The following is a 55,305-nucleotide window of genomic DNA, read 5'->3' on the forward strand; positions in this document are numbered from 1 at the left end:
GGGGTAGATGCGGTCACCCAGGATGGGCAGCCCGAGTGCCGCCATGTGCACCCGCAACTGGTGGCGCTTGCCGGTGCTTGGACGCAGGCGGTAACGGGCCCACGGTCCGCGCGTTTCCATCAGCTCGATTTCTGTGTGTGCGTTGGGCTTCGCTCCAGCTTGCACATCGGCCTCACGCATCTGCATGAAGTGGTCGCTGGTCAGCAAGGTGCTGGTGCGGGTCAACGGAAACTGCAGCCGCGCGTCGCTGGACGCGAGAGCCTGGTACTGCTTGGTGACTTTGCGGTTGGCAAAGAGGGTCTGGTAGGCGCCGCGGGCAGCCGGCTGCTTGGCGAAGAGAACGATGCCGGCGGTTTCCCGATCAATCCGGTGCAAGGGCGTCAGGTCGGGCAGGTCGAACTGGCGGCGCAAGCGGATCAGCAGCGTTTCCTGCAGGTATTGGCCAGACGGCGTCACTGGCAGGAAATGCGGCTTGTCGGCCACGACGAGATGCTCGTCCTCGAAAAGCACGGTGGCTTGCGCGGCATTGGGTGACTCGTTCGCGACGGTGCGGTAGTAGTACAGCTTGCCATGCGCAACATACGCCTGCTGCGCCGCGACCGCGCGACCAGTTGCGTCCACCACGTCACCCGCATCCATCCGGCTGACCCAGTCGGCCGCGCAGATTGCAGGGAACCTTTCCACCAGAAAGTCGAGGACGCACTCCCAGTGGCCTGCGGGCAGGGCCACCTGGCTGGCACTGACGCCATCGCGCATCGGCAGCATGCTTACTCCTCGACGGCTGCGGCGAGCCGAAGGGCCCGTTGCAGTCGCCACGGGCCATCGTGTTCGTCCTGGTACACGTCTTCGAGCGTGGTCGCTGTCTCCTGCAAGTTCGTGTCCAGCGCAACCCGGTTATCGAACACGAAGCACTCCCCTTGCCAGGCGGGCCCTGGCTCCGTCACCTGTTGGAAGTAGTTGAGGATGCCGCCCTCCAGCTGGTAGGAAGGCATGCCCATGTCCAGCATCCAGGCGCTGGTTTTCTCGCAGCGGATGCCGCCGGTGCAATACATCGCCACCCGTTTGCCTTGGGCTTTCCATGCCGCAGCGTGGGCGCGCACGAAATCGGGAAAGTCGCGAAAGTTCACCACCTGCGGATCGATAGCGCCTTCGAAGTGGCCCAGCCGGTATTCGAAGCTGTTGCGGTTGTCCAGCAGCACCACGTCCGGCTGCTTGATCAGGTCCGCCCAATCCGCCGGGCTGACCTGAATGCCCGTGGCGCGCGCATCCACGCCTTCGACACCCAGAGGGACGATCTCCTTCTTGACCTGCACTTTCACCTTGCCAAAGGGCCTGGTGACGCACGCGCTGTGCTTGAACGCCATCCCGGTGAATGCCCCGGCGAAGGCTGGCGCGTGCTGGAGCGCCTGTTCGAAACGCTCCACGGCGGCTGGCGACCCCGCCAGCATGCCGTTGACACCTTCAGTGGCCACCAGAATGCTGCCCGTCAGCCCACCCGCCGCCTGTGCCGACACCAGCTCGCGCAGCGCGGACGCGGCGAGCAGCGGCTGCGGCTGCGGCAGGGGCGTGAACTTGTAGAAGGACGTATGAACGAGCGCAGCGGTCTCGGGGCAAGGCAATGGCATGCGCCATTTTCCCATGGGCTGGTGCGATGGGGGCGGACAATCAGCCGATATCCAACGGAACATCGCTCTGGATGCAGACGGCGCGTTGCCTGACATGGTTAGCGCGTGCCGCTCCCCACGAGCATTTCACAAGGTCCGACGAAGCCATCCCCCTTTGCCTCGAACTGCGCCAGCGTGCTTTCGATCTCGGCCCAGGTCGCGGCGCGTTCGTCGTCCGGCATGGCAGACATCATCTGGAGCAGCGCGCCGAAAGATTCGCGCTCGAAGCGCACACACTCCGCAGCCGTCGCCACGCGCACCGGTGAGTCGACCCTCTCTACGTGCACGTCGCGAAAGCCCGCCTGCTCCAGCGTGCGGGCGAGCACGCCTTCGGCGCCCAGCGAGAAGGGGCCCGGCTGGCCCGGCAAGGGCGGCGGCAACTGGGCGCGGCGGCGAATGATGCCCACAGGCAGCGCAAAGAAGGGGTTCTTGTCCGGTGTGGAGTACACCACCGCAGCGAACTTGCCGCCCGGCCGCAAGGCGTGCCGGATGCCGGCCAGCGCGCGGTGCTGGTCGGGGAAGTAGATCAGGCCGACGCGCGAGATCGCGGCGTCGAAGGAAGCTGCCGGCAACAGGTCGTGGCGTTCACCGTCGAGCTCCCGCGTCTCGACATTGGCCAGACCGGCCTTCTCTGCCGCGGCCTTGGCGTAGCGCAGGATGGTGGGTGAGATGTCCGTGGCGAGCACATGGCCGGCCGCACCGGCGCGGCGTGCGGCAACAAGGGTCTGCTCGCCGGCCCCTGCGGCAACGTCGAGCACGCGTGTGCCTGACACGACGCCGGCCGCATCGAGCATCACTTGCGTCGCCGGGCCCAGCCAGCGCGACAGCAGGGGCGACCAGTGGTCCCATGCTTGCGCCGCGGCTTCCCATTGGATGCGGGTGGTGGCGCGGAATTTGTCGGGGTCGAAAGTTGCGGCGGCAGTGGGGGTTTGAAGCGTTTCAACCATGGCGGCTCTCCTTGACTGGCAGTGCCGGCGCGACATGCGTCGACTGGCGTCAAGGTAAGCCGCCCTGGGCCTGCCTGCTAGTCCAGATTCTGGAGTCCTCAAACCAGGCGATGGGGCATAGACTGGGACCATGATCGACTACATGCAGTTCTGCACGGTCGCACGCGGCGCCGAGGTGCTGGGCGAGCTGTGGACGCCCCTGGTGGTTCGAGAGCTGCTCTGCGGCAGCTGCCGCTTCAACGAGATTCACCGCGGGGTGCCGCGCATGTCCGCGACGCTCCTGACGCAGCGGCTGCGCAAGCTGGAGGCGATCGGGGTGCTCGAGCGGGTCCGGGCCGGCAAGAGCTGGGAGTACCACCTCACGCCGGCAGGGGAGGAGCTGCGTCCTATCGTGGTCGCCATCGGCAACTGGGGCGCCCGGTGGATCGGCAGCCGATTGCGGCGCGAGCAACTCGATGCTGGCTTCCTGATGTGGGATATCCGGCGTTTTGCGCGGATCGACGAGTTCCCGGCAGGCCGGACTGTCGTGCATTTCCGCTTTCGCGACGCCCCCGTGGCCGAGCGATCGTGGTGGCTGGTGGTGGAGCATGGCAGCGCCGATCTGTGCCGGGATGATCCCGGCCATGAAGTCACGGTCGTCGTGGATTCCACAGTCCGTTCCCTCACCGAGATCTGGACGGGGGACAGTGACCCGAAACAGGAAATCGGCGCCGGTTTGCTGGTGGTGCAGGGCGCCGGGCGCCAGGGGCAATCCCTGTGGCGCTGGCTGGGGCGAAGCATGTTCGCGCCGGCCAGAGTCGCCATGCGCGATGCAGCCGCCTAGCGCCTAACACATCACAAGGCCCGGCTGTCCGCGCCAACCGTGGACAGAGGTGTTGATAACCTTGTAGACATCGCGCCAGACCGGCGCCAGGCCTGGCTTGGCGAGCGGTGCCACTTCTTTAGGCAGTTGCCAGAAATATTTGATTTCCGTGCGGGACCGGCTGCCCAACGAATAAGCAACAGCTGCAGAGCGAGCACTGGCGCGGTTGCAGCGAGGGCTCCACAAGCTTGTCCACAGCCTTCTCCACGTCTCTGGTGGACAGCAGTGCGTGACAGGTGTGCTAGGCGTGAAGACAGCGGGCGCGCGACAAGCCGGCGAAAAGCGGGACGGGGCTGCCGCATATCCGGCGCTCCATGGGGCCGAGCCAGCCCACAATGGACGCTCTCCATCATGGAACCGCGTCAATGTCCCTGGCAAACCTCGGCCGACTTCTGCGCCTGGTCTTGGGCCAGGACGCAGCGCCCGATCCGGGGCACTCCAGCGTGCCCGCGGACGACCTGGGCTTTTCCCAGGATGGGCCGGCCGGCGAACTGACGCCCGACGCCGTGGGCGCCTACCTGGCCTGGTTGCTGGGCGTGGACCATGGCAAGCCGGCGCGGGTGGCCAGGTCGCCTGCGCTGCTGGCGCAGGCGGCGGACCTGGAAATCAACTCCAAGGGCTCCTGTGTCCGCCTGTTGCGGCGCAGCCCCACCGTGCTGCCGCGGCTGATCCGCATCCTGCGCAACGAAACCTATTCCATCGCCGAACTCGCCTCCCAGATCCAGCAGGACACCGTGCTCACGGCCGAAGTGCTGCGCATGGCGCGCTCGGCGCTGTACGCGCGCCAGCCTGGCGCCGCCATCCATGTCCGCCAGGCCGTGGCCATCCTGGGCAGCACGGGTGTCGAGCAGGTGATCGCCAGGGTGGTGGCGCGCCCCTTGTACCGCTCGGATGGTTCATCGCTGCAGGCCCGTTCGGCCGAACGCCTGTGGCAGGAGTCCGAGCGCTGCGCCATTGCCTGTGTGCAGCTGGCCCGCACAGAAGGGGTGGACGGCTTCGATGCCTATGTGGCCGGCCTGCTGCAAAACGCCGGCTGGAGCGCCTTGCTGCGCATCTTCGAGATCCACGGCGTGGAACCTGTGCTGACGGCCAACGTCCTGCTGGACGCCGTCCACCAACAGGCCCTGCTGCGCCGCCGCGACCAGTTGCTGGCGCGGCTGATTCCGGCCTGGGAGCTGACGCCCGGCCTGACGGCGATGGCCAGCAGCCTGGGTTCAGACCTGGCGGGGCCCGAGCTGCCCCTGGCCCGCGTGCTGCGCACCGCGCAGGAGCTGACCATGCGCCGGCGGCTGGCCGAGCTGGCCTGGCAGGAGCAGCCGCTGCATGACGCGGCCATGGGCCACGACTTCCTGGCTACGCAGCCCGCCGCCTGGTAGACGCCGCGGCCGGGCCAGGCACCGCGCCCTGGCCAAAGAATGCCAGCTTCTTTGCGCGGGGCAGGGCCTTCAGGTGCAGCTCGGCCCGCAATGCATCGCCCTTGCTCGCATATTCGCGGGCCGCAAGCACCCGCACCGGGGGTCGCGCGCGCGTGAACCTGGCGCCCAGGCCGAAGACATGCTGGAAGAAGCGCTGCTCGACGTCGAGCGCGATCCCCGCGTAGTAGACGCCATCCTCGCATTCCAGGAGGTAGAGCCAATAGGGCTGGGGCGGTGGGGCAGCTTGGGCGGACGGCACGGCTGATTGTGGCGCGTCCGCGAGCGGCGACAATCCGGCCATGGCGCAAGGCAAACGGATCTCGGCGGACATTGGCGGCGACGCTCTCCAGGCGATCAAGGACATGGGGGCGGCGGCCAGGCTGGCCCGCACCCGTGCCGGCGATGGCCAGGCGGCCGCCGCTGCCCGGCTGGGTGTGCACGTCCAGACCATAGGGCGGATTGAAGCGGGCGAGCCTGGCGTCGCCATCGGCCACGTGCTGGGCCTGCTCGCGCTTTACGGCATCGGCACCAGCTTGCAGGAACCCGGTCCCGGCCAGGGTGCGCCCTGAGGCTTGCCAACGTCTCGCCGTTCATGGGCGGCGTGTTCGTTGCTGCATGGGTTACAGGGCCGCGACCCTGATCAGCAGTTTTCCGTGGTGGTGTCCTTCCAGCATGTCGACCAGGGCCGCGGGGGCGTTCTCCAGGCCGTCCACGACATGTTCCTGCAGCTTCACCTTGCCCGCGGCGACCCAGCCGGCCATTTCACGGCGGAAGGCCTCGAAGCGCTCGCCATAGTGGTCCAGGATGATGAAGCCCTGCATGTGGACGCGCTTTTGCAAGACTGTGGCCAGCAGCTTCGGCAGATGGTCCGGCCGCAATGCGGGCGCCGCGTCGTTGTAGTGCGCGATGAAGCCGCACACCGGCACCCGTGCGCCGACGTTCAGCAACGGCAGCACCGCATCGAGCACCGCGCCGCCCACATTCTCGAAATACACATCGATGCCTTGCGGGCAGGCCTGGGCCAGCCGCTGCGCGAAGCCGGGGCCGCGCCGGTCGACGCAGGCAGCGAAGCCCAGTTCCTGCACGGCATGGCGGCACTTGTCCTCGCCGCCGGCAACACCCACCACCCGCGCGCCCTTGAGCCTGGCGATCTGGCCGACCATGGATCCCACCGCTCCGGTCGCTGCCGCCACCACCACCGTCTCGCCGGGCCGCGGGCGGCCGATGTCCAGCAGGCCGACATGTGCGGTGAAGCCCGGCATGCCCAGGCCACCCAGCGCATGGGAGGGCACGGCCATGTCGCCCAGCGCCTCCAGCCCGCTGCCATCCGACAAGGCGTAGTCCTGCCAGCCTGCATTGGCAAGCACCAGTTCGCCGGGATGGAAGCCCGGATGGCGCGAGGCGACGACCCGGCTGATGGTGCCGCCGACCATGGTGGCCCCCAGGGGGACGGGCTGCGCATAGCCGGGGCCGGTCTTGTCCATCAGGTTGCGCATGTACGGGTCGAGCGACAGGTACAGCGTGCGCAGCAGCACCTGCCCCTCACCGGGCGCAGTGACAGCCTCGGTCTGCAGGCGGAAATCAGCGGCCAGCGGCAGGCCCTGTGGATGGTTTGCCAGCGTGATGCGCCGGTTGGTCAAGGTGGCGGGCATGGTGGTTTCCGGTAGCTTGCTCATGAACGTGCTCCCGGGCCATAGCGCCATGTGATCAAGCTGCCCAGCCCCAACGCCACCACCGCAAAAGCGGGTGCGCCAAGGGCGCCGGCATGGTCGACCAGCAGGCCGCCGCCCACGGCCCCGGCGGCGATCGCCACCTGGAACGCGGCGACCAGCAGGCCGCCGGCCCCTTCGGCCTGGTCCGGCGCGCTGCGCAGGATCCAGGTCTGGAAGCCGACCGGAAACGCGCCGAAGGCGAAGCCCCACAGGGTCACGGTGATGGCCGTCACGGCGGTGGAAGTGCCGGCGACCAGCAGGCTCAAGGCCAGCAGGACGATCAGCACGCCGCCCGCCACGATGGCGTGGCGCTCGCTGCGTCCTGCGATCCATCCGCCGGCGAAGTTGCCGAAGAAGCCGCCGACGCCGTAGCCCAGCAGGATGGCGGAGATCGCTTCGACCGGCAGCCGGGTCACTTCCTCCATCACCGGCCGGATGTAGGTGAATCCCGCGAAATGGCCGGAGATCACGAACAGCACGGCCACCAGAGCGGTGCGCACATCCGGCCGCGCGAGCAGGGCGCCCAGGGCCCTCAGGTTCGCCTGGCCTCTCGGTGGCAAGGCCGGCAGGGTCAGGGCCTGCACCGCGAGCGCCAGCACGCTGACCGCACCGGCCGCGATGAAGGCGCTGCGCCAACCCCACAGTTCGCCCATCCACGCGCCGATCGGCGCCGCGCAGACGGTGGCGACGGAGACCCCGGTCAGCACCACCGAAATCGCGCGCGCGACCAGCGGCTCCGGCACCAGCCGCATCGCCAGGGCGGCTGCCATCGACCAGAAGCCGCCCAGCGCAATGCCCAGGAGCACGCGCGCGCCCAGCAGGACGGCCAGCGAACCGGCTGTGGCGGCGAGCAGGTTGGACACCAGGAGCAGGCCGGTCAGCGCCAGCAGCACCGACTTCCGGTCGAAGCGCCGGGTCAGCAGCGGGATGGAAGGGGCGGCCACGGCGCCGACCAGGGCCGTGGCCGTGACGGCCTGGCCCGCCACACCCACGGACACATGCAGGTCCGCCGCCATGGCGGTGAGCAGGCTGGCGGGAAGGAATTCGGCGGTGACCAGGCCGAAAACGCCCAGGGCGAGCGACGCGACCCCAGGCCAACGGGCGGCCGGCGGGTGGGCAGCGATGGTTGGAACGCCTGCGGGGGCCAGGGCGTCCAGGCAGGTAGAGCAGGAAGGAGATGACACGGAATGCGAAGCCTTGTTGTGCGTAAGGTTGGCCAGCTTAGGCCTAGCATCTGCGGCTTTCCATGCCGGAACAGCCGAAATGCTTGACCGTTTCTCCAGACTGGCCATCGTGGCCGCCATCGACGGGTCCAAGGCGCCTGACCTTCTCACGCAGATCCTGCTGGGCCTGCGCCTGGAAGGGGTGGAATATGGCCGCTGCCTGATGCATGCGCCCTGGGCCGTGGCCTTCCCGGCGCAGCCGACCCCGCGGTTCCATTTCGTCGCCAGTGGCGGCTGCTGGATCCGCGCCCAGGACTCGGAGTGGCTGCAGTTGAATGCCGGCGATGCCGTGCTGTTGCCGCGGGGCGGCGCCCATGTGCTGGCCAGCGCGCCGGAGGTTCGCGCCGTGCCCATTGACTCGCTGGCGCGGGTGGGCGTGGCCGACGACATCTACATGGTGCGCGGCGCGGCCGGCGATGCAGGCCCTCCTTCCCATGTGCTGTTCTGCGGGGAGATGCGTTTCAACCTCGACCCGCTGCATCCCCTGCTGGCGATGATGCCGCAGGTGATCCGGGCCGGCGAGCTGGCACGGCGCGACCCGACGGTGCCGCTGCTGCTGGACGCGATGGAGCGTGAAGTGGCGCACAACCGCATCGGCGCCTGCGGCATTCTCGCGCGCATGGCCGACGTGCTGGCGGCGAGCATCATCCGCGCATGGGTGGAATGCGCCTGCAGCAACTCCACCGGCTGGATCAGCGCCCTGCGCTGCCCCAGCGTGGGCAAGGTGCTCGTGGCCATCCATGCGGAGCCGGAACGCGACTGGAGCGTGCCCGCGCTCGCGCAGCTGATGGGTGCGTCGCGCTCGCGCTTCTCGCAGGCTTTCAAGGAGGCTGTGGGCGAAAGCCCGGCGAAGTACGTCGCCAAGATCAGGATGTTCCAGGCCAGCCGCTGGATCGGCCAGGAAGGCATGCGGGTCACCGTCGCCGCCGGCCGCCTGGGCTACGACTCGGAGGCCTCCTTCAGCCGGGCCTTCAAGCGCATCGTCGGCCACGCCCCGAGCATGGCGCGGGCCCGGTCGATGCACGCGGGCGCGCCCGCCCTCAGGGCTTGACGTAGTCCGACACCACCACCCACTTGCCATCCTTGATCTGCGACAGGCGCGACAGGTCGTTGCCCAGGCGCTTGGTGGCGGTGTAGCTGCTTTGCGGGCTGCCGAACATGTCGGGCTCGATGGTCAGGGTGTCCATGGCCTTGACGAAGCTGTCGGTGTTCAGGTTCGGGCCGGCCTTCTGCGCCGCCTTGATGAAGGCGTCGATGATGATGTAGCCGTAGACCGAGAAGACCGTCGGGTCTTCGTTGAACTTGGTCTTGTACTTGTTGGCCCAGAAGCGCATCGGCTGCGAGGCCTCGTCCAGGTAGGGATGCTGAACCGTCATCGTGCCGTACAGGCCGTCCATGGCCTTGCCGCCCAGCTTGTGGATCAGGTCGGTGTACAGCGCGCTGGAGCCGATGAAGACCGGGTTGAAGCCGGTCTTGCGCGACTCGGCGATGGTGCCTATGGTCTCGCGGATGATGGTGCCCAGCACCACGATTTCGCAGCCGGAGGATTTCATCTTCGCCACCTGCGATGAGAAGTCGGTGGCGCCGCGCTTGTAGCTGGTCTTTTCGGCCACCTCCATCGAAATGCTCTTGAGGCCGGCCTCGGCGCCGCGCTGCACTTCCAGGCCGAAGTCGTCGTCCTGGTAGATGGTGCAGACCTTCTTGGCGTTCTTTTCCTTGACCAGCTTGGGCAGGGCGATGCGGATCTGGTCGTAGTAGGTGGCGGCAAACGAGTACTTGAGCTTGTGCAGGGGCTCGTACATCTCGCGCGCGGCCGTGATGGGAAAGAAGTTGACCACGCCTTTTTCGAACTGCACCGGCATGGAGGCCATGTTCTGCGCCGTGCCCAGGTGGCCGGCCATGATGAAGACCTTGTCCTGGTTGACCAGTTTTTGCGCCGCCAGCACCGCCTTCTTGGGATCGTAGCCGTCGTCCTCGGCCACCAGCTTGAGCTTGCGGCCATGGATGCTGCCTTGCTCGTTCAATTCGTCGATGCGCAGCAGCATGCCGTTGCGGGCCTGCTTGCCGTAGCCGGCCAGCGGGCCCGACATGTCCTGGATGGTGCCGATCAGGATCTCGTTCTTGCTCACGCCCTGGCTGGTGCTCTGGGCCAGAGCGAGGGGGGCACCGGTGGCAAGGGCGGCCGCAACGGCAAGGCGGGCAGCGTGGTTCAGCTTCATCGCGCGTCTCCTGTAGAAGTTGGTGGTAAGCCAGGGCCATTCTTGCCCCGTGCCCCGCGCTGTCAAGCTGGCGTATTCACTTAGGGGAACACGCGCACACGCCCGAAAAAAAGCCGCCCCTGAGGGCGGCTTCGGCATCAGCGCGGGAGCGCCTTACTTGCCGTAATCGGACACCACCACCCATTTGCCGTCCTTGATCTGGGACAGGCGCGACTGGTCATTGCCCAGGCGCTTGGTGGCGGTGTAGTTGCTCTTGGGGCTGCCGAACATGTCCGGCTGGAAGGTCATGTTGTCCATGGCCTTGACGAAGCTGTCGGTCGTCAGGGTGGGGCCGGCCTTCTGGGCAGCCTGGATGAACTGGTCGATGATGAGGTAGCCGTAGGCCGAAAACACCGTCGGGTCTTCATTGAACTTGGTCTTGTACTTGTTCGCCCAGAAGCGGATCGGTTGCGAGGCCTCGTCCAGGTAGGGGTGCTGCACCGTCATGGCGCCGTACAGGCCGTCCATGGCCTTGCCACCCAGCTTGTGGATCAGGTCGGTGTAGACCGCGCTGGAGCCGTAGAACAGCGGGTTGAAGCCGGTCTTGCGCGACTCGGCGATGGTGCCTATGGTCTCGCGGATGATGGTGCCCAGCACCACCAGCTCGCAGCCCGAGGCCTTCATCTTCGCCACCTGCGAGGAGAAGTCGGTCGCGCCGCGCTTGTAGCTGGTCTTCTCGGCGTAGTCCATGCCGATGGATTTGAGGCCGGCCTCGCCGCCGCGCAGCACTTCCAGGCCGAAGTCGTCGTCCTGGTAGATCACGCAGACCTTCTTGAGGTTCTTCTCCTTGACCATCTTGGGGATGCCCTGGCGCATCTGGTCGTAGTAGGTGGCGGCAAACGAGTATTTGAGCTTGTGCAGCGGCTCGTACATCTCGCGTGCGGCGGTGATGGGGAAGAAGTTCACCACGTTCTTGTCGAACTGCACCGGCATGGAAGCCATGTTCTGGGCCGTGCCCAGGTGGCCGGCGACGATGAAGACCTTGTCGGAGTTGACCAGTTTTTGCGCGGCCAGAACCGCCTTCTTCGGGTCGTAGCCGTCGTCCTCGGCCACCAGCTTGAGCTTGCGGCCGTGGACGCTGCCCTGCTCGTTGAGCTCGTCGATGCGCAGCAGCATGCCGTTGCGCGCCTGCTTGCCGTAGCCGGCCAGCGGGCCCGACATGTCCAGGATGGTGCCGATCAGGATCTCGTTCTTGCTCACGCCCTGCTGCTGCGCGCCAGCCAGGGTGGACGCCAGGGCCAGCGTGGCCAGAGCGAGGGTGGACTTCAACTTCATCAACTGTCTCCTAGGGGTGAAAGGGCTGTCTAGCGGTACATCGCATCGATTTGCGGCGCGTACTTGGTCTGCACCAGCTTGCGCTTGAGCTTCATGGTCGGTGTCAGCTCCTCGTCCTCGGCCGACAGCTGGGTGTCGAGCAGGAAGAACTTCTTGATCTGCTCGACCCGGGCGAACTTGCGGTTGACGCGGTCGATCTCGGCCTGGATCAGCTCCTGCACTTCGGCGGCGCGCGTCAGGCTGGCGTAGTTGGAGAAGGGCACGTCACTGTCCTGCGCAAACTTCTCCACGTTCTCCTGGTCGATCATGATGATCACTGTCAGGTAGGGCAGCTTGTCGCCGATCACCACCGCGTCCGTCACGTAGGGGCTGAACTTGAGCTCGTTCTCCAGCTCGCTGGGCGTGATGTTCTTGCCGCCGGCCGTGATGATGATGTCCTTCATGCGGTCGGTGATGCGGAAGAACCCCTCCTCATCGACCAGGCCGACGTCGCCTGTGTGCAGCCAGCCGTCGGCGTCGATGGTCTCGGCCGTCTTTTCCGGCTGGTTGAGGTAACCCATGAAGACGTTGGCGCCGCGCACCAGGATCTCGCCGGTGGCCGGGTCGAGCCGCACCTCGTTGTAGCTGGCGGCCGGCCCGATCGAGCCGGGTTTGATGCGGCTGGCCGGCACGCCGGTGGCGGCGCCGCAGGACTCGGTCATGCCCCAGACCTCCAGCATGGGCACGCCCAGCGCCAGGTACCACTTGACCAGCTCCGGTGAGATCGGCGCGGCGCCGGTCACCAGGAAGCGGGCGCGGTGAATGCCGATCAGCTTGCGCACATTGTTCAGGGCCAGCCAGCGCGCCAGGCTGAACTTGAACTTGAGCGCACCGTCCACGCTCTGGCCGGCCAGCACCTTGTCGGCGATCTGCGTGCCCACACCGATAGCCCAGGCATAGGCGGCCTGCTGCAGCGGGCTGGCCTCCTTCAGGGTGATCATCACGCCGGAATAGAACTTCTCCCACACGCGCGGCACGGCGGTGAACACCGTGGGCGCGATCTCGCGCACGTTCTCCGGAACCGTCTCGGGGTTCTCGACGAAGTTGAGGATGGCGCCGGTGTAGAGCGCGTGGTACTCGCCGCCCAGGCGCTCGGCGATGTGGCACAGCGGCAAAAAGCACATGCGCTCGTCCTGCGCGGTCTGTGCCACCAGGGTGTTGTAGCCGCGCACGGTATAGACCAGGCCGCGGTGGCTGTGCATCGCGCCCTTGGGCTTGCCGGTGGTGCCCGAGGTGTAGACCAGGATGGCCAGCTCTTCGGGGCGACAGGCTTGCACCCGCTGCTCGAGCTCGCCGGGGTGGATGGCCATGCGCGCGCGGCCCAGGGCGCGCAGCGCGTCCAGGCTCATCACGCCGGGATCGTTCAGCTCGCGCAGACCCTCCATGTCGAAGACCACGATCTTGCCAAGGCCGCCGAGCTGGGCGCGCACCTCCAGCGCCTTGTCCAGTTGCTCGTCGTCTTCCACGAAGAGGATGGAGCTGCCCGAGTCTTCGCACAGGTACTGCACCTGGGAGGCGGCATCGGTGGGATAGATGCCGTTGGACACGCCGCCGCAGGACAGCACGGCCAGGTCGCTGAGAACCCATTCGACGATGGTGTTGGACAGGATGGAGGCGGTGTGGCCCGGCTGGAAACCCAGGGCCAGCAAGCCGGCGGCGATCTCGCGCACGGCGTCACCGGTCTGCGTCCAGCTCCAGCTGCGCCAGATGCCCAGCTTCTTCTGGCGCATCCAGACCTGGCTGCCGCGCTGCGCCACGCCGTTCCAGAACATGGCGGGGATGGTGTCACCCTCGAGCACCACGCGGGTCTCGGGCTGGATGTGGGTCAGGTCCCAGAGATTGCTCATCTTGTCATCTCCAGTTCTTTTTCTTCTTCCACCTGCGTTCGCCGCGCACACCGGCTTCCTTCATGCCCAGGTAGAACTCCTTGATGTCGTCCTTCTCGCGCAGACGGGCGCAGGTGTCTTCCATGACGATGCGGCCGTTCTCCAGCACGTAGCCATAGTCCGATGCGTTCAGGGCCATGTTGGCGTTCTGCTCGACCAGCAAGATGGTGGTGCCGCGCTCGCGGTTGATGCGCACCACGATCTCGAAGATCTCGCGCGTGAGCTTGGGTGACAGGCCCAGGCTGGGCTCGTCCAGCAGGATCAGGTCGGGCGAGGCCATGATGGCGCGTGAGATGGCCAGCATCTGCTGCTGGCCACCCGACAGCAGGCCGGCGTCCTGCTCGGCGCGCTCGCGCAGGATGGGGAAGTAGCTGTAGACCGCCTCCATGTCGTGCGCCACGCCATCGCGGTCGCGGCGCGTGTAGGCGCCCATCAACAGGTTGTCGCGCACCGACAGCAGGGGAAAGACCTCGCGCCCCTCGGGCACATGCGACAGGCCTTGCTGCACGATGTGGGCCGGGTCGCGCGCGGTGATGGCCTCGCCCTTGAACTCGATGCTTCCCTTGCGCGGGTCGATGATGCCGGAGATCGTCTTCAAGATTGTCGTCTTGCCGGCGCCGTTGGAGCCCAGCACGGTGGCGATCTCGCCGCGGCGCACCTGCAGGCTGACGCCACGGATGGCCTTGATCGGGCCGTAGGCCGACTCGACGTTGGACAGCTTGAGCACCGGCTGGTCGCTCACCGGAGGTGGAGAAAGGCTCATGCGGCCTCCCTGCGCAGCGCGGAGACGTCGTCGATCGAGCCCAGGTAGGCCTCGACCACGCCGGGATCGGCCTGCACCTCGCGCGGTGTGCCCATGGCCAGCATCTCGCCCTGGTTCATTGCCAGCACCCGGTCGGACACCTTGGACACCAGGCTCATGTCGTGCTCCACCATCAGCACGGTAACGCCCAGCTCGTGCTGGATGTCCTGGATCCAGAAGGCCATGTCCTCGGTCTCTTCCACGTTCAGGCCGGAGGAGGGCTCGTCCAGCAGCAGCAGCCTGGGCTCGGTGCACAGTGCGCGCGCCAGCTCGACCACCTTGCGCACGCCGTAGGGCAGGCCGGCGACCAGGGCGTCGCGATGGTGCTGCAGGTCCAGGAAGTCGATCACTTCCTCCACCTTCTCGCGCGCCGCGATCTCGGCGGCGCGCACCTTGCCGGTGAAGAACATCTCGCTCCACAGGCCCGGGCTGTGGTGCGTGTGGCGCCCGATCAGCAGGTTGTGCAGCACGGTGGCGTGCTCGAACAGCTCGATGTTCTGGAAGGTGCGGGCGATGCCCAGCGAGGCGATCCTGTGCGGCGGCTGCGCCGTCAGCAGCTTGCCGTCGAACTCGATGCTGCCGGTGGTGGGCGCGTAGATGCGGCTGATCAGGTTGAACACCGTGGTCTTGCCAGCGCCGTTGGGCCCGATCAGGGTGAAGACCTCGCCGCGCTTGACGTCAAAGCTGACGTTGTTGACCGCCAGCACGCCGCCGAAGCGCACGCTGATGTTTTTTGCTGAAAGAAGAACTTCAGTCATTGGAATGTCCAGGAAGTCGTGCCTTCACGTGGGCAACCGCGGATCCGGCTTTGCCGGGCCGCTGGTTGCGCCCCCTTGAGGGGGAGGCGCCGCAGGCGCTTCGGGGGTGGGTCATTTCAATCTGTCCGACTTCTGAAACGACTTCTGCCGCTTGAACAGGCCTATGCGGTAGAACGGGAACAGCTGGAAATAGGTCCGCACCTTCAGCCAGCGGCCGTACAGACCCAGCGGCTCGAACAGCACGAAGGCGATCAGCACCAGGCCGTAGACCAGGCCTTGCAGGCCCGGCGCCTGGCCGATGGCCGCTGGCAGCCAGTCCTTGGACAGGGCGATCAGCTGCGGCATGGAGATCAGGAAGATGGCGCCCAGGAAGGCGCCGTGCACCGAGCCCAGGCCGCCGATCACCACCATCAGCAGCAGATCCACCGACTGCAGGATGTTGAACTGGTCGGGCGAGATGAACGACAGCTTGTGCGCATAGAGCGCGCCGCCGATGCCGGCCAGCGCCGCCGACAAGGCGAACGACAGGGTCTTGTAGCGCGCCAGGTGGATGCCCATGCTCTGCGCCGAGATTTCAGAGTCGCGGATGGCGACGAAGGCGCGGCCGGTGGGCGAGCGCAGCAGGTTGAGGATGGCCAGCGTCGAGACCACGGCGATCAGCAGACACAGGAAGTAGAACTCCTCACCCGAGCTGAGCTTCCAGCCGAACATCTGCGGCGCCTTGACATGGATGCCGGCGTTGCCGCCGGTGACCGACTCCCAACGCGCCAGAACCTCCTCGACGATGAAGCCAAAGGACAGGGTGGCGATGCCCAGGTAGATGCCTTTGACACGCAGCGCTGGCAGGCCGACGATGATGCCCACCGCCGCCGACAGCAGGCCGGCCAGGGCCAGGGCGATGGGAAAGGGCAGTCCCATGTTGGTCAGCACCGCCTGGGTGTAGGCGCCCACGCCCAGGAAGGCCGCGTGGCCCAGCGAGAACAGGCCGGTGAAGCCGGCCAGCAGCATCAGGCCCAGGCCGACGATGGCGTAGATCAGCACGAAGGTCAGCTGGGCCAGCCAGTACTCGGCGAACAGCCAGGGCGCGGCCAGCAGCAGCAGGCCCAGCAGGCTGTACCAGAAGACATGGCCACCATGCTTGGCCAGCTTGATGTCCTGGCCGTAGTCGGTCTTGAAGATAAAACGCATGGCGGCCTAAACCTTCTTCCTGAGTTTTTCGCCAAAGAGGCCGTTCGGTTTGACCATCAGCATGACCAGCACCACGATGTAGGCCGCTGTGTCCTTGAAGCCCTGCGGCAGGTAAAAGCCCGAGAGCGACTCCACCACGCCGATCACCAGGCCGCCGACGATGGCGCCGGGCAGGCTGCCGAAGCCGCCGACCACGGCCGCCGGAAAGGCCTTCAGGCCGATGAAGCCCATGTTGGCGTGGACGAAGGTGATGGGCGCCAGCAGCAGGCCGGCCACCGCGGCCACCGCGGCGGCCAGGCCCCAGACCAGGCCGTTGAGGCGCTTGACCGGGATGCCCATGTAGTAGGCCGCCAGCTGGTTTTGCGAGGCGGCCTGCATGGCAATGCCCACCTTGCTGTAGCGAAACACCGTGAACAGAAGTGCGCACAGCACGGCGGTGGCGGCGATCACCGCCATCTGTTCGACGTTGAGCACCAGGCCGCCCTGGCCCGCAGCGTCGCCGCCGAGGTTCCAGACCATGTCCTTATAGGGCACGGGCAGGGTGTGGGTCTCGGTGCCGATGGCCGGGATCATGGTGATCAGGCCGCGTGCCACATAGCCGATGCCGATGGTCAGCATGACGATGGAAAAGGCCGGCTGGCCCAGGATGGGGCGGATGACGATGCGTTCGAGCAGCACGCCGAACAACGCCATCGCGGCGATCGCGCTGGCCACCGCCACCCAGTAGGGAAAGCCCAGCATGGTCATGGCCGCCAGGCCGCAGAACGCACCCAGCATCATCAGCTCGCCCTGGGCGAAGCTGACGGTCTCGGTGGCCTTGTAGATGAGCACGAAGCCCAGCGCAATCAGCCCGTAGATGCATCCCTGCGAGACGCCGCTGATCAGCAGTTGAAGGAATTGCAAGCCGGCTCCAGATTTTTTCTTGTGGCCCGGTTATAGCGGCGCAGGGCCCTGCGCCTGTACAGGGTTGGCCCGCATTCGGGTGTAATCCCTTGCATGAATCCAGCCGTGCAGATTGAACGTGCCGGACCAGTCACCGTGGTGACACTGGACCGGCCCGAGGTGCGCAACGCGGTGGACGCCGTCACCGCGCGGGCGCTCTACCAGGCCTTCGTCGACTTCGATGCCGACCCCCAGGCCCGTGTCGCCGTGTTCCATGGCGCCAACGGCCACTTCTGCGCCGGCTGGGACCTGCAGGCCGGCGCCAGGCTGGCGCAGCAGGGCAGCGACGGCATGCTGGCTGACCTGGACTTTGCGTCCGATGACACGCAGCCCGCCGGACCCATGGGGCCGTCCCGCCTGCTGCTGTCCAAGCCTGTGGTGGCCGCCGTCAGCGGCGCCGCCGTGGCCGGCGGCATGGAGCTGGCCCTGTGGTGCGACATGCGGGTGATGGAGGAGGACGCCTACTTTGGCGTGTACTGCCGGCGCTTTGGCGTGCCGCTGATCGACGGCGGCACCGTGCGGCTGCCGCGCCTGGTGGGCATGGGCCATGCGATGGACCTGATCCTGACCGGTCGCAAGGTCGAATCTGGTGAGGCGCTGACCATGGGCCTGGCCAACCGCGTCGTGCCCTCTGGCGGGGCACGCGAGGCCGCCATCGCGCTGGCCCAGCAACTGGCGGCCTTTCCCCAGGCCACCATGCTGGCCGACCGCATGAGCGCGTACCGGCAATGGGAGCTGCCGCTGGCGCAGGCCCTGCATGCGGAATGGGAAGGCGGCAAGCAGCGCATCGCCGATGGCGTTCAGGGGGCGGAGCGCTTTGCCGCCGGCGCCGGCCGCCACGGCCGCTTTTGATCCGGCCCCGCCATTTTTTGATGGGAAATCGGCCTCTAGCTCCCGGGAAATCTGCCTGAGGCGCTATTGAATTTGTAGCGTTTCAATGCCGCGGCAGGGGCCGCGGCTGGCCGGCCTCGTCGATGGCCACATAGGTCAGGCGCGCCTCGGTGACCTTGATGTACTGGCCCTGCGAGCGGAAGCGCTCGGCGAAGACCTCGACCTGCACGGTGACGGAGGTGCGGCCGATGCGGGTGACCTCGGCATAGAAAGACAGGATGTCGCCGACGCGCACCGGCTGCTTGAAGATGAATTCGTTGACGGCCACCGTGGCCATGCGGCCCTCGGCATAGCGCGCCGGGATCACCGAACCGGCCAGGTCGACCTGGGCCATGACCCAGCCGCCGAAGATGTCGCCGTTGGCGTTGCAGTCGGCCGGCATGGGGATGACCTTGAGCACCAGTTCCTTGTGGGTCGGCAACTGCACTGCCGGCCCGGTGGCAGGCAAGGGGTTGCTGGCGATCGCGCCATCGGCGGTGACAGTGGCGCGAGGCGGGAGGGAATCGGTGGACATGGGCGCAATCTCCGGGAGCTCAATGGCGGCGATTGTCGCCCATGGGCCGCGGCGCGGTGCCTAGAATGGGCACTGTCCCAACCTCACGCGCTACGCGGGCTTCCCTTTGGCTACACGCACCAAGACTGCAGACATTCCCGCCGTGGCGGACGTACCCGGCCCGTCCAAGGCGCGTGCCGTCCCCGCCGTCTCGCGCGCCATCGCCATCCTGCGCCTGCTGGGCCGCTCGAACGAGCCCATGGGCATGAAGGCCATCTCCAACGCGCTGGACCTGGTCCCCAGCACCGCCTTGCACATCCTGCGCGTGCTGGTGCAGGAGGAACTGGTCAATGTCGACGCCGGCAGCAAGCGCTACAGCCTGGGCAGCGGCATGCTGAGCCTGGCGCGCAGCGTCATCGAGCGCAGTGATTTCCCCAGCCTTGTGCAGCCGGTGCTCGATCGCGTGGCGCGCAAGTGGGGGGTGTCCACCATGGGCGTGGAGATCACGGCGAGCAACCGCATGGTGGTGCTGGCGCTGTCGCGCCTGCAAACGCCGTTTCGCCTGCATGTGGACGTGGGCAGCCGCTTTCCCGCCCTGGTCAGTGCCACCGGCCGGCTGGTTGCGGCCTTTTGCGGCGACAGCTGGGAGCAGCTGGAAAAGAAGTTCAACGCCGTGCGCTGGGACAAGCCCGTGAGCCTGCCGGCCTGGAAGAAAGAAGTCGAGCACGCGCGGCGCGCGGGCTACAGCGTGGACCGCGACACCTATATCAGCGGCGTCACCCTGGTGGCGGTGCCCCTGCTCGATGCGGCCGGCAAGATCAGCTACACCCTGGTGGCCGCCGGCCTGTCCGACCAGCTCAATCAGGCCGTGGTGCTGCAGCTGGTGGCCGACCTGCGCGAGGAAGCGCAGGCGCTGGCGCCCCTGCTGTCTCCCTTGCGCTGAGGCGGCAGGGTCAATCGACCTTGATGCCCGAGGCCTTGATGATGGGGCCCCACTTCTTGCGCTCAGCCTGGGCGAACTCGGCCAGCTGCGCGGGCGTGCCGCCGGCCGGATCGAAGCCGATGTCCAACAGCTTCTGGCGCGTCTCGGGGCGGGCCATCACCTTCGTGATGGCGGCGTTCAGGCTGGCGATCACCGGCGCCGGCGTCCCGCGCGGCGCATACAGCGCGTTCCAGGCCACCACTTCGTAGCCGGCAAAGCCCTGCTCGGCCACGGTCTTGACGCCGGGCGCCAGGCCGCTGGGCTTGGCCGAGGTGACGGCGATGGCGCGCACGCTGCCGCTGGTGATGTGGGTGCGCAGCGCTGTGGGCGTATCGACGATCAGGGGCAGCTGGCCCCCGAGCACGTCGGTCATCGCGTTGCCCGAGCCTTTGTAGGGAACGAAGAACAGGGCCGCGCCCGAACGTTCCTTGAGCAGTTCCACCACCAGGCGGGCGGTGGTGCTTGGAATGGCGATGTCGGCCGAGCGCTGGCCGGACTTTGCCGCGGCGACGACGTCCTCCATGGTGCGCAGGTTGGACTTGGCATTGGCCACCAGCATCATCGGGAAGGTGCCGATCAGCGCCACGGGCTCGAAATCGCGCTCCGCATCGAAGCGCAGGGACGGATAGAGAAACTGGTTGAGGGCGTGGGTGGCGTTCGTCCCCATGGTCAGGGTGTAGCCGTCAGCCGGGGCCTGTGCGGCCAGCTCCGTGCCCAGGTTCCCGCCCGCGCCGGGCTTGTTGTCAATGACGACGCTCTGGCCCAGCTCCTTGGCCAGTTGCTCGGCCATGTAGCGGGTGGCGATGTCGGTTCCCTGGCCCGCTGCGTAGGCCACGATGATCTTGATCGGCCGGGCAGGCCAGGTCTGGGCGAAGCTCACCGGAACGGCGCATGCCAGCGCGGCGACCACGAGCAGTCTGCGAAATGTCATGTCTTGTCTCCATTTGATTTTGTTTGTGCTGCGTCAATTGGCCGGCGGTGCAGCGCCCGTTGATTTCAAGGTCTTGATTTCCTCTTCGGTGAATCCGAGGCCGCGCAGGATGTCGGCCGAATGCTGGGCAAACAGCGGCGGGCCGTCGCCGGGCGTTGCAGGCGTTCCGTGCAGCAGCGCCGGCGAGCGGATGCCCTTGTAGGCGCCGCGTTCGACAACGAGCTGGCGGTGTTGTGCATGGGCTTGGCCGAGCGCCTGCGGCACGGTGTTGACCTGGCCGGCGGGAACGCCCAGGCGCATCAGGTCTTCACACAGCGCAGCGGCGGGCAGCTTGTGCAGAACCGGCTCGATCCAGGCCCGCAGCTCGGCGCGGTGGGCCACCCGCTGGGCATTGGTGGCAAAGCGCGCGTCGGCGGCGATGTCCTCACGTGCAATATGGCTGCAAAAGCGCCGGAACTGAGCGTCGTTGACGATGCCGATGAAGACCTGGCCGTCGGCAGCCGTGAACTTGTCGTAGGGCGCGATGTTGGGATGGGCGCTGCCCAGCAGGGCGGGTGCGGTTCCCGAGGCCATCCAGTTGGCCGCGTGCGGCAGCAGCAGGCTGATGGCGGTGTCGAACAGCGTGGCTTCCACGCGCTGGCCGCGGCCCGTGCGATGGCGCCCGTTGAGCGCCATCAGGATGCCGGACAGCGCGACATAGCCGGTCAGATGGTCCACCACAGGCACGCCCATGCGGGTCGGCCCCTGCGATGCTTCGCCGTTGACGCTCATCAGGCCGCACATGGCCTGCAGCACGGCGTCATAGCCTGGCAGCTGGCCCAGCGGCCCGTCGGCGCCAAAGCCGGTGACGGCGCAATACACCAGGCGGGGGTATTGGCGCGAGAGAACCTCCTCGTAGCCCAGGCCCCAGCGCTCCATGGTGCCGGGCAGGAAGTTCTCCACCAGCACGTCGGCATCTTCCAGCAGGCGCGCCAGCACCTCGCGCCCGAGCGGCTGGCCCAGGTCCAGCGAGAGGCCGCGCTTGCCGCGGTTGAGCGCGCCGAAGTAGGCGGCCTCGCCGCGGCTGTCGAAGGGAGGGCCGAGCCTGCGGGTGTCGTCACCCGCAGGCGGCTCGACCTTGATGACATCGGCGCCGTGGTCCGAGAGGATCTGCGTGCACAGAGGTCCGGCCAGCACGCGCGTCAGGTCGACGACCTTGACGCCGTGCAGTGCCCCGCCCCGGTCAGGTGTGGCTGGCCACATGGGGGCGGTTCAGCCCCTGGTGGGCAGTTCGACCACGCCGGAGCCGAGCACGGACAGTTCGTCGTCCTGGTTGCGTGCCTCCTGCTCGATCTCCACCAGGTGGCGGCCGCCTTCGACGAACTTGCGCAGGACCTTGCCCTTGATGAACAGCATGTCGCCTTCCGGGTTGTGGCGGCGGATCTTGCAGCTGGCAGAGCGCAGGAAGCCGTCGTCGCCCATCCAGTTGGTCATGTGGTGGGTCAGCCAGGAGGTGCGCTCCGGACCGTAGTCGTATGCGCCGGGCGCGCCCACTTCCAGGGCGAAGTCTTCTTCCCAGTGCACGCGCTCGGGCACGTCCGGGATGCCGAAGCGGTTCTTGATGCCGACGCCGGGATGGGCGTCGATCAGCTGCCAGGCCAGCTTGTTGGCGCGGATGTACAGGCCGCCCCAGCCCTGGGCATAGGCGATGAAACCGGTCACCGTCATCGGGCCCTTGAACATCACGGGCAGTGCTTCACCTTCCTTGACGTCTTCCCAGTAGCGGGGCGTGGCGCCGCGCACTTCTTCCTTGCGGTACAGATCGTAGGCGGCGGCGATTTCCTCTTCGCTGTACTTGCGCGGCTCGCGGGCGCGCACTTCCTTGTACTTGCTGCCCTTCTCGCGGGCATGGTCGCGCTCCGTGCGGAAGCACCAGCTGTCGCACTCGGAGACCTTGTCGCCCTGCTGGTTGAAGAAGTCCACGTGGTAGATCTGCTGGACGGCGCGGCCGGCGAACTTGGTGTCGTGCTCGATCAGGTCCTTGAGGTAGGCCTCGGTCTTGATCTCGTCATTGCGCTGGACGTTCTTGTGCCAGGTCCAGTTGGAGCCCGACCACATGGCGTGCACGCCGGGCAGGCCGCCCACATAGCCCGAGACGATGCGGCTGGTGGCGAACAGGAAGCTGGGCAGGGCGATGATGCCGCCGTGCTTGGTCTTGGCGGCGTAGTCCGGATCGCACCACAGCGGGTTGTCGTCGCCGATGCCATGCGCGTAGTGGCGGATGTTGTCGCGCGTGGCTTCATGGCACCAGGGCTCAGCGGTCTGGCCGATCTTGACGCCGATGCGCTTGCGCAGGTCGTCCATCCCCTGTTCTGTGATCTTGGGGAAGGTTCGTTCGTTGATGTTGGACATGCTTGGGTCTCCTTTGGTCAATTCTGGTGGGTCGGTCGTGAAGCGGTGATTCAGGTTGTGGTTGCGGCGGCCGCCTTGGCCTCGCGCTCGCGCAGCACCTTGCGGTGAACCTTGCCTGCGGGTGTCTTGGGCAGTTCGGTGACGAACTCGACCAGGCGCGGATATTCGTGCTGGCCGAGCTTGCCGCGCACCAGGTCCTGGATTTCGCGAACGAAGTCCTCGCTGGCCGGCCGGGTGGTGACGACGAAGGCCTTGACCACCTGGCCGCGCAGTTCGTCAGGCACACCGATGGCAGCGGCCTCCAGGGCGTCGGGATGCGTGAGCATGGCGTTCTCCAGTTCGACCGCGCTCATGGTCCAGCCGGCCGAAATGATCACGTCGTCGGCTCGCCCTGCGTGGTAGAAGTAGCCGTCCTCGTCGATGCGCGCCAGATCCTTGGTGTGGATCCATTCGCCGCGCCGGCGCACCATCAGGTTGCCGTTGACGCCGGGCGCGCAGGGCAGGCCCTGGTCGTCCTGCACCTGGACCTCGCCGCCGGGCACGGCCTTGCCCAGGGAGCCGGTCTTGACCGGGAAATCGGCGGCGCCGGGGTAGTTGACCAGCACCACGCCGATCTCGGTCGTGCCATACATGGAGCAGACCTCCAGGCCGAAGGTGCTGCGCACAAACCCGGCGGTCTCGTCGTCGATCGGTTCGCCGGTGAACGACAGCTTCTCGATGACGTACTTGTAGTTGCCGCCCACGCCGGAGTTCTTCATCATGCGGTAGTGGGTGGCGGCCGCGGACATGTTGGTGAAGCCATGGCCGGACAGTGCCTGCAGCAAGCGCTCGGCGTTGAATCGGCCGGCCCAGGCGCCGATGGTCAGCCCCATGGCCAGCGGCGCGAAGGTGCCATGCCACAGGCCATGGCCCCAGGCGGGCGAGGACGGGCAGATGAAGCGATCGCCCGGACGCAGACCCGTGCCGTACAGCGCCGCGACCATCAGGGTGACCAGGGTGCGGTGGCTGTGCTTGACCGCCTCAGGAAGCTCGCGCGTGGTGCCCGATGTGTACTGGAACACCGCCAGGCTGTCGGCGCGCGTGCGGGTGTCGAAGCTGGGCGCAAGGCCTTGCAGCGCGGCCAGGGCGGCATCGTCGAACACGGTGACCTTCTGGCCTTCGATGCCGCGCACGGTTTGCGCCTTCTCGCTGTTGGTGACGACCAGGCCGGGTTTGCAGTCGTTCAGGCGCAGGCGCATGGCCTCGGGGCCGAACAGCGTGAACATGGGCACCGCGATGGCGCCGGCCTTGATGGCGCCGAACATCGCCACGTAGAAGGCGCGCGATGGTTCCAGCATGATGGCCACGCGGTCGCCGGGCTGGATGCCCTGGGCCACCAGCCAGTGGGCGAAGCGCGAGGAATCGTCGGACAGCTCGCGGTAGGTGATGGTTTCATCGTGGCCATCGGCATGGACCACGATGACCGCGTCACGGCCCGATGCCGCATGGCGGTCCACGCACTCATGGGCGATGTTCAGATGTTCGCGATCGCCGTCGAACAACTCCCACAGTTTCGCGGAGGAGAAGTTTTGCTGGGCGTCGGTCCAGGTCGTGTAGTCGGTCAGGAGATGCATGGGGCCTGCTTGGAATCAGTGAAGCCAAGTATTCCGATTCCTGATGAAGTTGTCAAATACAACGTGCAATTGTATTAGTACAAATATGATGGAAACGCGACGCGGCCACCGATGCGCGTGGCTTGGTTCGAAAGGAGAGGGGAGCCGGCCTGGCGGCGGCTCAGGCGGCGACGATTTTCATCAGGGCCTGGGCCGACATCACCGGCTGGCCGTCCACGCTGAGCAAGCCCTGCATGAACAGCATGCTGGCAGTACGGTGCACAACGCTGCCGCGCGCCTCGATCAACATGCCCTTGGTCGCCGGCGCGAGAAAATGCGCGTCCAGCTGCAGCGTGACGCACTTGAGGCGGCCGGACGCTTCCCAGGCAATGGCGCTGAGCGCGTGGTCCATCAGGGTTTCGAGCAGGCCACCGTGGACCATGCCTGCGGGGTTGAGGTGCCGGTCATCGGCCAGGATGGCGTAAGCCCAGGCTGTGTCTTCCTTGCGGGTCCACAGGGGGCCGGCGCAATCGATGAAGCCGCCCAAGCTGCGTTTTTTCCAGCCGTTCGCCAGCAGGGCCTCTTCGTTGGCAGGGCTGTTCGAAACGCTGGCATCTGCGGACATGGGCACAATCTCTGGTCTACAAGAATCCACGATTGTCCCCGATGCGCCGCTCCGGTGAACTTGCCTCTTCCTCCACCGCCGCGCCGGGCGGCGCCGCACCCGCCGCGCGCGGTCACACCGACTGGGCCACGCTGCAGCGCCTTTTCCCCTACCTGTGGCAGTACAAGTGGCGGGTGCTGGCCGCCCTGGCTTTCATGGTGGGGGCCAAGCTGGCCAACGTCGGCGTGCCGCTGCTGCTCAAGAACCTGGTCGATGCCATGAGCTTCAAGCCCGGTGACGCGCAGGCACTGTTGGTGGTGCCGGTAGCGCTGCTGCTCGGGTACGGCCTGCTGCGCCTGTCCACCTCGGTTTTCACCGAGTTGCGCGAACTGGTGTTCTCGCGCGCCACCCAGGGCGCGAGTCGCTCCATCGCGCTGGAGACCTTCCGCCACCTGCACGCGCTGAGTCTGCGCTTCCATCTGGAGCGCCAGACCGGCGGCATGACGCGTGACATCGAGCGCGGCGTGCGCGGCATCGAGTCGCTGATCTCGTACTCGCTCTACAGCATCATCCCCACGCTGATCGAGGTGGCGCTGGTGCTGACCATCCTGGCCGTGAAGTTCGATGCATGGTTCGCCTGGATCACCATCGCCGCGCTGGCCGTCTACATCGTCTTCACCGTGACGGTGACCGAATGGCGCACCAAGTTCCGCAAGGAGGCCAACGAGTTCGATTCGGCGGCCCACAGCAAGGCGGTGGATTCGCTGCTGAACTACGAGACCGTCAAGTACTTCAACAACGAGGACTTCGAGGCCAGGCGCTACGACGAGAGCCTGGACCGCTACCGGCGCTCGCGCATCAAGGCGCAGTTCACGCTGTCCATGCTCAATACCGGCCAGCAGCTGATCATCGCGGTGGCCCTGGTGACCATGCTGTGGCGCGCCACCCTGGGCGTGGTCGACGGCCGCATGACCCTGGGCGACCTGGTGATGGTCAACGCCTTCATGATCCAGCTGTACATCCCGCTGAACTTCCTGGGCGTGCTCTACCGCGAGATCAAGCAGAGCCTGACCGACCTGGACAAGATGTTCGTGCTGATGGAGCGCGAGCGCGAGGTGGCCGACGCCCCCGGCGCGCCGGTGCTGCAGGGGCTGGAACAGCCGGTGGTGAGGTTCGAGCATGTGAACTTCGCCTATGAACCGGCGCGCCAGATCCTGCACGACCTGAGTTTCGAGATCCCGGCCGGCAAGACAGTTGCCGTGGTCGGGCCTTCGGGCTCGGGCAAGTCCACCCTGGCCAGGCTGCTGTACCGGTTCTACGATGTGCAGGAGGGAAAGATCACCATCGCCGGCCAGGACATCCGCGCCGTCACCCAGGCCAGCGTGCGCCAGGCCATTGGCATCGTGCCGCAGGACACGGTGCTGTTCAACGACACGGTGGAATACAACATCGCCTATGGCCGGCCCGGCGCCGGCCGTGCCGAGGTGGAGCAGGCCGCACGCGCCGCCCACATCCACGCCTTCATCGAAGCCATGCCACGCGGCTACCAGACCATGGTGGGCGAGCGCGGCCTGAAGCTCTCGGGCGGCGAGAAGCAGCGCGTGGCCATTGCCCGCACCCTGCTGAAGGACCCGCCCATCCTGATCTTCGACGAGGCCACCTCGGCGCTGGACTCGGCCAACGAGCGCGCCATCCAGGCGGAACTGGAAAGCGCGGCGCAGAACAAGACCGTGCTGGTCATCGCGCACCGCTTGTCCACTGTCGTGGACGCCCACGAGATCCTGGTGCTCGATGCCGGCCGCATCATCGAACGCGGCAACCATGGCCAGCTGCTGGCGCTGGACGGCCGTTATGCACGCATGTGGGCGCTGCAGCGCCAAAGCAGCGAGCGCGTGCCGCAGGACGCGGCGCAGCCTGCGGGCTGAGATCTAGAAAAGTTCGTTCAGCGCCCGACTGACGCCCCCATAGCCGGTGCAGCGGCACAGGTTGCCGCACATGAGTTCGCTGGCCTCCAGCGCGTCTGGCCTGGGGATGCGCTGGTGAAGGTAGGTCATGGTCATCACCATGCCGGCCGAGCAATAGCCGCACTGGACGGCGCCGCAGCGCGCCAGCGCATCGCGCACCGGTGCGCTGGCCTCGTCGGCGGCCATGGCTTCTATGGTCGTCACGCGCCGGCCTTCGAGCTGCCAGGCCATGACGAGGCAGGCGTTCGCGGGCTCGCCGTCCAGCCACACCATGCAGGCCCCGCAGCGCCCGATTTCGCAGCCGGGCTTGGCGCCGACGAGGCCGAAGTCCTCGCGAAGGATGGACAGCAGGCGGCGCTCAACCACGCAGCGCACGGCCACGGCCGACCCATTGAGTTCGAAGTGCACTTGCGTCATTCAGACTGCTCCAGAAAATCCAGCACCGCATCTGCTGTCACAGGCAGCGCCCTGACATGCATGCCGAGCGCGACACCCACCGCATTGGCAATCACGGGGACGGCAATGTTGACGCCGATCTCGCCGGCGCCGCGGGGACCGACGACATCGCCCTCGGGCAGGTCCTCGATGGTGATCACCTCCATCTGCGGCGCATCGGCCAGGGTCGGGATCAGGTAGCCGTCCAGGTTGCGCGCGAGATAGCGGCCGCCCTGCATGGCCAGCACCTCCGTTGTGGCCATGCCCTGGCCGATCAGGGCACCGCCTTCCATCTGCCCCAGCAGCCCCATCGGTGACACCACGGGGCCGAGCGCAGCGGCGATGACCAGCCGTTCGACGCGCACGCCACCGGTCCAGGTGTCGACGGCCACCTGCGCCAATGCAGCGCAGGCACCGAACACGAAGTGCGCAGCGTCGATTTCGCTGGGCGTTTCCTCGCCATGCAGTTCGATCAGCATCTGCGGGCGTGCGTCTCCCAGTGCCTGGGCCAGAGCGGCGTAGCTCAGGCAAAGCTCGCCTGCGTTCCACAGGCCGCCGGCGCCGGCGCGCAGCGTGCCCGCTCGAGTGCCCAGCACCCCGGCCGCCAAGGCGCACAGGCGCTCCTGCCAGGCCGCCCCCCGCGTGGTCAAGGCTTGCCAGACCAGCGTGGTCGCGCGCGACGCAGCCACCGGGCCCGAGTCGGGCGCCAGCCCCGAGTCACCCAGGACGGGCCGCACATCGTCTTCGCCGCAAGCCAGGCAGCGCACCGCCAGCGAGCGCAGGCTGCCAATCAGGTTCTGGCCCAGCTCGGTGAAGCCCGTTCGCAGTTCCACCGCCCCGTCTGGCGCCAGCGCAATGACAAGCCGCGTGCCATTGGGCCCGCCGCGGCCGAAGCCGTCGCTGCGATGGACCAGCGCCAGGCCGATGCCGCGGCGCCAGCGCCCATCCGTCCACTGGCGCGGCCCCTGCCACAGCGGATGGCGCGCGACCGCCGCGAGTGCCAGCGACGGCCCGTTGAAGGGCACGACGACCTGGCCCAAAGGCCCCGGGCCGTCCGCAGCCTCCAGGTTGATCCTGCGAAAGGCCGCAGCGTCCATGCCGACGGCCTGGGCCAGCCGGTCCATCTGCTGCTCGAGCGCGAACTGCACCTGCACTGCGCCGAAGCCGCGAAAGGCGCCGGCGATGCCGTTGTTGGTGTAGGCCAGCCGTCCCTCGATGGCGACGGCGTCATAGCGATAAGGGCCGACAGCATGCTCCTGCGCCGCGTCCAGCACCTCGGGCCCATGGGTCGCATAAGCGCCGGTATCGGCCAGGATGTCGACCTCGTGTAAGCGCAATCGCCCTTGCGCGTCACAACCTGTGCGCATCCGGATGCGCATGCCGTGCCGCTTGACGCCCAGGTCCACCGACTGCGGGCGCCTGAGCTGCAGTCGCACGGCGCGCCCGGCTTTCCAGGCCAGCAGTGCGGCGATGGGCTGGATGGTCAGTTCGTCCTTGCCACCGTAGGACCCGCCCACGGGCGTGCCCACCACCCGCACTTGCTCGGGCGGCAGGGCCAGCATCGCGGCGATGACCTGGCGATCGCGTTCGGGGTTGTGGCAGCCGAAGTGCACCACCCATCCGCCGGCGCCGTCCGGCTCGACCACGCCGCCTTCGGTCTCAAGATAGGCGTGCATCTGCCGGGGCGACTGGTACTCGGCCTCGATCACCTGGGTGCAGGCCAGGCGTGCCGCGTCGGCATCGCCGCGCCGGTGGGCTGTCGCATGCAGGAGGTTGCCGCTCTCGTGCACCGCCGCAGCCCCGGCCTGGAGCGCCGCAGCCATGTCGTCCACCAGCGGCAGGGGCGCGTAGACCACCCGGATCAGGGCTGCCGCCTGTTCGGCCAATGCCAGCGTTTCCGCAGCCACGGCGGCGACAGGATCCCCCACGCACCGGACCTTGTCGTCGCACAGCACTGGGCGGTCGACCACGCGCAGTCCGTAGCGGGCCACGCCCGGAATGTCGGCGGCCGTTACCACCGCGTGCACGCCGGGCAGCGCAAGCGCGGCCTGCACGTCGATGGAAACGATGCGCGCATGCGGATGTGCGCTTCCCAGGATGGCCCCATGCAATTGCCCTGGGCGCAGGCGGTCGCTCGGGTAGCCGGGATTGCCACCCAACTTGGCGACGGCGTCCGGCCTGGCCGCATGCCGGCCGCGTTCATTCGCCATGGTCCGCTCCCTTCAGTCGACCGGTGATCACGGCGGCGGCCACCCGTGCCAGCGCGGGCGCTTGCGCCAGGTCGATGGCGCAGGCCTGGCGCAGGCGCGGGCCGCCGCCATCGGTCAAGCGGACGCCCGCGAGCGCCTGTTCGACCTGGGGCAGCCGGCGGGCGCGCAGGCCGGCCCCAGCCACGGCGACCTGCACCCCGTACAGGCGCTCCTGCGCATCCTGGCCGGCGCTCAGCGCAATGGAAATCCGGCTGGGGGAGAAGGCGGCGCGATGACCGACCTTCTCGAAGAAGGTCACACGCGGTGGGACCGCGACGTCCAGTCGCAGGGCGATGAGCAGAGTGCCATCGGCACGTTCCAGCCAATCTTGCAGCGGTTCGCACCGGCCGTCGACGTTTTCGGCGCAGGCGCCCAGCGCCAGCAGCACGGGCAGGGTGTCACCGAAGCCCCAGGCGACGTTGCCCCCGAGCGTCGCCAGGTGCCGCACCGGCAGTGCGGCGATGGCGTTGCAGGCCGCAGTGAGCAGCGGCGCGTGCTGCCCGACCAGGGCGTCGCGCCGCAGGGCCTCCAGGCGCATGGCAGCACCCATGCGCAGCCCGCCATCCGCCAGCGCAATGCCCTGGGCCGCCGGCAGCTGGGTGACGTCGAGCAGTGTCAGGGACGGCGGCGTGCCGTCCCAAGCCAGTTGCAACGCGGTTCCGCCCCCGACGAAGGCGCCCTGCGAACCCAGCCTGCTGCGGCGCGCCTGTGCATCCGCGCCGCTGGTGGGAAATTCGACCGTGGTCATGGGCATGGTTCGATCAGTTCGGCGACTAGAGGCTCCACGGGAACAGGCGGCGATGCAGCCACACGATCAAACCATACAGCAGCAGGCTGCTGCACACCAGGATGGCGAGCGAGGCAAAGGCCAGCGGCACTTTGAAGGATGATGTGGCAAACAGGATGAGGTAGCCAAGCCCTTTCTCGGCCGCGACGAATTCGGCCACCACGGCACCGATCACGGCCAGCGTGATCGAGACCTTGAGCGCCGCAAAGATGTAAGGCACGGCATAGGGCAGCCGGATCTGCGTGTATTCCCGCGAGCGCGGCGCGCGCAGGGAGCGCGACAGCTCGATCAGTTCCGCCGGCACGGCCGCCAGGCCGGTGGCCGTGGAGATCACCATGGGGAAAAAGGCGATCAGCGTGGTGATCACCACGCGCGGCAGGTTGCCTGCGCCCAGCGCGACCACGATGATGGGCGCGATGGCAACGATGGGCGTCGACTGCACGACCACCAGCCAGGGCATGACCGTGCGCGCCAGCAGCGGCGAACTGGTCAGGGCGACCGCCAGCGGCAGCGCGATGGCAATGGCGGCGAGGTAGCCGATCACCGCGACCTGCAGCGTGGCCGCCAGGTGCTCGCCCCAGCGCACCAGGCCCATGTCGGCCGCGGCCGTGGCGATGAGGCTGGGCGCGGGCAGCACGAACACCGGGATGGCCAGGGTGCGGCAGGCCAGCTCCCACAGCGCCAGCACGGCGATGAAGCTGGCCAGCGAGGCGTGGCGGTTCAGAAACTGGGGCATCGTGCTCACTCGGGTTTGCGCGTGAAGACCTTCACGCGGATGTCGTTCGCCAGATGCGTGAAGACGGGGTCGGACAAGGTGGCCAGGTTGCGCGGCCGCGCCAGCGGTACGTCGATGATCTCGGCGATGCGGCCGGGGCGGGCGCTCATCACCACGATCCGGTCCGACAGCAGCAGGGCCTCCTGGATCGAGTGGGTGACGAAGACCACCGTCTTGGGCCGCTCGCTCCAGATGCGCAGCAACTCGAAGCTCATCTCGTCGCGCGTGAGCGCGTCGAGTGCGGAAAAGGGCTCGTCCATCAGCAGGATGTCGGGGTCGTGCAGCAGGGCGCGCGCAATCGCCACGCGCTGCTGCATGCCGCCCGACAGCTCGCCGATGCGCTTGTGCGCGAAATCCCGCAGGCCCACGGTTTCCAGCAGGGCCTGCGCCCGGGCCTGGTCGCGCGCGTCGATGCGGCCGTACTTGTGCAGCATCGGAAAGGTGATGTTGCCCAGCACGTCAAGCCAGGGCAGCAGGGTGGGCTTCTGGAAGGCGAAGCCGATCTCGTCGCGCGGCTCGGTCACCGGCATGCCGAAGATGGACACCGAACCCGCCGAGGGCTTGAGCAGGCCGCCGACCAGGCGCAGCAAGGTGGACTTGCCGCAACCGGAAGGGCCGATGAGCGAGACGAACTCGTGGCGCCGCAGGCTCAGGTTGACGTCCTGCAAGGCCTCGATCCGGCTGCCGTCGCTGGAGGCGAAGACCTGCCCGACGCCCTTGAACTCGATCACGGGTGCCGGATCGGCGGCTTCCGGGGCCGGCGCCTGCGGGGCCGTTAGCGTGGTGTTCACCGGCATTTGTCCTTACCTGGCCACGAAACTGCGATCGACCAGCTTCTCCGGGTCGACCTTGGTGGATGCGTAGTTCATGGACTTGGCGACCCAGGTCCAGGTGGTGGCCAGCAGCTTGGGCTCGAAGGCGCCCATGCCGTCGCGCTTGGAGATCTCGTTCTGCAGCAGCGGCACGGAGGAGCGGAACTCGGCGGCCACGACCGCCACGTCGGCTTCAGGCACCGAGGCCTTCAGGCCGGCAGCCGCCTTGTCGGGGTTCTCGATCGCGAATTGCAGGGACTTGCGCAGCGCCTTGATGTAGCGCTTGAGCACATCGGGCCGCTCCTTGATGATCTTGTCGCTGGCCATGGCCGACCAGCCGTAGCCGTCCAGGCCGTAGGACGACCAGGGCACGACCACCAGTTCCTTGCCGGCCTGCTTGAGCACGGCCTGGAAGGCCGGTGCAACGGTGGCCCAGTTGATCGTCGCATCCACACCGCCTTGGGCCAGCATGGGCGCCAGGGTGCTGGGGTCGACCTTGAGCAGCTTGATCTTCGAGGGGTCGATGCCGTTGCTCTCCAGGATGACGGGCCACAAGGCGTTCGAGGAGGAGAAGGTCGAGGTTGCCACCGTCTTGCCGACGGCGTCCTTCAGGCTGGTGATGCCGCTGCCCTTGGTGGTGAACAGCGCATCGGGCTGCTTGGAGTACAGCGACATGACGGCCTTGACCGGCACGCCGCTTTCCGCCGCCGCCATCATCAGCGCGGAGATGCCGCCGAAGCCCACGTCGGCCGCGCCGGTCGCGATCTTGGTGATGGCGTCGGACGAACCGCGTCCAGGAAGAATGGTGACTTCCAGCCCTTCGGCGGCGAAGAAGCCCTCCTTGAGGCCGGCGTAGACAAAGCTCTTGTCGCCGCCAGGCAGCCAGTCGAGTTGCACGGTGAGCTTGTCGGCGGCGTGCGCGCCAGCACCCAGCAGGGCGCTGCCGGCCATGAACAGGGAGGCGACGAGAGGGCGAAGGCGTTGGATCATGAAGGTCCTCAGGAGGTCAAGGTGGATGGGAACGAAAGGGATGCGGCGTCTTCGCCGGCGGAATGCGAATCGAGCAGGGCGTCGAGATGGGGCAGCAACAGCGCGGTCAGCAGCGCGGGCTGCGCGAGCTGCGGCACATGGCCGCAGTCCATGGAAACGCAGGCGGCGCCAGGGCTCAGCTGCTGCATGCGGCGTTGCAGCGGCAGCAGCACGGAGCGGTCGTCGCGGCATTCGACATAGACGCGCGGCACGCGGCCGAAGTGCTGCGCGCTCAGCTGGTTGCGCATGGCCCGGCCGCTTTCTGGCTGGGGCCGCAGCAAGGCGGCGGCGTGGGCGGCAGCGGCCGGCTCGCAGTCGTGAAGAAAGCAGCGCAGAGCGCCCTCGGGGCGCACCGTGGTCGTGTCCTGCGCGGCGTCGTGCACCAGCCAGGGCGTGATGCCAGCCAGGTCCGCTTCCGGCGCACCGGCTTGCACATCGGCGACCAGGTCGATGAAGCTCATCCCAGTGGGCAGCATCATTCCCGCGAGATAGACCAGGCCGGCAACGCGATCCGGAAGCGCTTGCGCCACCTGCGATGCGGTGATGCCGCCACCGCTGTGGCCAAGGACGATGACGGGCGCGGCGATGCGCTCGACCAGAGCGGCCACATGCGCCGTGTAGCTTGCCAGCGAAGCCTCCTGCCTGCCCTGCGGCGGCCAGCCGTTGCCCGGCAGGTCCACCGCATGCGGCTGCCATCCACTGGCCCGCAGCAAGGGCAGCCAGGCGGCGAAAGCCCAGGCCCCCTGCCATGCGCCGTGGATCAGCACGATGTGCCTTGCCTTGCCCTTTTCACCCATCTTCTCAGCCATAGGTGCGCCTGTAGCACTCGCGCAGATGGGCTTCGACGGTGACCGGCTGGAAGCGTGGCGACTCGCCGGCCGCCAGGCAGGTGGGCAGGCATTCCACCCGGTGCGCCGGATTGCCGGTGAAGAAATACGGCACGGAATGGCGTTCGCGGCCCGAGGCGTTGATCACGCGGTGCAGGGTCGACTGGTAGCGGCCGTTGGTCCAGCGCGCGAACAGGTCGCCGATGTTGACGACGTAGGTTCCGGGCACGGGCGGGGCGTCGATCCAGCGCTGCTGCTGGGCGTCGCGCACCTGGAGGCCCCCGGTTTCGTCCTGCAGCAGCAGTGTGATGCCGCCGAAGTCCGTGTGCTCGCCGCAGCCCTTCTCGCCGGGCGAGGGATTGGGCGGTTGCGGCGGGTAGTGCAGCAGCCGCAGAGTGGCTGCCGCATCCTGGAGGTAGCCCTCGAAATGCTCCGGCGGCAGCGACAGCGAGACAGCCAGCGCCCGCACCAGCAGCGTGCCCAGCGCGTGCGCCTCGGCGAAATAGGCGCTCATCACCTCGTGGAAACCCGGCAAGCCCGCCGGCCATTGGTTCGGCCCTGTGTTGAAGCGGCCCGCGAGCACGCGCGCATCGTCCGCGGCCACTTCCTCGCCAATGTAGAAGCTTTCTTTCAGGTCCGGCGGCGCCCCGGCCTCCAGGGTCTGGGCGCGCAGCGGCTCATAGCCGCGGTTGCAGGGCGAATGCGTCTTGTCCACCCGCAGCTTGGCCGACATGGGCTCGTCGAAAAAGGCCTCGGTGAAGTGGAAGACCTGCTCGATCAGCGCTGGCGGCACGCCGTGGTTGCACACATAGAAGAAGCCCTGCTGCTCGCAGGCCGAGCGCAGCGCGGCCCCCACCTCCTGCCAGTGCGCAGGATCCTCACTTTCGCGCAGGGCGCGGATATCGATCAGCGGAATCCCCAGCTGGCGTGCCGCGGCCGGCGTGGATGGCGCTGTCGTGGAGATGCCGCTGTTCATGGTCTGCGTCGTCGTCGAGTGCTTGATGGGGACCCAGTCTAGGGACCGCAACGCGCTCGCGATAGCAGAGAGTTTGGCTCGGGGTGATGCCGAAACGGCAGCAGCACCCCGGCCGGCGCTTCAGGTGGCGCTGGCGGGTTCCTCGGCCTCGCGCCGCTCGATTTCCTCGGCGACGACCTGGATGAAGGCATCGACGGCTGGGGGCAAGGTGCGGCCGGCCCGGACGTAGACGCCCAGTTCCGTGGTGAGCCGGATCTGCGCCTTCAGCGGCACATGGACCAGGTGGCCCTCGGCAATCTCGCGTTCCAGGCCGAGCCGGGACTGGAACGCGATGCCCACGCCGCGCCCCACCATGCTCTTGGCCAGTTCCACCGAAGCGGTTTCCAGGAACACGGTGAGCGCGCGCTTGTGGTGCGCCAGCAGCGGCTTGAGCACCGAATGGATCGACAACTGGGGCGCGGGCAGAATCAGCGGATAGCGGGCGCAGTCGGCAAAGCTCACTTGCGGCTGTTGTGCCAGGGGGTGGTCCGCACGGACGACCGCGCCCAGTCCGAAGCGGCCGACCGCGCACTGGCGCAGCGCCTCGTTGCGCTCGATCGCAAAGCCGATGGCCACATCGGCGTCGCCGCCGGCTACGGCAGCTGCCGTCTGGGCCGAACCGGCGGAGCTGACCTGGATCCGGATCATCGGGTAGCGCGTCACCATGCGCTCCAGGCAGGTCGGTAACAAATCCGCATTGAGGCCTTCGACCGACACCACGCTGATCGATCCGCGGCGAATGCCGCGCAGCATGTCCAGCTCGCTGGCCATGCGCTTCTCGTCCTGGAGGACGGTGATCACGTGCAAGGAAAAAACCTCGCCGGCCGGCGTGAGCTTCAGGCCGGTGGACATACGCTCGAAAAGCGGCGAACCGATTTCGACCTCGAGTTGCAGCAATTGGCGGTTGACTGCCGACGAGGCGACGTGAAGCCTGCGCGCGGCCTCACGGATGGAGCCGCAGCGGCGGATCATGTCGAAGTAGGCGAGCGAGCGGGCGTGGATGTTCAGCGTGGCCATGGGGCGGGTTCGGCCCGTGTACCGGGCCAGATTGCTTGCTTGGCGATAGTTTGACCTACCCGCGGGCGCCTACAGGCGAGCGCCGCCGGATCAGTGGGACAGGACGCCAGCGGCCTGCGCGAGAATGGCGGCCATTTCTCTTCCTGACCCCGTCCCATGCCCGTCTTCTGTGTCCGTCTCGCCGCCCTCTTTGCCTTTGCCTATGCCCTGCTGGTGCTGGGCGGGCCCTTGCTCGATGCCGGTTTGGGCGGCCGCTCTCTCAGCCTGCGCGTGAGCCTGACGCAGCCGCTGACCTGGCTGCTGGTGGCCTTCGGCCTGGTCATTGGCTGGGGCCTGTGGCAGCGTTTCGCCTGGGCCTGGTGGCTCGGCGTGGCAGCCGCCCTGGTGCAGCTGGTGCGCCTGGGGCTGGCACTGGCTTCGCATTTCAACTGGGCCCGGCTGACGGCGCCCAGCATGCTGGTGCAGCTGGGCCTGTTGCTCGGCCTGCTGGTGCTGCTGCTGCCGGCCCGCTCGCGCGCCGCCTGCAAGCGCTGAAGGCCGGGCCGGCCAGCCTCCGCAATAATCGGCCATGGAAACCAAATGGCTGGAAGATTTCGTGAGCCTGGCGGAAACCCGCAGCTTCAGCCGCTCCGCCCAGCTGCGCCACGTGACGCAGCCGGCCTTCTCGCGGCGCATCCAGGCGCTGGAAGCCTGGGCCGGCACCGACCTGGTCGACCGCAGTTCCTACCCCACCCGCCTGACGCCGGCCGGCGAGACGCTGCACGCGCAGTCGCTGGAGATGCTGCAGGCGCTGCAAAGCACGCGGGCCATGCTGCGTGGCCACTCGGCCGCCGCGCAGGACGTGATCGAGTTCGCCGTGCCCCACACCCTGGCCTTCACCTTCTTCCCGGCCTGGGTCTCCAGCCTGCGCGAGAAGTTCGGCCCGATCAAGAGCCGGCTGATCGCGCTCAACGTCCACGATGCCGTGCTGCGCCTGGTGGAAGGGGGTTGCGACATCTTCATCGGCTACCACCACGCATCCCAGCCGCTGCAGCTCGATGGCGACCGCTACGAGATGGTCACGCTGGGCCAGGAGGTGCTGGCGCCGTACTGCAAGAGCGACGCCCAGGGCGAGCCGCTGTTCAAGCTGCCCGGCCGCGCCGGCCAGCCGCTGCCCTACCTGGGTTACGCGCCGGGTGCCTACCTGGGCCGCGTGACCGACCTGATCCTCAAGCAGTCGGGCACGGCCATCCACCTGGACCGGGTCTATGAAACCGACATGGCCGAGGGCCTGAAGGTGATGGCGCTGGAAGGCCACGGCATCGCCTTCCTGCCGCACAGCGCGGTCAAGAAGGAGTTGCGCGGACGCAAGCTGGTCGCTGCCACACCTGCTGGCATGGGCAGCCTGGAGATGACCATGGACGTGCGCGCCTACCGGGAAAAGCCGCTGGGCAAGGAGGCGCCCAAGGGCGCGGCCCAGGCGCTGTGGGCCTATCTGACCGCCTCGGGCGATGCCGCCTAGGGCGTGGCACGCGCTATAAATTTTTTGCATAACGCACCGCGCAAACAGCATTGGCGCTAGGCTGCGGTCAACCCTACAGTTCGCGCCATTGCAAAAACAGACCCTTCCAATGCCCACCCCATTTCGCGTCGAGCACGATTTCCTTGGTGAAAAGCAGATTCCCGGTCATGCCTACTGGGGTGTGCACACGGCCCGCGCGGTGGAGAACTTCCCGATCTCGGGCACGGCGATCTCGGCCATGCCAGACCTGATCCGGGCCTTCGGCTTCGTCAAGAAGGCGGCGGCGCGCGCCAATGTCGACCTCGATGCACTGGACCCCAAGCTGGCCCAGGCCATCATGGCGGCCTGTGACCAGCTGGTGGCAGGCGAGCACCACGGCGAGTTCGTGGTCGACGTCATCCAGGGCGGCGCCGGCACCTCGACCAACATGAACGCCAACGAGGTGATCGCCAACCTGGCTCTGGAGCAGCTGGGCTTCGAGAAGGGCCGCTACGACCTGCTCCATCCCAACGACCACGTCAACGCCTCGCAAAGCACCAACGACGTCTATCCCACGGCGGTGCGGCTGGCCCTGTGGCTGGGCATCGACGGCCTGCTGGAATCCATGGCCATCCTGCGCCGCGGCTTCGAGGCCAAGGCCGACGAGTTCAAGGCTGTGCTCAAGATCGGCCGCACCCAGTTGCAGGACGCCGTGCCCATGACGCTGGGCCAGGAGTTTTCCACCTACGCCGTGATGATCGAGGAGGACGAGGCCCGCCTGCGCGAGGCCCGCGCCCTGATCCAGGAGGTGAATCTGGGCGCGACGGCGATCGGCACCGGCATCAACGCGCCCTATGGCTATGCCGACCTGGCCTGCAAGTTCCTGGCCGAAGAAAGCGGCATCCCGGTCGTCAAGGCCAAGAACCTGGTGGAAGCCACCCAGGACACCGGCGCCTTCGTCCAGCTCTCGGGCGTGCTCAAGCGGGTTGCGACCAAGCTGTCCAAGACCTGCAATGACCTGCGCCTGCTGTCCAGCGGCCCGCAGGCGGGCTTTGGCGACATCAAGCTGCCACCGCGCCAGGCCGGCTCGTCCATCATGCCGGGCAAGGTCAACCCGGTGATCCCGGAGGTGATGAACCAGGTCGCTTTCGAGGTGATCGGCAACGACATCACCGTGACGATGGCCTCGGAGGCCGGCCAGCTGCAACTCAACGCCTTCGAGCCCATCATGGGCTGGAGCCTGTTCAAGAGCATCACCCACCTGTCCAGCGCCTGCCGGACCCTGCAGACCAATTGCGTGGCCGGCATCGAGGCCAACCACGCCCTGCTGGCGCGCCGGGTGCGCGAATCGGTCACCCTGGTCACGGCCCTGAACCCCATCATCGGCTACGAAAAGGCCGCCCTGATCGCCAAGACGGCGATTGCCACCGGCGCCCCGATCGACGAGGTGGCGCAGTCGCTGGGCATCCTGACGCGTGAGCAGATCGACGCCCTGCTGGTGCCGGAAAAGCTGACGGAGCCCTTGCGCCGCGAGAGCTGACCCACGAGCGGGCACGAAGCCTGCTTATCATGCCCCCTGTTTGGGCACGAGAGGGGATTCAGGGTAATCCCGTCGGCCCGAGTCCTTAGAATTTCGTTTTCTGAACACCTATTAACGCTTCACCAGGAGATATTTGCATGAAGAAACATCTGTTTGCGATCGCCATTGCGTCGCTGGCCACGAGCGCCGCATTCGCCCAGGCGAACGACACCATTGCCAAGGCCAAGGCCGCCGGCAAGGTGGTGATGGGCGTGCGCGAGTCGTCGGCCCCGCTGTCCTACACCCTGGGCGACGGCCGCTACACCGGCTACCACGTCGAGCTGTGCCAGCGCATCCTGAAGGCTGTGCTGCCCGGCGTGCAGATCGACTACACCCCGGTCACGTCGGCCAACCGCATCCCCCTGGTGCAAAACGGCACGGTGGACATCGAGTGCGGCTCGACCACCAACAACGCCACCCGCCAGAAGGACGTCTCCTTCGCGCTGACGACCTACGTCACCGAAGTGCGCACCGCCATCAAGACCTCGTCCAAGATCAAGTCGGTTGCCGACCTCAAGGGCAAGACCATCGCCACCACCACCGGCACCACCTCGGTGGCGCTGCTGCGCAAGAACAAGCGCGCCCAGGGCATCGAGTTCAAGGAGGTCTACGGCAAGGACCACGCCGACAGCTTCCTGCTGCTCGAATCCGGCCGCGCCGACGCCTTCGTCATGGACGACAACATCCTGGCCGGCCTGATCGCCTCGTCCAAGTCGCCCAAGGACTACGCCATCGTCGGCGAGACGCTCAACGTCGAGCCCATCGCCATCATGGTCCGCAAGGATGACCCGACCTTCAAGAAGGCCGTGGACGACTACATCCGCGGCGCCATGAAGGCCGGCGAGCTGAACCTGCTGTACACCAAGTGGTTCATCCAGCCGATCCCGCCGAAGAACACCAGCGTCAACCTGCCCATGGGCAAGATCCTGGCCGGCCTGGTCAAGACCCCGGCCGACCTGCCGGCTGAGGAATACAACAAGTAAATTCAGGTACGCTGCCCGTTCCCGCCCGCTGCGCCGAGTGCAGCGGGCGTTTTGCTAGCAGAAGGAAGAAAAAAAATGGCCATGGAATGGAACGTGTACTGCCTGGACACGATCGACAAGGAGCCCCAGCCGGGATGCTTCGGCAAGGGTGACGTCCAGACCTACCTGGACTGGCTGTTCCAGGCCTGGGGCCAGACCCTGATGGTGGCCGGCCTGTCGCTGGTCCTGGCCCTGATCGTCGGCTCGCTGGTGGGCACGGCGCGCACGCTGCCCAACAGCCCTGTCCTGGTTCGCCTGGCCAACGCCTGGGTCGAGTTTTTCCGCAACATCCCGCTGCTGGTCCAGATCTTCCTCTGGTACCACGTGGTGCCCGTGGTGTTTCCCCTGTTCGCCGAAACGCCCAAGCTGCTGCTGGTGGTCGTGGGCCTGGGCCTGTTCACCTCGGCGCGCATCGCCGAGCAGGTGCGCGCCGGCGTCCAGGCCCTGCCGCGCGGCCAGCGCTATGCCGCCATGGCCGTGGGTTTCACAACCTTCCAGACCTACCGCTATGTGCTGCTGCCCATGGCGTTTCGCATCATCGTGCCGCCGCTGACCAGTGAGAGCATGAACATCTTCAAGAACTCGTCGGTGGCGTTCGCTGTGTCCGTCACCGAACTGACCTTCTTTGCCCAGCAAGCCGGTGAGGAAACCTCGCGCGGCATCGAGATCTACATGGGCGTGACGCTGCTCTACATCATTTCGGCCCTGGTGATCAACCGCATCATGGCCTTCGTCGAGAAGCGCGTGCGCGTGCCCGGCTTCGTGGCGAGCACCGGCGGGGGAGGCCACTGACATGCTGGACTTCTCCTTCTTCACCTGGGACGTCTTCCAGGGCTACATCCTCAAGGGCCTGTACTTCTCGCTGGCCCTGACGGCGGTTGCCACGCTCGGCGGCATCTTCTTCGGCACGATCCTGGCGCTGATGCGCCTGTCGGGCAAGAAGTACCTGGACATGCCGGCGGCCATCTACGTCAACGGCATGCGCTCCATCCCGCTGCTGATGGTGCTGCTGTGGTTCTTCCTGCTGGTGCCGCTGCTGATCGGCCGGCCCATCGGCGCGGAGCTGTCGGCGGTGGTCACCTTCATCGCCTTCGAGGCGGCCTACTTCAGCGAGATCATGCGCGCGGGCATCCAGTCGATCCCGCGCGGCCAGGTCCACGCCGGTCAGGCGCTGGGCATGAGCTACGGCCAGAACATGAAGCTGGTGATCCTGCCGCAGGCCTTTCGCAACATGCTGCCCATCCTGCTGACGCAGACCATCATCCTGTTCCAGGACACCTCGCTGGTCTACATCATCACGGCGCACGACATGCTGCACGGCTTTTCCACTGCCGGCGCCAACCTGAGCCAGCCGCGCGAGGCCTACATCCTGGCCGCGGTGTTTTATTTCGTCATCTGCTTCGGCCTGTCATGGCTGGTCAAGAAGCTGCAGGCGAAGATCGCCATCATCCGATAAGCACGGAGTCACCTAGTCATGATTGAAATCAAGAACGTTTCCAAGTGGTACGGCCCCGTGCAGGTGCTCAGTGACTGCTCCGTCAACATCAACAAGGGCGATGTGGTGGTGGTCTGCGGTCCCTCGGGTTCGGGCAAGTCCACCCTGATCAAGACCGTCAACGGCCTGGAGCCGATCCAGAAGGGCGAGATCTACGTCAACGGCACCGGCCTGCACGACCCCAAAACCAACCTGCCGCAGCTGCGCGCCAAGGTCGGCATGGTGTTCCAGCATTTCGAGCTGTTCCCGCACTTGTCGGTGACCGAGAACCTGACCATCGCCCAGATCAAGGTGCTGGGCCGCAGCGCCGACGAGGCCAAGGCGCGCGGCCTGAAGATGCTCGACCGCGTCGGCCTGATGGCCCACAAGGACAAGTTCCCCGGCCAGCTCTCGGGCGGCCAGCAGCAGCGCGTGGCCATTGCCCGCGCCCTGTCGATGGACCCCATCGTCATGCTGTTCGACGAGCCGACCTCGGCGCTGGACCCCGAGATGGTGGGCGAGGTGCTGGACGTGATGGTCACGCTGGCCAAGGAAGGCATGACCATGATGGTGGTCACGCACGAGATGGGCTTCGCCCGCAAGGTCGCCAACCGCGTGATCTTCATCGACGTTGGCGGCAGGATTCTCGAGGACTGCGAAAAGGAAGAGTTCTTCGGCCACCCCGAGAACCGCCAGGCCCGCACCAAGGACTTCCTGGGCAAGATCCTGGCGCATTAAGACGCCCCCGAAGCGCCTGCGGCGCCTCCCCCCACTGAGGGGCGCAAGCAGCGGGCCGGCAAAGCCGGATCCGCGCTTGCCCTGGAAGGATGCAGCGACAATCACGCGCATGACCTCCGAAATCACGATCACCCGTCCCGACGACTGGCACCTGCACGTGCGCGACGGCGAGGCGCTCAAGACCACGGTGCCGCACGCCGCGGCGCAATTTGGCCGCGCCATCATCATGCCCAACCTCAAGCCGCCGGTGACCAGCGCGGCCCAGGCCCTGGCCTACCGTGAGCGCATCCAGGCTGCCGTGCCGGCCGGGGCGCGCTTCGAGCCGCTGATGACCCTGTACCTGACCGACCGTCTGGCGCCCGAGGAGATCGTGCGGGCCAAGGCGGCTGGCGTGGTGGCGCTCAAGCTCTACCCGGCCGGCGCCACCACCAACAGCGATGCCGGCGTCACCGACATCCGCAAGACCTATCCCACGCTGGAAGCGATGCAGCGCGAGGGCCTGGCCCTGCTGGTCCACGGCGAGGTCACCTCGCCCGAGGTCGACCTGTTCGACCGCGAGGCGGTGTTCATCGAGCAGCAGCTGATTCCACTGCGCAAGGACTTCCCCGGCCTGAAGATCGTGATGGAGCACATCACGACCAGGGAGGCAGCGCAGTACGTCGCCGGCGCCGGCGCCACCACGGCCGCCACCATCACCGCCCACCATCTGCTGTACAACCGCAACGCCATCTTCACCGGCGGCATCCGGCCGCACTACTACTGCCTGCCGGTGCTCAAGCGCGAGACCCACCGCCAGGCCCTGCTGCAGGCGGCCACCAGCGGCAGCGACAGGTTCTTCCTGGGCACCGACAGCGCGCCCCACGCCGCCCACCTCAAGGAGCACGCCCTGGGCTGCGCCGGCTGCTACACGGCGCACGCCGCGATCGAGCTGTACGCACAGGCGTTCGACAGCGCCGGCGCGATGGACAAACTCGAAGGCTTTGCCAGCTTCCACGGCCCCGACTTCCACGGCCTGCCGCGCAACCAGGACAGCATCACGCTGCGCCGCGAGGCCTGGACCGTGCCCGAGAGCTATGCCTACGGCGAGGCGCAGCTCAAGCCGCTGGGCGGCGGCGAGCCGCTGGCCTGGAGGAAACTGTGATGGCCAAGGTCGCCCTGCTGATCGACGCCGACAACCTGTCCTCCGCCAGCGACATGGAGGAGGCATTCCGCCAGCTCGCAGCCATGGGACTGACGGTGAGCGTGCGGCGCGCCTACGGCGGGCTGGACAAGCTGGCCGGCATCAAGGATGTGCTGCGGGCTTTCGCCGTGCGTTCCTTCATCAACCAGGGCAAGGGCACGACCGACGTGGCCCTGGTGGTCGACGCGATGGACCTGCTGTACAACGATTCGCTGGCACCGACCGTGGCCATCGCCTCCAGCGATGCCGACTTCGCGCCATTGGCCTTGCGGCTGCGCGAGGCCGGCCTGCGGGTGCTGTGCTTTGCCCGCCGCGAAAAGTCCGACGCCGAGGCTCTGGCCCTGTGCTACGACGAGGTGTTGTACGTGGACGTTGCGCCGCGGCGGGCCGCGCCGAGGCGGGCCGAGGCGCCTGCCCCAGTTACTGCGCCCGCTCCCGCGTCCGTCAAGGCCACGCCGGCAGCCAGACGCGCGCCGGCGCGCAAGGCGGCAGCGCCCGCCGCACCCGCCAACGCCGCAGCCGAGGCCATCTTGCTGACCGTGCCTGCGCTGCGCACCGGCAAGCCGGTGGCGATGAACGACGTGGTCAAGAAGCTACGCGACGAGGGTGTGCTGAGCAAGAGTGGCCGCCTGGCCACGCTGCTGGCCAAATCGGGCGACGACTTCCGGCTGTTGCCGCACGACGCGCCCAAGCACGTGCAGTGGACGGGCCGCCGGACGTCCTGAGCCGCGGCGGCGTCGACTGGTCGCGGCCCTGGTTCGCGCCCTGGCAGGGGCCGGGTGGGCCAGTGCTCGAGCGTGTGGCGGCGGGCCAGGGCCTGCACGACGCCCTCAACGCCGCTGACGGCGCGCCGCTGCGCTTCGTGCCGCAAGCCGCGCTGCCGGCCGCAACGCCCTATGAGCGCTATATTTTTGAGAGCAACTCCTGTCCGGTGCGCGGGGGCTGGCACGACTTTTTCAATGGAATCTGCTGGCTGGGCCTGCCCCAGGCCAAGCTGCAAATGAACCGGCTGCAAGCGGCGCAGATCGCCGTTGCGGGCGAGGGCGCGCCGCGTGGGCCGGTGCGTGACGCCATCACCGTGTTCGACGAGAACGGCGCACTGCTCGATGCGCCGCCGCCCTTGTGGGAGGCCTTGCGTGCGCGCGACTGGCGGCGCCTGTTCGTCACATTGCGGCCGCTGTGGCATGAGGCGCGCTTGCTGGTGACAGGCCACGCGCTGCTGGAAAAATTACTGGCGCCGCGCAAGGCCCTGACGGCCCATGTCTGGAACGCGCAATGCCCCCTGGACCGCATGGAGATTGCCGATGCCTGGCTGGCTGGCGAACTGACGCCGCAGGCCCTGGCGGCCAAGCCCTTCATGCCGCTGCCGGTGCTGGGCCTGCCGCGATGGTGGCCGCAGAACCAGAACTTTTCCTTCTATGATGACTCCCTTGTATTCCGCTCACGCAGGCCGCCGAAGTAACGACAACAACATGGCGCGCGCGCAAACCCCTTGATTTCCACCGGCTCAGCCATATCTGCGCGCGGAGTGGCCCTGATTCACTCTACGGAGACCCAATGAAACGCATTCTTCTGTTCGTCGTGACCAACCTGGCCGTGGTGCTGGTGCTGGGCGTTGTTGCCAGCCTGCTGGGCGTCAACCGCTTCCTCACCGCCAATGGCCTGAACCTCACGGCCCTGCTTGGCTTTGCCCTCATCATGGGTTTCGGCGGCGCCATCATCTCGCTGCTGATCTCCAAGCCGGTGGCCAAGTGGAGCGCTGGCGTGAAGGTCATCGACGGCAGCGGCTCGGCCGACGAAGCCTGGATCGTCGAGACGGTGCGCCGCTTCGCCGACAAGGCCGGCATCGGCATGCCCGAGGTCGGCATCTTCGAGGGCGAGCCCAATGCCTTCGCCACCGGCGCCTTCAAGAACAGCTCCCTGGTGGCCGTGTCCACCGGCCTGCTGCAAGGCATGACGCGCGAGGAGGTCGAGGCCGTGATCGGCCACGAGGTGGCCCACATCGCCAACGGCGACATGGTCACCATGACCTTGATCCAGGGCGTGATGAACACCTTCGTCGTGTTCCTGTCGCGGGTGGTCGGTTACGCGGTCGACAGCTTCCTGTCCAAGGGCGAGAACCGCTCGGGCCCGGGCATCGGCTACTACGTCACGACCATCGTGCTGGACATCCTGCTGGGCTTCCTGGCCGCCATCATCGTGGCCTGGTTCTCGCGTCAGCGCGAGTTCCGCGCCGACGCCGGCGCGGCCAGCCTGATGGGCCGCCGCCAGCCCATGGTCAATGCCCTGGCCCGCCTGGGCGGCATGGTGCCGGGCGAGCTGCCCAAGAGCATCCAGGCTTTCGGCATCACCTCGGGCGTGGGCAAGCTGTTCTCCACCCACCCGCCGATCGAGGAGCGCATCGCCCGCCTGCAGGGCGCGCCGGCTTAAAGCGCCTGCAGCCAACAAAAAAGCCGCCCGTGGGCGGCTTTTTCCATGGGGCGCGGCCTGCCGGCCGGCGCCGGCTCAGTCGGCCAGCGTGCGCTGGACCTCGGCCACATCCATGCCGTACATCTCGGCGAAGGCTTCGACGCTCTGGCCGCTGGCCTGGAAGGCGCGCTGCAGTGCCTCGCGCTTGGCGGCGCGCTGTGCCAGCACAGCCAGGGCCTCGTCCAGCAAGGCGTTATTGGCCTCGTCCTGGCCGCGCACGCGCAGTGCGTACTCTTCGCGGCCCAGGCCGCTGTTGTCGACTGCCGCCACGATGCGGGCAATCGCCTGCGCCTGCGCATCCGGCGCCGCACGGCCCTGGCGCCGCTTGAAGACCTCCAGGATGGCGTGGTGCACATGCTCGGGTGACACCGGTTCGACCGGCTCGCCTTGCAGGTCATGCCGCTGCAGGCCGCTGGCCACGGCCTCAAGGTAGCGGGTCGAGCGCGCGTGCAGGCCCAGCGCCACCTTCAGGTCTTCCTTCTTGAAGGCCTCGGGATGGGCGGCCAGCAGGTCCTGGTAGGCCCCCAGCTTGAGCGGCAGGAAGCGCGCGCCGAACATCTTGGGGTAGAGCGCGAACAGCTGCTCCAGCACGGGATGGACCTTGCGCGTGCGCTGCGCGGCCTGGGGCGCTGCGCGCCGGCCTCTGGAGGGTGCGGCTTGGGCGGGAGTGGGGGTGGCGGTATCGGTCATCGGGTCAGGTGTTCAGGGAAGAGGGATTGTGGCCCACCAGGCTGCGGGCGACGGCTTCGCCCACGCGGATGCCGTCGACGCCGGCCGACAGGATGCCGCCGGCGTAGCTGGCGCCTTCGCCGGCCGGGTACAGGCCGCGCACGTTCAGGCTCTGGTAGTCCTCGCCGCGGTTGATTTTCACCGGCGAGGAGGTGCGGGTTTCGACGCCGGTCAGCACGGCGTCATGGCGGTCGAAGCCCTTGATCTTGCGGCCGAAGGCCGGCAAGGCCTCGCGCAGGGCTTCGATGGCATAGGAGGGCAGCGCGGCATGCAGGTCACCCAGCTGCACGCCGGGCTTGTACGAGGGCTCGACCTCGCCCAGCTGGGTGGAAGGCTTGCCGGCGATGAAGTCACCCACCAACTGGCCCGGCGCCTCATAGTTGCCGCCGCCCAGCACAAAGGCATGGGATTCCAGCTGGCGCTGCAGTTCGACGCCGGCCAGCGGGCTGCCGGCACCAGCCTCCCAGCCGGGGAAGTCGCTGGGATTGATGCCCACCACCATGCCGGCATTGGCATTGCGTTCGTTGCGCGAGTACTGGCTCATGCCGTTGGTGACGACGCGGCCCGGCTCGGAGGTGGCGGCCACCACGGTGCCGCCCGGGCACATGCAGAAGCTGTAGACCGAGCGGCCGTTGCCGGCGTGGTGCACCAGCTTGTAGTCGGCCGCCCCCAGCAGCGGGTGGCCGGCATGGCGGCCCCAGCGGGCCCGGTCGATCAGGCCCTGCGGGTGCTCGACGCGAAAGCCGATGGAAAAGGGCTTGGCTTCCAGGTGGACGCCGCGCTCGTGCAGCACGGCGAAGGTGTCGCGCGAGCTGTGGCCCAGCGCCAGCACCACGTGGTCGGCGCGCAGTTCGCTGGAGGCACCGCTGGCCTGGTCCAGCACCGTCAGGCCACGCAGATGGCCGTCCTCGATCCTGAAATCGGTGACGCGCTGGCCAAAGCGCACCTCGCCGCCCAGGGCGATGATCTCCTCGCGCATGGTCTCGACCACCTTGACCAGCTTGAAGGTGCCGATGTGCGGATGGGCGGCGTAGAGGATTTCTTCGGGCGCGCCGGCCTTGACGAATTCGGCCATGACCTTGCGGCCCAGGTGGCGCGGGTCCTTGATCTGGCTGTAGAGCTTGCCGTCGGAGAAGGTGCCGGCGCCGCCCTCGCCGAACTGCACGTTGCTTTCGGGGTCGAGGACGTTCTTGCGCCACAGTCCCCAGGTGTCCTTGGTGCGCTCGCGCACCTGCTTGCCGCGCTCGAGCACGATGGGCCTGAGGCCCATCTGGGCCAGCACCAGGGCGGCGAAGATGCCGCAGGGGCCGAAGCCGATGACCACCGGCCGCACGGCCGGCGCTTCACGGACGGTGACAGGCGGGTGCCAGTCCATGTCGGGCGTGGCGATGACATGGGAGTTGGTCGCGAACCTGGCCAGCACGCCGGCTTCCTGCGCCGGGTCGGCCAGGGTCACGTCGACGATGAAGACCGCCAGCAGGTCGGCCTTGCGGGCGTCGAAGCTGCGCTTGAAGACCTGCACGTCGGCGATGGGGCCCGCGGCCTGGCCAAGGATGCCGGCGACGGCAGCGTGCAGGAAGGGGGTGGGTTGCTCCGCCTGGGCCAGCGTGAGCTTGATTTCGGATACGCGGATCATGGGTTCAACGGCTTGTGTTGATCAAGCAGATCGAAGGTCACCGATAATACCCTTGTGAAGTCCGCCAGACCGCCGCTGGTGCCATATGGGAAACCTGGCACTGGAGGAATGTCCGGACTGCAAAGGGCAGCGTAGGAGGTAACACCTCTCCACCGTGAGGTGAGGATCAGAGCAACAGAGACGAGTCGCAACGGGCAACCGTTGCGGGTGAAACGGGCAATCTCTACGCGCAGCAATACCAAATAGGCCAACACGGGAGCAGGGCGACCTGTTCCTAACCCGTGGTCCGCGGGTCGTTGGCGGGTAGGTAGCACCGAGCCGGTGGGGTGACCCCCGGCCCAGATGAATGGCGGTCACGCTGCGGGCAACCGCAGTGCACAGAATCCGGCTTACCGGCGGACTTCACACTTTTTTCAGCAGCCCTGCGCCTTGCCCTGGCGCAGCTGCAAGGCGCGCTGCGCGGTCTGCGGATGGCTGGCCAGCAGGCCTTCGAGCAGGCCTGTCTGGCCAGCTTTGCCGGCGCCGCGGCCGGCTTCCAGCGCCAGCAGCAGGTCGGCCATCGGCGCCACCGGCTGGCCCGTGCTGCGCATCAACGCCACGGCGAAGCAGTCGGCCTCGGTCTCGTGGCCGCGCCGGTAGGCCAGGCCGGTCAGCAGCGAGCTGCCGATGGACAGCACGCTGGAGACATCGCCCAGCGCCAGACCCAGTCCCACATTGAGCACGCCCTGTTCGACGAGCAGTCGCGTCGTGTGCCTGTGCACCACGTGGCCGATCTCATGGGCCAGCACGCCGGCCAGCGCCTCGTCACCCAGGCCGGCCTTGGCCGCCGCTGCGACCAGGCCATCGGTCATGACGATGGCACCGCCGGGCAGGGCGAAGGCATTGGCGCCCAGGCCCGAGCGGAAGGCCAGGCTCAGCTGGGGCGAATAGCCGGGGTAGCGCTGCAGGCCGGGCCCGACCTGGCCGGCCAGGGCGCTGAAACGCTGGCGCAGTTCGGCCTGGCGCGCCGGCGCCAGCTTGCTTGGTTGGAGCATGGCCTGGTCCATGTCGCTCAGCGCCCGCTGCGACAGGCTGGTCTCCCAGGCCAGCGGCACCTGCCGCGTCAGCTCGGTGGCGGCCCAGGGCGTGGCCCAGCGGTAGAAGGCCCACAGGGCGAGGGCGGCGACGGCCAGCACCGCCAGCAGGACAGTCCAGCGGGTCTGCATGCGCTGGGCCAGCGAGGGGCGGGCGCCGGCGGCGGCGAAGGCCGCCTGCCATTGCGCCACATCGTCGATCTCCAGGCTGCCTTGCACGCCCAGGTCGACCACCAGGGTGCGCGGCGCGCGCTGCGCGCTCCATGTGTCGGGCCAGGCCAGCTGCCGGCCGGAAAAGACCAGGGGCGGGGCCTCGGGCTGCGCCAGGCGCTGCAGGCGCAGGCTGGGGCCCTGCGGCCCGGCCTGCAGGCTGGCCAGCACGGCCTGCGGCTGGCTGCTGCGCCCGTCGAACCAGCGGCCGCGCAGCGGCGTGTCACCGGTTTCAGCCGACAAGGCCCAGGCCCACGGCGTCGGCCACGGCATCACCAAAGCCGCCTTGCTGCTCGACCAGCTGGCCGGCCAGTTGGTCGACACCACCCTTGACGTGCAGCGTGACCGACTCGACCTTCATGCGGTATTCGCTGACCATGGCGAAGGGCCGGTAAAAGCCCAGGGTCAGCAGGCTCAGCACCATGTTCTTCACGCGCAGCCACACATAGGCGCCGGCGCGCAGGTCGCAGCGAAAGCGCGCGATGTGGCTGACGCCCACGTTGTTCCAGACCAGCTGGTGCATGCGCGCCTCGCGGTAGGCGCGGGCCGGTGCGGACACGAAAAACAGGCCGAGGACGGCGCCGACCACCGCAGCCGCGATGGCCAGCATGGCCGCCAGTCCCTTGCCGCGCATCCCATCGAGCAGGGACAGCGAGCCGCCGACGGCCAGGCCCACCAGAGCGCCCACCAGCAGCACGCCGGCCAGGAAGACGCCCAGGGTCGCCAGCCAGATGCGCAGGAAATCGCTGTAGACCGGCTTCCAGCGCCCATGGTGGCTGCCGACGCGGGCGCGCAGGACCAGCAGGCTCTTGTAGTTGAACTCCAGGCGGATGACGCACAGCAGGCTGGCCACCAGGGCCGCCAGCGGCAGCAGCAAGGCCCAGGGGGCGAGGGGCTTGGGCAGCGCGCCCAGGCTAGCCGCCACCGCCATCCAGGCCAGGGCCATGGCAAAGACCGGCCAGCTGGCCTTGTAGACCTCGCCCCAGCCGGCGTTGAACTGCAGGCGCACGCCGCGCCAGCGCGTCGAGGCCAGGCGGAAGCGCATGGCGCTGGCCCACAGATAGGGCGCCAGCACGGCGCCGGCCAGCAGCAGCAGCGAGACGGCGGCGTCCTGGCCGGTGTCGGCCGCCAGCTTGAAGGTGGCGTAGACCAGCACCATCAGCAGAAAGCCCAGCACCATGCCGCGCTTGTGCGCGGTGAACTCCAGCGGGCTGTCCGCCACCAGGGTGTGGCTGTAGAAGTACTGCGCGGTGCGGCGGCGCGCGAACGGCGTGTAAAAGCCCAATGTCACCACGGTGAGCAGGACATTGACGATCCAGACGCGGACGAACTCGCCGCCGCGGCCGGAGAACTCCAGCCCATAGGGGTCGATGCTGTGTCCAGGGTGTTCGCTGGTGTTGACCCGGTGCGCGGACTGGCCGGGTTGCCGGCTCGCAGTGCGCAGCGCTGTGCTGTCTGACTCCGTCATCTGGTGCTGTCCCTCTCTGCGCGATCCAGTGTAGCAGTGGCTTTTGGCACGGCTAGAAGCGCTCGCCGGGCAGCAGGTAGCGCCACTGGCCGGGCACCAGCTGCGCCATCGGCACGCGGCCGATGCGGATGCGCTTGAGCGCCTTCAGGCGCAGGCCGACCTGCTCGACCATCCACGGCGCCAGCCAGGGCGGCACGCCCTTGAGCGCCAGGCGCAGCCGGGTCTCGTTCTGCCAGCTGACCTTGAGCGGCGGCAGCGGCTGGCCTTCGAAGACCAGGCCGCGGGCCAGCCGCGCCAGGCCGTTGTCGGCGATGGTGCCGCTGACTTCGGCGATCAGCTCCTGCTCGAGGGTGCGCTCGTCTTCATGGAGCTTGCGCACGATGCGGTGGTCCTGGCTGAACACCGCCAGGCCGCTGGCCGGCGCCGGCAGGGGCAGAAGGGCCTCCAGGTGGCTGAAGTGCTTTTTGACCGTGCGGATGCCGCTGTTGTCCTGGTCCGAGCGGTTGGCCGGCACCAGCAGGCGCAGCGCCTGGGCATCCGATGCGCCGGCGGGCTTGTGCAGCAGCAGGGTGACCGGCGCCATGGCCAGCAGGCTGGCGGACGGATCGACCGTCACCTGCTGCAGTAGCTTGACCCGGAACTGCGGCTCCTCGACCACCGTGCCATCAACCCGCACCCAGCCGCCTTCGATGTACTGCTCGGCCTCGCGCCGCGAACAGCCCGCCAGCGCCATGACCTGCTTGGACAGCCGCAGGCCTTCTTCGGTGGCGGGGCTCATGGATTGCCTTGCAAGGCTTGCAGCCGCTGCACATGGGCCAGCAGCGAGCGCTGGGCCATAGTCCACATGCGCGGCGGCACGTCGTCGTAGGCCAGCTCGACCCAGTCCTGCATGCTGCCCTGGGGCCGCGCCTGCATGGCGGCCAGCACCTTGGCCTCGCGCTTGAGGCGGTGCGCCTTGAGGTGGGCGATGGCCTGCGACGCGAAGCCCAGCACATGGCCGTGCGCGGGCAGGATGAATTCGATGGCGTGTTCGACGCAGGCCGCGGCCAGCGTGTCCAGCGAAGCCAGGTAGTCCGTCATGTCGCCGTCGGGCGGGTCGACCACCGTGGTGCTGCCGTTGAGGATGTGATCGCCGGAGAACAGCAGGCCGTCTTCCAGCAGCACCAGGCACAGGTGGTTGGCGGCATGGCCCGGCGTGTGAATCACCATCAAACTGTGCTCCAGCCCCCGTCCCAACAGCGCGAGATGCTCTCTATTTGATAGCGTCCGATCGGGTGTGAACGCGCTGGCCGGGCGTGCCGTCGGCAGCGAGGCCAGGCCCAGGATGGGCGGCTTGCCCGCGCACAGCAGCTGCAGCGGACGCGCGCCGGGCGAGTGGTCCGCATGCGAATGGGTGCACACGATCATGCGGATGTCGCCGTTGGTGGCGCGCCAGAGCCGTTGCACGTGCTCGGGGTCGTTGGGCCCGGGGTCGATCACCAGGTAGCCGGTGGCCGGGTCGCCGACGATGTAGCTGTTGGTGCCCGGCCCGGTCATCACGCCGGGGTTGGGCGCCGTCAGGCGCATCACGTTTTTGAGCAGGGCCACAGGCTGGTCGCTGCGCCAGTCCAGGTGGTGCAGCAGCTGGCCATCGGGACAGACCATGGCCAGCTCGCCATAGGCCATCTCATGCTCCATGTAGCGTTCTTCCGCGCCGCCAACGAAGCCGGCGCGCGGGCAACTGGTCCACAGCGGCTGCTCGCCGGCGCAGGCCGCCAGCACCTGGTCCACAGTGGTGAATTTTTCCAGCCGCTCCAGGGTACGGATGGTCGGGAAGATCATGAAGAAGCTGCCGGCCTTGTGGCGCTCCAGCGCGTCGGTCGGCCGCACCCACACCGGCTCGAACTGCTCGGCCTCATCGGCCACCGGCTGCTGGCCGTCGGGCATGCGGGCCACCAGGAAGGGCACGTCGAAGCGGCGCGGCAGGTCGCGGTCGGTGAGCCAGTGCGCCAGCACGAAGACCTGGTCGGCCGCCAGCGTCAGGCCGCGCGCGCTGCACTGCGCGGCGAAGGGCTGGTGCCGGTCGATGGCGGCGATGTCGGCTGCATCGGCGCTGCGGCCATCGGCATGGCGGGCCAGCAGAACGCCCAGCTCCTCGAAGCTTTCGCGGATGGCGGCGATGGCCTGCGTCAGGTGCAGTTCGCTCTGGCCGGGGCGCCGGGCGGCGATGCCATGGGCTTGGCTGTCGGCCGCATCGATGCCCCCGCCGGGAAAGACATAGGCACCGGGCGCGAAGCTGGCCGTGGCCGAGCGCCGCGTCATCAGCAGCTCCAGGCCTTGCGGGCTGTCGCGCAGCAGCAGGACGGTGGCGGCAGGGCGTGGCACGGCCGCTTCGCGTTGCGGATGGAGAAGTTGACTGGGACGGACCATGGTGCTGATTATCAGTGGACCCGCCGCACAGGCACGGGGGCGATAATCGCGCGATGCGAGTGCAGTTCACCAAGATGCAGGGCGCGGGCAACGACTTCGTGGTGCTCGACGAGACACGCGGCCGGCTGGGCCTGTCGGCCCGCCAGTACCAGTTCCTGGCCGACCGCCACTTCGGCGTCGGCGCCGACCAGATCCTGACCGTGCGGCCGGCGCCGGAAGCGGGCATCGATTTCGAGTACGTGATCCACAACGCCGACGGCGGCGAGGTCGAGCAGTGCGGCAACGGCGCGCGCTGCTTTGCCCGCTACGTGCGCGACAAGGGCCTGACCAGTCTGGACAGCGTCCGGGTCAAGACCGTGTCGGGCGTGATCCAGCCGCGCCTGCAGATCGACGGCCGCGTCACGGTGGACATGGGTCCGCCGGTGTTCGCCCTGCCGTCCATTCCATTCGACGCCGCCGGCCTGTCGCCGCAAGCCGACGGCGCCTGGGAGAAATGGCATCTGGCCCTCGACACGCATGCGGATTCCGCTATTATTTCTGTAGCAGTCCTGTCCATGGGCAACCCGCACGCGGTGCAGGAAGTGGCGGACGTGGAGGCGGCGCCGGTGGCGCTGCAGGGCCCGAGGATCGAGCACCATCCGCGCTTTCCCAACCGGGTCAATGCTGGCTTCCTGCAGGTCCTGGACCGCGGCAATGTGAAGCTTCGCGTCTGGGAGCGCGGCGCCGGCGAGACCCTGGCCTGCGGCACGGGCGCCTGCGCCGCGGTGGTTGCCGGCATCCGCCTTGGACGGCTCGATAGCAGGGTGGACGTGGCCACGCGTGGCGGCGTCCTGACCATCGAATGGGCTGGGCAGCAGGGCGGCCAGTGGGCGCCGGTGTTCATGACCGGGCCCGCGGTGACCGTGTTCGAAGGCGAGATCGACATACCGGATTGACCATGCAAAACGACAACATGAACCCCATCACCGAAGACGACATCGCCAACTACCTGGCCAACACGCCCGACTTCTTCGAGCGCCACGCCCAGCTGCTGGCCGCGGTGCAACTGACCAGTCCGCACGGCAATCGCGCCGTCAGCCTGCAGGAGCGCCAGGCCGAGATGCTGCGCGAGAAGATCAAGGTGCTGGAGCACCGTGTGATGGACATGGTGCGCCACGGCAACGAGAACGTCCTCATTGCCGACCGCCTGCAGCGCTGGGCCCGCAGCCTGCTGCTGGTGCGCTCGGGCAAGGCCCTGCCGGCCACCATCGCCACCGAGATCCGCAGCCAGTTCATGGTGCCGCAGGTGGCCATCAAGGTCTGGGACGTGGACGGCCGCTACGGCGGCGAGGTCTTCTGCGAGGGCGTCAGCGAGGATGCCAAGTCCTTCGCCTCGTCCCTGAACCAGCCCTACTGCGGCGTCAATTCCGGCTTCGAGGCCGTCAACTGGCTGGACGACACGGCCATGGCCATGTCGCTGGCCCTGATCCCGCTGCGCGACGGTCCGCCGGCTGCCGAGGGGGCGGCACCGGCGCCGGCTTTCGGCATGCTGGTGCTGGCCTCGCCCGACCCGCAGCGCTTCCAGGCCGGCATGGGCACGGACTTCCTCGAGCGCATCGCCGAACTGGCCAGCGCGGCCCTGTCCCGGCTGCGCCACGACTGAGCATGGGCGCGGATGCTGTCCTCGTAGAACGCTACCTGGAGCATGTGCGCGTCGAAAAGCGGCTGGCGCAGCGGACGGTGGAGCTCTACGCCCTCGATCTGCAAAGACTCTCCGACAACGCCGTCCAGGCCGGCGTCGGCCTGCTTGCGGTACAGAACACCCACATCCGGCGCTGGGTGGCGCAGATGCACGGCGCAGGCCGCAGCGGCCGCGGCATCGCGCTGATCCTCTCGGGCTGGCGCGGCTTCTATGTGTGGCTGGGCCGCCAGGGCCTGGTGACCAGCAACCCGGTGCTGGACGTGCGCGCGCCCAAGTCGCCCAAGCCCCTGCCCAAGGCGCTGGGCGTGGACGACGCGGTCCAACTGGCTTCGTACCAGGACGGCGAGGCTGATCCCTGGCTGGAGGCGCGCGACGCCGCGATGGTCGAACTG

General features: G+C 67.7%; 55 protein-coding genes and 1 other RNA gene (2 of these 56 only partly in view). 22 read left to right on the forward strand and 34 right to left on the reverse strand.

What is annotated here, in order from left to right; genetic code table 11:
• The 3 genes from Q0632_RS19170 to Q0632_RS19180 form a co-directional block, all read right to left on the reverse strand.
• Positions 1–765, reverse strand: partial view of a pseudouridine synthase gene (locus Q0632_RS19170; RefSeq protein WP_298933177.1) — the 5' portion only. 141 nt of this gene lie to the left of the window's left edge; 765 of the gene's 906 nt are visible here — the first part of the coding sequence; it begins with the start codon at positions 763–765; its stop codon lies off the left edge, out of view.
• A gap of 2 nt (positions 766–767) precedes the next feature.
• A complete protein-coding gene (locus Q0632_RS19175; protein WP_298933179.1) occupies positions 768–1,640 on the reverse strand; it encodes a rhodanese-like domain-containing protein in 873 nt (290 codons plus the stop codon).
• A gap of 83 nt (positions 1,641–1,723) precedes the next feature.
• A complete protein-coding gene (locus Q0632_RS19180) occupies positions 1,724–2,611 on the reverse strand; it encodes a methyltransferase domain-containing protein (protein ID WP_298933181.1) in 888 nt (295 codons plus the stop codon).
• Between the two features lie 130 nt (positions 2,612–2,741).
• Between Q0632_RS19180 and Q0632_RS19185 the strand changes: the two genes are divergently transcribed.
• Both Q0632_RS19185 and Q0632_RS19190 read left to right on the forward strand, forming a co-directional pair.
• Entirely contained in the window at positions 2,742–3,434 is a 693-nt protein-coding gene (locus Q0632_RS19185) for a helix-turn-helix domain-containing protein (protein WP_298933183.1), read from the forward strand.
• A gap of 404 nt (positions 3,435–3,838) precedes the next feature.
• A complete protein-coding gene (locus Q0632_RS19190) occupies positions 3,839–4,849 on the forward strand; it encodes an HDOD domain-containing protein (RefSeq protein ID WP_298933186.1) in 1,011 nt (336 codons plus the stop codon).
• On the opposite strand, the gene Q0632_RS19195 is transcribed toward Q0632_RS19190, so the two are convergent.
• Positions 4,827–5,189, reverse strand: coding sequence for a GIY-YIG nuclease family protein (locus Q0632_RS19195; protein WP_298933189.1), 363 nt, complete (start codon positions 5,187–5,189; stop codon positions 4,827–4,829). The two genes, Q0632_RS19190 and Q0632_RS19195, sit on opposite strands and share 23 nt — an antisense overlap.
• Between Q0632_RS19195 and Q0632_RS19200 the strand changes: the two genes are divergently transcribed.
• A complete protein-coding gene (locus tag Q0632_RS19200; protein ID WP_298933192.1) occupies positions 5,188–5,457 on the forward strand; it encodes a helix-turn-helix domain-containing protein in 270 nt (89 codons plus the stop codon). The two genes, Q0632_RS19195 and Q0632_RS19200, sit on opposite strands and share 2 nt — an antisense overlap.
• A 51-nt stretch (positions 5,458–5,508) precedes the next feature.
• Here the strand turns inward: Q0632_RS19200 and Q0632_RS19205 are convergent, their stop codons facing one another.
• Complete coding sequence (locus tag Q0632_RS19205; protein ID WP_298933314.1) at positions 5,509–6,540, reverse strand: NADP-dependent oxidoreductase; 1,032 nt, start codon at positions 6,538–6,540, stop codon at positions 5,509–5,511.
• A gap of 20 nt (positions 6,541–6,560) precedes the next feature.
• Positions 6,561–7,724, reverse strand: coding sequence for an MFS transporter (locus Q0632_RS19210; RefSeq protein WP_298933316.1), 1,164 nt, complete (start codon positions 7,722–7,724; stop codon positions 6,561–6,563).
• Between the two features lie 139 nt (positions 7,725–7,863).
• On the opposite strand from Q0632_RS19210, the gene Q0632_RS19215 reads away from it, so the two are divergent.
• The gene (locus tag Q0632_RS19215; protein WP_298933194.1) at positions 7,864–8,874 is read left to right on the forward strand and encodes an AraC family transcriptional regulator; all 1,011 of its coding nucleotides are present in this window, start codon (positions 7,864–7,866) and stop codon (positions 8,872–8,874) included.
• Here Q0632_RS19215 and Q0632_RS19220 read toward each other — a convergent pair.
• The 7 genes from Q0632_RS19220 to Q0632_RS19250 form a co-directional block, all read right to left on the reverse strand.
• A complete protein-coding gene (locus tag Q0632_RS19220; protein WP_298933196.1) occupies positions 8,864–10,042 on the reverse strand; it encodes an ABC transporter substrate-binding protein in 1,179 nt (392 codons plus the stop codon). The genes Q0632_RS19215 and Q0632_RS19220 overlap by 11 nt on opposite strands.
• Positions 10,043–10,195: 153 nt before the next feature.
• A complete protein-coding gene (locus tag Q0632_RS19225; protein WP_298933198.1) occupies positions 10,196–11,356 on the reverse strand; it encodes an ABC transporter substrate-binding protein in 1,161 nt (386 codons plus the stop codon).
• 29 nt (positions 11,357–11,385) lie between these two features.
• A complete protein-coding gene (locus tag Q0632_RS19230) occupies positions 11,386–13,242 on the reverse strand; it encodes a long-chain fatty acid--CoA ligase (protein ID WP_298933200.1) in 1,857 nt (618 codons plus the stop codon).
• Positions 13,243–13,246: 4 nt separating this feature from the next.
• Positions 13,247–14,044: an ABC transporter ATP-binding protein gene (locus Q0632_RS19235; RefSeq protein ID WP_298933202.1), complete on the reverse strand. Its 798-nt coding sequence runs from the start codon at positions 14,042–14,044 to the stop codon at positions 13,247–13,249.
• Entirely contained in the window at positions 14,041–14,841 is an 801-nt protein-coding gene (locus Q0632_RS19240) for an ABC transporter ATP-binding protein (protein ID WP_298933204.1), read from the reverse strand. The genes Q0632_RS19235 and Q0632_RS19240 overlap by 4 nt, the downstream gene beginning before the upstream one ends.
• A gap of 111 nt (positions 14,842–14,952) precedes the next feature.
• Positions 14,953–16,029 carry a branched-chain amino acid ABC transporter permease gene (locus tag Q0632_RS19245; RefSeq protein WP_298933206.1) on the reverse strand — a complete coding sequence of 359 codons (1,077 nt, stop codon included), beginning with the start codon at positions 16,027–16,029 and terminating at the stop codon, positions 14,953–14,955.
• 6 nt (positions 16,030–16,035) lie between these two features.
• Positions 16,036–16,932: a branched-chain amino acid ABC transporter permease gene (locus Q0632_RS19250; RefSeq protein WP_298933208.1), complete on the reverse strand. Its 897-nt coding sequence runs from the start codon at positions 16,930–16,932 to the stop codon at positions 16,036–16,038.
• A 93-nt stretch (positions 16,933–17,025) separates the two neighbouring features.
• Between Q0632_RS19250 and Q0632_RS19255 the strand changes: the two genes are divergently transcribed.
• The gene (locus Q0632_RS19255) at positions 17,026–17,823 is read left to right on the forward strand and encodes a crotonase/enoyl-CoA hydratase family protein (RefSeq protein ID WP_298933210.1); all 798 of its coding nucleotides are present in this window, start codon (positions 17,026–17,028) and stop codon (positions 17,821–17,823) included.
• An 82-nt stretch (positions 17,824–17,905) separates the two neighbouring features.
• Here the strand turns inward: Q0632_RS19255 and Q0632_RS19260 are convergent, their stop codons facing one another.
• On the reverse strand, positions 17,906–18,376 hold the full coding sequence (locus Q0632_RS19260) for an acyl-CoA thioesterase (RefSeq protein WP_298933212.1): 471 nt from the start codon (positions 18,374–18,376) through the stop codon (positions 17,906–17,908).
• A 142-nt stretch (positions 18,377–18,518) separates the two neighbouring features.
• Here Q0632_RS19260 and Q0632_RS19265 point away from each other — a divergent pair, with 142 nt between their 5' ends.
• Entirely contained in the window at positions 18,519–19,298 is a 780-nt protein-coding gene (locus tag Q0632_RS19265) for an IclR family transcriptional regulator (RefSeq protein WP_298933215.1), read from the forward strand.
• A 10-nt stretch (positions 19,299–19,308) separates the two neighbouring features.
• On the opposite strand, the gene Q0632_RS19270 is transcribed toward Q0632_RS19265, so the two are convergent.
• From Q0632_RS19270 to Q0632_RS19290, 5 genes are all read right to left on the reverse strand, one after another.
• Entirely contained in the window at positions 19,309–20,268 is a 960-nt protein-coding gene (locus Q0632_RS19270) for a tripartite tricarboxylate transporter substrate binding protein (RefSeq protein ID WP_298933217.1), read from the reverse strand.
• A 33-nt stretch (positions 20,269–20,301) separates the two neighbouring features.
• On the reverse strand, positions 20,302–21,510 hold the full coding sequence (locus Q0632_RS19275; protein WP_298933219.1) for a CaiB/BaiF CoA-transferase family protein: 1,209 nt from the start codon (positions 21,508–21,510) through the stop codon (positions 20,302–20,304).
• A gap of 9 nt (positions 21,511–21,519) precedes the next feature.
• On the reverse strand, positions 21,520–22,659 hold the full coding sequence (locus Q0632_RS19280; RefSeq protein WP_298933221.1) for a MaoC family dehydratase N-terminal domain-containing protein: 1,140 nt from the start codon (positions 22,657–22,659) through the stop codon (positions 21,520–21,522).
• Positions 22,660–22,709: 50 nt separating this feature from the next.
• Positions 22,710–24,272, reverse strand: coding sequence for an acyl-CoA synthetase (locus Q0632_RS19285; RefSeq protein ID WP_298933223.1), 1,563 nt, complete (start codon positions 24,270–24,272; stop codon positions 22,710–22,712).
• 160 nt (positions 24,273–24,432) lie between these two features.
• Complete coding sequence (locus Q0632_RS19290; protein WP_298933224.1) at positions 24,433–24,876, reverse strand: PaaI family thioesterase; 444 nt, start codon at positions 24,874–24,876, stop codon at positions 24,433–24,435.
• A 41-nt stretch (positions 24,877–24,917) separates the two neighbouring features.
• Here Q0632_RS19290 and Q0632_RS19295 point away from each other — a divergent pair, with 41 nt between their 5' ends.
• The gene (locus Q0632_RS19295; protein ID WP_298933318.1) at positions 24,918–26,780 is read left to right on the forward strand and encodes an ABC transporter ATP-binding protein/permease; all 1,863 of its coding nucleotides are present in this window, start codon (positions 24,918–24,920) and stop codon (positions 26,778–26,780) included.
• Between the two features lie 3 nt (positions 26,781–26,783).
• Here Q0632_RS19295 and Q0632_RS19300 read toward each other — a convergent pair whose 3' ends face one another.
• The 9 genes from Q0632_RS19300 to Q0632_RS19340 form a co-directional block, all read right to left on the reverse strand.
• On the reverse strand, positions 26,784–27,236 hold the full coding sequence (locus Q0632_RS19300) for a (2Fe-2S)-binding protein (RefSeq protein ID WP_298933225.1): 453 nt from the start codon (positions 27,234–27,236) through the stop codon (positions 26,784–26,786).
• On the reverse strand, positions 27,233–29,464 hold the full coding sequence (locus Q0632_RS19305; protein WP_298933226.1) for a molybdopterin cofactor-binding domain-containing protein: 2,232 nt from the start codon (positions 29,462–29,464) through the stop codon (positions 27,233–27,235). The genes Q0632_RS19300 and Q0632_RS19305 overlap by 4 nt, the downstream gene beginning before the upstream one ends.
• Positions 29,454–30,251, reverse strand: coding sequence for an FAD binding domain-containing protein (locus Q0632_RS19310; protein WP_298933228.1), 798 nt, complete (start codon positions 30,249–30,251; stop codon positions 29,454–29,456). The genes Q0632_RS19305 and Q0632_RS19310 overlap by 11 nt, the downstream gene beginning before the upstream one ends.
• Before the next feature lie 25 nt (positions 30,252–30,276).
• Entirely contained in the window at positions 30,277–31,026 is a 750-nt protein-coding gene (locus tag Q0632_RS19315; protein WP_298933229.1) for an ABC transporter permease, read from the reverse strand.
• 5 nt (positions 31,027–31,031) lie between these two features.
• Positions 31,032–31,856, reverse strand: a complete 825-nt coding sequence (locus Q0632_RS19320; protein ID WP_298933231.1) for an ABC transporter ATP-binding protein — start codon at positions 31,854–31,856, stop codon at positions 31,032–31,034.
• Positions 31,857–31,868: 12 nt separating this feature from the next.
• Complete coding sequence (locus tag Q0632_RS19325) at positions 31,869–32,867, reverse strand: ABC transporter substrate-binding protein (protein ID WP_298933233.1); 999 nt, start codon at positions 32,865–32,867, stop codon at positions 31,869–31,871.
• Positions 32,868–32,875: 8 nt separating this feature from the next.
• Positions 32,876–33,715, reverse strand: coding sequence for an alpha/beta fold hydrolase (locus Q0632_RS19330; RefSeq protein WP_298933235.1), 840 nt, complete (start codon positions 33,713–33,715; stop codon positions 32,876–32,878).
• On the reverse strand, positions 33,708–34,709 hold the full coding sequence (locus tag Q0632_RS19335) for a 2-oxoglutarate and iron-dependent oxygenase domain-containing protein (RefSeq protein ID WP_298933237.1): 1,002 nt from the start codon (positions 34,707–34,709) through the stop codon (positions 33,708–33,710). The genes Q0632_RS19330 and Q0632_RS19335 overlap by 8 nt, the downstream gene beginning before the upstream one ends.
• 120 nt (positions 34,710–34,829) lie before the next feature.
• Positions 34,830–35,765 carry a LysR family transcriptional regulator gene (locus Q0632_RS19340; RefSeq protein WP_298933239.1) on the reverse strand — a complete coding sequence of 312 codons (936 nt, stop codon included), beginning with the start codon at positions 35,763–35,765 and terminating at the stop codon, positions 34,830–34,832.
• Positions 35,766–35,921: 156 nt separating this feature from the next.
• On the opposite strand from Q0632_RS19340, the gene Q0632_RS19345 reads away from it, so the two are divergent.
• From Q0632_RS19345 to htpX, 11 genes are all read left to right on the forward strand, one after another.
• Entirely contained in the window at positions 35,922–36,299 is a 378-nt protein-coding gene (locus Q0632_RS19345) for a hypothetical protein (RefSeq protein ID WP_298933241.1), read from the forward strand.
• Between the two features lie 34 nt (positions 36,300–36,333).
• The gene (locus tag Q0632_RS19350) at positions 36,334–37,266 is read left to right on the forward strand and encodes a LysR family transcriptional regulator (protein ID WP_298933243.1); all 933 of its coding nucleotides are present in this window, start codon (positions 36,334–36,336) and stop codon (positions 37,264–37,266) included.
• Positions 37,267–37,375: 109 nt separating this feature from the next.
• On the forward strand, positions 37,376–38,785 hold the full coding sequence (locus tag Q0632_RS19355; RefSeq protein WP_298933245.1) for an aspartate ammonia-lyase: 1,410 nt from the start codon (positions 37,376–37,378) through the stop codon (positions 38,783–38,785).
• Between the two features lie 137 nt (positions 38,786–38,922).
• Entirely contained in the window at positions 38,923–39,807 is an 885-nt protein-coding gene (locus Q0632_RS19360) for an amino acid ABC transporter substrate-binding protein (protein WP_298933247.1), read from the forward strand.
• A gap of 75 nt (positions 39,808–39,882) precedes the next feature.
• Positions 39,883–40,638 carry an amino acid ABC transporter permease gene (locus Q0632_RS19365; protein ID WP_298933249.1) on the forward strand — a complete coding sequence of 252 codons (756 nt, stop codon included), beginning with the start codon at positions 39,883–39,885 and terminating at the stop codon, positions 40,636–40,638.
• 1 nt (position 40,639) lies between these two features.
• A complete protein-coding gene (locus tag Q0632_RS19370) occupies positions 40,640–41,302 on the forward strand; it encodes an amino acid ABC transporter permease (protein ID WP_298933251.1) in 663 nt (220 codons plus the stop codon).
• Positions 41,303–41,320: 18 nt separating this feature from the next.
• Positions 41,321–42,058 (forward strand): amino acid ABC transporter ATP-binding protein, encoded by a 738-nt coding sequence (locus tag Q0632_RS19375; RefSeq protein WP_298933253.1) that lies wholly within the window; start codon positions 41,321–41,323, stop codon positions 42,056–42,058.
• A gap of 109 nt (positions 42,059–42,167) precedes the next feature.
• Complete coding sequence (pyrC, locus tag Q0632_RS19380; RefSeq protein ID WP_298933255.1) at positions 42,168–43,199, forward strand: dihydroorotase; 1,032 nt, start codon at positions 42,168–42,170, stop codon at positions 43,197–43,199.
• A complete protein-coding gene (locus tag Q0632_RS19385; RefSeq protein ID WP_298933257.1) occupies positions 43,199–43,963 on the forward strand; it encodes an NYN domain-containing protein in 765 nt (254 codons plus the stop codon). Before pyrC ends, Q0632_RS19385 begins: the two co-directional genes overlap by 1 nt.
• Positions 43,939–44,700: a DUF3025 domain-containing protein gene (locus Q0632_RS19390; RefSeq protein ID WP_298933259.1), complete on the forward strand. Its 762-nt coding sequence runs from the start codon at positions 43,939–43,941 to the stop codon at positions 44,698–44,700. Before Q0632_RS19385 ends, Q0632_RS19390 begins: the two co-directional genes overlap by 25 nt.
• Positions 44,701–44,795: 95 nt before the next feature.
• Positions 44,796–45,668 carry a protease HtpX gene (htpX, locus tag Q0632_RS19395; protein ID WP_298933261.1) on the forward strand — a complete coding sequence of 291 codons (873 nt, stop codon included), beginning with the start codon at positions 44,796–44,798 and terminating at the stop codon, positions 45,666–45,668.
• A gap of 75 nt (positions 45,669–45,743) precedes the next feature.
• On the opposite strand, the gene Q0632_RS19400 is transcribed toward htpX, so the two are convergent.
• On the reverse strand, positions 45,744–46,397 hold the full coding sequence (locus tag Q0632_RS19400; RefSeq protein WP_298933263.1) for a ProQ/FINO family protein: 654 nt from the start codon (positions 46,395–46,397) through the stop codon (positions 45,744–45,746).
• Between the two features lie 4 nt (positions 46,398–46,401).
• Positions 46,402–48,072 (reverse strand): NAD(P)/FAD-dependent oxidoreductase, encoded by a 1,671-nt coding sequence (locus Q0632_RS19405; RefSeq protein WP_298933265.1) that lies wholly within the window; start codon positions 48,070–48,072, stop codon positions 46,402–46,404.
• A 56-nt stretch (positions 48,073–48,128) separates the two neighbouring features.
• Between Q0632_RS19405 and rnpB the strand changes: the two genes are divergently transcribed.
• Positions 48,129–48,480, forward strand: an RNA gene (rnpB, locus tag Q0632_RS19410) — RNase P RNA component class A.
• Between the two features lie 5 nt (positions 48,481–48,485).
• Here rnpB and Q0632_RS19415 read toward each other — a convergent pair.
• The 4 genes from Q0632_RS19415 to Q0632_RS19430 are packed head-to-tail and all read right to left on the reverse strand — an operon-like array spanning position 48,486 to position 53,232.
• Positions 48,486–49,598 (reverse strand): M48 family metallopeptidase, encoded by a 1,113-nt coding sequence (locus tag Q0632_RS19415; protein WP_298933267.1) that lies wholly within the window; start codon positions 49,596–49,598, stop codon positions 48,486–48,488.
• A complete protein-coding gene (locus Q0632_RS19420) occupies positions 49,588–50,823 on the reverse strand; it encodes a YjgN family protein (RefSeq protein WP_298933268.1) in 1,236 nt (411 codons plus the stop codon). Before Q0632_RS19420 ends, Q0632_RS19415 begins: the two co-directional genes overlap by 11 nt.
• Positions 50,824–50,875: 52 nt before the next feature.
• On the reverse strand, positions 50,876–51,601 hold the full coding sequence (locus tag Q0632_RS19425) for an RNA pseudouridine synthase (RefSeq protein ID WP_298933271.1): 726 nt from the start codon (positions 51,599–51,601) through the stop codon (positions 50,876–50,878).
• Positions 51,598–53,232 carry an MBL fold metallo-hydrolase gene (locus Q0632_RS19430; RefSeq protein WP_298933274.1) on the reverse strand — a complete coding sequence of 545 codons (1,635 nt, stop codon included), beginning with the start codon at positions 53,230–53,232 and terminating at the stop codon, positions 51,598–51,600. Before Q0632_RS19430 ends, Q0632_RS19425 begins: the two co-directional genes overlap by 4 nt.
• A gap of 53 nt (positions 53,233–53,285) precedes the next feature.
• Here Q0632_RS19430 and dapF point away from each other — a divergent pair, with 53 nt between their 5' ends.
• The 3 genes in view from dapF to xerC are tightly spaced (at most 2 nt apart) and all read left to right on the forward strand, a layout consistent with a single transcriptional unit that may run on beyond the window.
• Complete coding sequence (dapF, locus tag Q0632_RS19435; protein ID WP_298933276.1) at positions 53,286–54,167, forward strand: diaminopimelate epimerase; 882 nt, start codon at positions 53,286–53,288, stop codon at positions 54,165–54,167.
• 2 nt (positions 54,168–54,169) lie between these two features.
• Positions 54,170–54,874 (forward strand): DUF484 family protein, encoded by a 705-nt coding sequence (locus Q0632_RS19440; protein WP_298933279.1) that lies wholly within the window; start codon positions 54,170–54,172, stop codon positions 54,872–54,874.
• 2 nt (positions 54,875–54,876) lie between these two features.
• Positions 54,877–55,305, forward strand: partial view of a tyrosine recombinase XerC gene (xerC, locus tag Q0632_RS19445; RefSeq protein ID WP_298933281.1) — the start only. The gene runs 501 nt beyond the window's last position; 429 of the gene's 930 nt are visible here — the first part of the coding sequence; its start codon is at positions 54,877–54,879; its stop codon lies beyond the right edge, outside the window.

This window comes from uncultured Ramlibacter sp., from assembly GCF_936925435.1.
Classification (GTDB): Bacteria; Pseudomonadota; Gammaproteobacteria; order Burkholderiales; family Burkholderiaceae_C; genus Ramlibacter.

Bases quoted from the DNA above. Each gene is read 5' to 3' on its own strand.
- Q0632_RS19175 (WP_298933179.1), bottom strand. From the start codon at position 1,640: ATGGGAAAATGGCGCATGCCATTGCCTTGCCCCGAGACCGCTGCGCTC.
- Q0632_RS19180 (WP_298933181.1), bottom strand. From the start codon at position 2,611: ATGGTTGAAACGCTTCAAACCCCCACTGCCGCCGCAACTTTCGACCCC.
- Q0632_RS19185 (WP_298933183.1), top strand. From the start codon at position 2,742: ATGATCGACTACATGCAGTTCTGCACGGTCGCACGCGGCGCCGAGGTG.
- Q0632_RS19190 (WP_298933186.1), top strand. From the start codon at position 3,839: ATGTCCCTGGCAAACCTCGGCCGACTTCTGCGCCTGGTCTTGGGCCAG.
- Q0632_RS19200 (WP_298933192.1), top strand. From the start codon at position 5,188: ATGGCGCAAGGCAAACGGATCTCGGCGGACATTGGCGGCGACGCTCTC.
- Q0632_RS19195 (WP_298933189.1), bottom strand. From the start codon at position 5,189: ATGGCCGGATTGTCGCCGCTCGCGGACGCGCCACAATCAGCCGTGCCG.
- Q0632_RS19205 (WP_298933314.1), bottom strand. From the start codon at position 6,540: ATGCCCGCCACCTTGACCAACCGGCGCATCACGCTGGCAAACCATCCA.
- Q0632_RS19215 (WP_298933194.1), top strand. From the start codon at position 7,864: ATGCTTGACCGTTTCTCCAGACTGGCCATCGTGGCCGCCATCGACGGG.
- Q0632_RS19220 (WP_298933196.1), bottom strand. From the start codon at position 10,042: ATGAAGCTGAACCACGCTGCCCGCCTTGCCGTTGCGGCCGCCCTTGCC.
- Q0632_RS19225 (WP_298933198.1), bottom strand. From the start codon at position 11,356: ATGAAGTTGAAGTCCACCCTCGCTCTGGCCACGCTGGCCCTGGCGTCC.
- Q0632_RS19230 (WP_298933200.1), bottom strand. From the start codon at position 13,242: ATGAGCAATCTCTGGGACCTGACCCACATCCAGCCCGAGACCCGCGTG.
- Q0632_RS19235 (WP_298933202.1), bottom strand. From the start codon at position 14,044: ATGAGCCTTTCTCCACCTCCGGTGAGCGACCAGCCGGTGCTCAAGCTG.
- Q0632_RS19240 (WP_298933204.1), bottom strand. From the start codon at position 14,841: ATGACTGAAGTTCTTCTTTCAGCAAAAAACATCAGCGTGCGCTTCGGC.
- Q0632_RS19245 (WP_298933206.1), bottom strand. From the start codon at position 16,029: ATGCGTTTTATCTTCAAGACCGACTACGGCCAGGACATCAAGCTGGCC.
- Q0632_RS19255 (WP_298933210.1), top strand. From the start codon at position 17,026: ATGAATCCAGCCGTGCAGATTGAACGTGCCGGACCAGTCACCGTGGTG.
- Q0632_RS19260 (WP_298933212.1), bottom strand. From the start codon at position 18,376: ATGTCCACCGATTCCCTCCCGCCTCGCGCCACTGTCACCGCCGATGGC.
- Q0632_RS19270 (WP_298933217.1), bottom strand. From the start codon at position 20,268: ATGACATTTCGCAGACTGCTCGTGGTCGCCGCGCTGGCATGCGCCGTT.
- Q0632_RS19275 (WP_298933219.1), bottom strand. From the start codon at position 21,510: ATGTGGCCAGCCACACCTGACCGGGGCGGGGCACTGCACGGCGTCAAG.
- Q0632_RS19280 (WP_298933221.1), bottom strand. From the start codon at position 22,659: ATGTCCAACATCAACGAACGAACCTTCCCCAAGATCACAGAACAGGGG.
- Q0632_RS19285 (WP_298933223.1), bottom strand. From the start codon at position 24,272: ATGCATCTCCTGACCGACTACACGACCTGGACCGACGCCCAGCAAAAC.
- Q0632_RS19290 (WP_298933224.1), bottom strand. From the start codon at position 24,876: ATGTCCGCAGATGCCAGCGTTTCGAACAGCCCTGCCAACGAAGAGGCC.
- Q0632_RS19295 (WP_298933318.1), top strand. From the start codon at position 24,918: ATGCGCCGCTCCGGTGAACTTGCCTCTTCCTCCACCGCCGCGCCGGGC.
- Q0632_RS19300 (WP_298933225.1), bottom strand. From the start codon at position 27,236: ATGACGCAAGTGCACTTCGAACTCAATGGGTCGGCCGTGGCCGTGCGC.
- Q0632_RS19305 (WP_298933226.1), bottom strand. From the start codon at position 29,464: ATGGCGAATGAACGCGGCCGGCATGCGGCCAGGCCGGACGCCGTCGCC.
- Q0632_RS19310 (WP_298933228.1), bottom strand. From the start codon at position 30,251: ATGACCACGGTCGAATTTCCCACCAGCGGCGCGGATGCACAGGCGCGC.
- Q0632_RS19315 (WP_298933229.1), bottom strand. From the start codon at position 31,026: ATGCCCCAGTTTCTGAACCGCCACGCCTCGCTGGCCAGCTTCATCGCC.
- Q0632_RS19325 (WP_298933233.1), bottom strand. From the start codon at position 32,867: ATGATCCAACGCCTTCGCCCTCTCGTCGCCTCCCTGTTCATGGCCGGC.
- Q0632_RS19330 (WP_298933235.1), bottom strand. From the start codon at position 33,715: ATGGCTGAGAAGATGGGTGAAAAGGGCAAGGCAAGGCACATCGTGCTG.
- Q0632_RS19335 (WP_298933237.1), bottom strand. From the start codon at position 34,709: ATGAACAGCGGCATCTCCACGACAGCGCCATCCACGCCGGCCGCGGCA.
- Q0632_RS19340 (WP_298933239.1), bottom strand. From the start codon at position 35,765: ATGGCCACGCTGAACATCCACGCCCGCTCGCTCGCCTACTTCGACATG.
- Q0632_RS19345 (WP_298933241.1), top strand. From the start codon at position 35,922: ATGCCCGTCTTCTGTGTCCGTCTCGCCGCCCTCTTTGCCTTTGCCTAT.
- Q0632_RS19350 (WP_298933243.1), top strand. From the start codon at position 36,334: ATGGAAACCAAATGGCTGGAAGATTTCGTGAGCCTGGCGGAAACCCGC.
- Q0632_RS19355 (WP_298933245.1), top strand. From the start codon at position 37,376: ATGCCCACCCCATTTCGCGTCGAGCACGATTTCCTTGGTGAAAAGCAG.
- Q0632_RS19360 (WP_298933247.1), top strand. From the start codon at position 38,923: ATGAAGAAACATCTGTTTGCGATCGCCATTGCGTCGCTGGCCACGAGC.
- Q0632_RS19365 (WP_298933249.1), top strand. From the start codon at position 39,883: ATGGCCATGGAATGGAACGTGTACTGCCTGGACACGATCGACAAGGAG.
- Q0632_RS19370 (WP_298933251.1), top strand. From the start codon at position 40,640: ATGCTGGACTTCTCCTTCTTCACCTGGGACGTCTTCCAGGGCTACATC.
- Q0632_RS19375 (WP_298933253.1), top strand. From the start codon at position 41,321: ATGATTGAAATCAAGAACGTTTCCAAGTGGTACGGCCCCGTGCAGGTG.
- pyrC (WP_298933255.1), top strand. From the start codon at position 42,168: ATGACCTCCGAAATCACGATCACCCGTCCCGACGACTGGCACCTGCAC.
- Q0632_RS19385 (WP_298933257.1), top strand. From the start codon at position 43,199: ATGGCCAAGGTCGCCCTGCTGATCGACGCCGACAACCTGTCCTCCGCC.
- htpX (WP_298933261.1), top strand. From the start codon at position 44,796: ATGAAACGCATTCTTCTGTTCGTCGTGACCAACCTGGCCGTGGTGCTG.
- Q0632_RS19400 (WP_298933263.1), bottom strand. From the start codon at position 46,397: ATGACCGATACCGCCACCCCCACTCCCGCCCAAGCCGCACCCTCCAGA.
- Q0632_RS19405 (WP_298933265.1), bottom strand. From the start codon at position 48,072: ATGATCCGCGTATCCGAAATCAAGCTCACGCTGGCCCAGGCGGAGCAA.
- Q0632_RS19420 (WP_298933268.1), bottom strand. From the start codon at position 50,823: ATGACGGAGTCAGACAGCACAGCGCTGCGCACTGCGAGCCGGCAACCC.
- Q0632_RS19425 (WP_298933271.1), bottom strand. From the start codon at position 51,601: ATGAGCCCCGCCACCGAAGAAGGCCTGCGGCTGTCCAAGCAGGTCATG.
- Q0632_RS19430 (WP_298933274.1), bottom strand. From the start codon at position 53,232: ATGGTCCGTCCCAGTCAACTTCTCCATCCGCAACGCGAAGCGGCCGTG.
- dapF (WP_298933276.1), top strand. From the start codon at position 53,286: ATGCGAGTGCAGTTCACCAAGATGCAGGGCGCGGGCAACGACTTCGTG.
- Q0632_RS19440 (WP_298933279.1), top strand. From the start codon at position 54,170: ATGCAAAACGACAACATGAACCCCATCACCGAAGACGACATCGCCAAC.